The organism is Gimesia alba, from assembly GCF_007744675.1.
GTDB lineage: Bacteria > Planctomycetota > Planctomycetia > Planctomycetales > Planctomycetaceae > Gimesia > Gimesia alba.
In genome coordinates this window covers 2,685,903-2,743,573 of record NZ_CP036269.1, presented here as the reverse complement: position 1 = coordinate 2,743,573, position 57,671 = coordinate 2,685,903, and the positions used below count along the sequence as shown (strand labels likewise).

The following is a 57,671-nucleotide window of genomic DNA, read 5'->3' as shown; positions in this document are numbered from 1 at the left end:
CCATCGGCGCTGTCTTTGAAGAAGTGAACCGTGGGAACACGGAATTCGGCGTTGTCCCCATTGAAAACAGCACCGATGGACGTGTTGTGGACACGCTCGATATGTTTACCCGGCTCCCGCTGAGAATCTGCGGAGAAGTTCTGATTGCCGTACATCATAACCTGCTGGCCCGTTGTGAGCGAAGTGAAATCACGGAGATCTACAGCAAGCCTCAGGCACTTTCCCAATGCCGTGAGTGGCTTTCCAGGAATATGCCACAGGCTCATTTGCACGAAGTCACCAGCACCTCAACCGCGGCACAACTGGCGGCAACCAAGCCAGGCGCCGCTGCAGTCGCCAGCCACCAGGCCTCTGTTGAATATGACCTGCAGATTATCGTGGAAGGCATTGAGGACAATGCCAATAATGTGACTCGCTTCGCCGTGATCGGCGAAGAAGTTTGTGACCCGACAGGCAAAGACCGCACTGCTATTCTGGTTCAAATTGCCCATAAAGCAGGGTCACTGGCTGACACACTGCAGATCTTCAAGAAAAATAAAGTGAATTTGACCTGGATTGAATCGTTCCCGTTGCGGGGCGAAGAACCGGGTTACCTGTTCTTTATTGACTTCGAAGGACATATCCAGGAACCCCATATTAAGCGAACGATCAGCGAACTCGAAAAACGTGTGGTTCGCCTGGAAGCGATGGGTTCCTACCCCCGTAGTGGCATTTTGGAGTAACTGACTCCCTTCATTTTGACTGCTTTACCTCGATTTCTCCTCATAATAAGAGAAATTGCGTGAAAAAAGGCGGCATTTCAGGATTTCACAGTGGTTTCCTTGAATCACAGCCCCTGAATCAATAACTTATCCACCACGATACGCCTCAAAAATAACAATTTCCCGTATTTTGATGCTCATAGAATACGGTCTGTTCCTCGCTCCCTGCTCTCTTTTGAACTTTGAGAGAAGTGAATGTTCGTGAGAAACACAAACCCTTTCACATTCTTTAATTACAGGATGAATTATGCGTCGCTTTCTTGTAGCTGGTAACTGGAAAATGAATACAACCAAAGAATCCGGTGCAGAATTGGCTAAGGCTCTCGTAGCTGAAGTTCCAGAAGAGAATCAGGCAGTCGAAGTCCTGGTCTGCCCCCCCTTTCCTTACCTGACTACCATCGGTGATGTTGTCAATGGCTCGGGTGTTGGCTTTGGTGCGCAAAATTGCTACCACGAAGCACCTGGCGCTTTTACCGGGGAAACAGCAACTGAAATGCTCACCGATATCGGTTGCCGGTCTGTCATTTTGGGACACAGCGAGCGACGCCACATTCTCAACGAAACCGACACTGACATCAATTTGAAGGTTAAAAAAGCCCTCGATGCAGGATTGCAAGTCATTCTTTGCGTCGGCGAGTTACAGAGCGAACGGGAATCTGACCAGACGGAAGCGGTCCTAAACACCCAGATGACAGGGGGCCTTGAAGGAGTTGACGCAGCAGCATTTGGACAGATCGTCATCGCCTACGAACCAGTCTGGGCCATCGGTACCGGCTTAACCGCATCTCCCGAGCAGGCCGAATCAGCCCATCAATATCTGCGAAACTGGCTCAAAGAGCACTATTCCGCTGAAATTGCTGATTCCACCCGGATTCTGTATGGCGGGAGTGTGAAACCGGATAACGCCAGGGAGCTCCTCTCCCAAAATAATGTCGATGGCGCCCTGGTGGGCGGAGCCAGCCTCAAGGCAGAACTGTTCATTCCCATTATTCAGGCTGCCGCTGAATTATCAGCCGGTTAACTGAAAACGGTCAATTTATCTCGATTCAGCTGCACTCGGATTGCAGGATCGATTTACAGATCGTATGACACTACTGTATGATACTGCTATTCTTACTCAATATCGAAACGAGTTGTTCCCCTTGTGGTTTCTGCTCGTTCGCTGAATGTTCTATAACCCATTAGGATGACATAATGTTGTTTGCAGCCATTCTGGACCTCGCCACCGTTTTGATGACTCTATTAATGATCTTCGGCGTACTTCTGATCATCATCATCCTCCTGCAAAAAGGACGCGGTGGCGGATTGGCCGGTGCATTTGGTGGGGCCGGCGGACAGAGTGCCCTGGGTACCAAAGCAGGCGATGTCTTTACCAAAATCACAGTCGTTATGGCTGTGATCTGGGTCATCCTGGCAGGGGTTTCTGGAATCGCAACACGAGCCAGCTCTGGAAAATTCCCCGGCGCACCGGGTGCGGTTGCTGAAGGAGCCAGTGCGGTCGATTCCGATAAAGAAGAACCATTAGTCGAAGCTGATGAAACATCAAAGCCCGAATTTAAAAAACCGGCAGATTTAACGGAAACACCAGCGAAACCTCAGACACCAGCCACAGAAGAAAAGACCGAAACGCCCCAATCAACAGAGACACCGGCTCCAACTGAGAAAAAACAGGAAACGCCTGCTAAGCCTGAGGCGAACAAACCTGAAACGACCAAGTCAGAAACAAAACCAAATTAGTCTTTCTGGCAACCATCGAAATAAATTCAAACAAGAGACTGTTCTCTTAACCTCCAAACATTCCTGTTAGACAGAAAAGAGTGCGTTGTGCTGCTAGGCATGACTGGTTTTGGAAGTTCGACTGCTGAAGATGACCGGCTTTCGGTCCAGGCTGAAATACGAACCGTCAACAACCGTTACCTGAAAATATCGACCCGATACCCCGATTTTTACGCAAAGCTTGGCAGCCAGATTGAAAAGTTACTGCGAGGTTCGATTACGCGCGGTACGGTTAACCTGACGCTGAAAATCGATAGCCTGGACCGCACAAGCGACTATCTGCTTGATGAAAAAGTCATCCAGCAATACTGGTCACAGCTCAAGCACCTGACCGAAGTCTGTCACCTCCCGCTGCCAGACAACATCAACAGCCTGCTTTCTTTACCGGGTGCGGCCATTGATAATTACTCGCGATCACATTCTCCAGAAGCCGACTGGCCTCTGATTCAACAGGCGATCCAGGGAGCCCTCACCGAGCTAACCGAGTTCCGCAAAACAGAAGGCGAGTCAGCCCAGGCAGATCTGCTGGCCAGCAACCAGATCATCTGCGATCAACTGGAGATCGTCAAACAGAAAGCCCCGCTTGTTGTCACCAGCTACCGCGATCGACTGCATCAGAGACTAAGCGACCTGCTGCAAGATCAGGAGGTCGAACTCGATCCGGATAGTCTGATTCGGGAAGTCAGTCTGTTTGCAGACCGTTGCGATATCAACGAAGAAATCACCCGACTCAAATGCCATCTGGAACAATTTGATACAATCATCACAGGCAAAACGTCACAAGGGAAAAAACTGGAATTCCTGGTGCAGGAAATGTTTCGCGAAATCAATACCATCGGCTCCAAAGCCAACGATGTTGAGATCTCACACGCGGTGATTGAAATGAAACTGGCTGTGGAAAAAATCAGAGAAAACGTCCAGAACGTTGAATAAAATATTTCATTGTCCCCAAGAACTGAAGACTGAGACGACACAACGATCACTCTGGAGTTTTGTAAAGTGCCCGAACCTCAAGCAAACACACAACCAGAAGTTCCGATCATTGTTCTGTCTGGACCAACGGCCAGTGGAAAAACGACAATCGTTAATCGGTTAATGCAGGAATCACCGGTTAAGCTCGTCAAAGCAATCTCAGCGACGACCCGGCCCCGACGCAAAGGGGAAGTAGACGGAGAAGATTATTACTTCCTGACGCAGGAAGAATTTGAAGAACGACGAAAAAATAACGAATTCCTGGAATGCGAGCAGGTTCATGGGTTGGGATACTGGTATGGTACGTTAAAATCGGAAGTGGATCGGGCTGCCAAAGAGGGAGGCTGGCCGTTTCTGGAAATTGATGTGCAGGGAACATTGAAACTCAAAGAACAGTTCCCCCAGGCCATTACACTCTTTGTCAGAACCTCCTCCGATGAGGAATATGAAAAACGCATTCGGAGTCGAGGCACAGAGTCAGAAGAAGTTATCGAAAAACGGCTGGAAACCATTCGGAAAGAATTGGAACAGGCCAAACATTATAGTCATGTCATTATCAATGACGAACTGGATCGGGCTGTCACTGAAATTGGCACCATCCTGAAACAACGGGAGCAAGAAATTAATGTTGGAAGAATTTAAAGAAGAAGAAATCGTCAACAAAGTCGGTGGTCGATTCAAATTGTCCGCACTGATTCAAAAACGAATTGTCGCCCTGAATCGGGGTGCACGACCGCTGGTTGAACTGCAGACCAAAAATCATATGGAAGTCGTCGTCCAGGAAATCATGGAAGACAAAATCTATCTCGATCAGTCTGGCGAAGTCGCCATCACGGAAGAAGCAGTCAGCCCGCTGGAAGGCGTCGAATACGACGACGCAGGTCCTTCACTGGAAGATTTGGCTCCCTAGTCAAACCAGTTTCATTTGCTCGGAAATGAACTCATGCAGGGGCGTGAAATTCTATTAGGGGTTTCGGGAGGCATTGCCGCCTACAAAGCGGCTGACCTCACCAGTAAACTGGTCCAGAAAGGAGCAGCCGTCAGTGTCGTCATGACCCAGGCGGCTCAAAAGTTTATTGGCGCCACCACCTTTGAAGCATTGACGGGACGCCCGGTCTATCAGGGTGTGTTTTCTCCACAAGAACATTTTCAGGGAGAACACATCGGCCTGGTCAAGCGCGCCGAACTCTTTGTCATCGCTCCGGCAACAGCCAACGTCATCGCACAGATGGCCCATGGTTTTGGCGACGACCTGCTCTCCACGCTGACGCTTACCTGCCCCACCCCCATTCTACTCGCCCCTGCCATGAATGCAGAAATGTGGGCCAAACCAGCCGTCCAACGGAACCTGGAACAGATCAAAGCAGATGGCATTCAGATAGTCGAACCGGGAGAAGGCTGGCTCAGTTGCGGCGTGGTCGGTAAAGGTCGCATGGCGGAACCAGCAGAGATCTTAACCCAAATTGAAGCAATTCTGGGCTGAGACGAAATGACTTCAGCCAGCTTCAACAGCCAGGACGTGAATCAATAACATGCGAATTCTCATCACTGCGGGCCCAACACGAGAATACCTGGATGATGTCCGCTATTTATCCAACGCCAGCAGCGGCCAGATGGGATATGCCCTGGCCCGCTCCGCGATCCAGGCGGGTCATGAAGTCGCTCTGGTTTCCGGCCCGGTCACACTCTCTCCCCCTGAAGGCTGTGAGCTCTACCCCGTCGAAACGACCGATGAGATGTTCAAACAATGCGAGAAACTGTTCGCTGACTGCGATGGTGTCATTGGAACGGCGGCTGTCTGCGATTATCGCATCAAAACCCGCAAACCCGGAAAAATCGCTAAAACCGGCGAAGCCATCACATTGGAACTCGTGGAGACGATCGATGTGCTCGCCGAGCTAGGTACACAAAAAGGGGACCGCTGGGTCATGGGCTTCGCCCTTGAGTCCCAAGACGCGAGGTTCAATGCTGTTCGTAAGCTCTACAGCAAAAAATGCGACGCGATCGTCCTCAATAGCGTCAGCGCGATCGGATCTACTGAAAACCATGTCGAAGTCATTGACCATAGCCAGGAAACCGTCGCGACCTACTCCGGGCCCAAAGCCCAGGTCGCCGATTCTCTGATCGCCTGGATTCAGGAACATATTGCGGCTGGCAAATAAGTCGGCTCTCTTTTATAGACCTGCAACTCGCGAAATCAAGCAGTCGGTATAATCGTTAAGATCGAACGACCCGGCCCGCGCAGCTTCGGCTGATTTCTCTAACCCGACCTTGTCCTCCTCTTGTGGCAAAAACGAAACATCGTTTGTTGACTTTTTCCGACACGCCCTCCATTCGTGTGCTAGGTTTGAGTAGTTAAGGAAATCAACATCTAGCAGAATCCATACTTTTGTTTGGTACGTCTCAATGCCCCCCCATTGAGACACTAGTCGTGAAAATGTTCCCGTCTGTTGACGTTCTTGGGTTTAGTCTCAGACGGGAACCATTTTTACTCGAATCTGATTAATCCCCACAAAAACAACAATTATATTTGCGTCCGCTTTGCGCGCCGTTGATTCCCCTGTTTCAAATACAAACGAAAACTTTTAATAGATAGATTTGCAGGTTGGTCATCATGATCGACATTCATCGATTTAAAACAGATCTGATCGCGCTGGGGTTGCTGGCGGTTACAGTCTTTCTCGGACTGAGCCTGTTCAGCTACGATCCCGCCGATCCACCTGCGCAACTCGTCTACCCCGTTCGTGATGTCGCTCAAAACCTGTGTGGTTCGTCAGGCGCTCATATTGCTCATCTGCTCCGATCCGGCTTTGGAATTGGTGCCTGGGGCATTTTACTGGCGTTGATTGTTGTCGACATGCGAATGTTCTCCCGCCAGCAAGCCGCGGGTGTGATGGTGGAACTCTTTGGCCTGACTCTCGTTCTGATCTCGGTCTGTATTGTCAGCCAGATGATGCTCGGCAAAAATAGTGCCACTCCCTTAATTGGCAGCGGCGGTTATATTGGCGCGCTCGGTTTCTCGTTACTCGAATCCAAATTTTCGATTGCTGGTTCGTTGGTCCTGTTGGCTTCCATGTTTTTTGCCGGACTGCTTCTAACCGCCGACACACTGCCGGTGCGAATTCTTTTCTCCTGCCTGACTTTTCCTTTCAGAGCTTTGAGTCGTGAACCCTCTGAGGAGGATGAAGAAGACGAAGAGGAATATGAAGAGGAAGAAGAGATCGTTGCTGAAGACGAGGAAGAAGAGTACGAAGAAGAAGTCGTCGCTGTTCCCAAATCGAAAAAAGCAAAAAAACGCAAGCCAATCAAAGTCAATCCGCCCGCCGGTCTTCGGATCGCGCGGAAGCCTCAGCCTATCGAGCAAAAAAAAAACAGCTCGTATAAGTTGCCCGGGTTAGAACTTTTGGAAGAAGCGGAAAACTTTCCCTTTGAACTGTTAGCGAAAAAAGCAGAAGAAGCCGCAGAAGTTCTGGAAAATACCTTCGCTGACTTTGGTCTGGATATTCAAGTTTCCGAAATCGACACCGGCCCTGTTTTGACACTGTTCGAACTCGATTTGAAACCAGGCTTGCGTGTCGCCAAAGTCACTGCCCTGGCTCATGATCTGGCAGTTGCACTGCGAGTGCCTTCTGTTCGTGTGGTGCCTTCTATCCCTGGAAAAAATACGGTGGGCGTTGAAGTTCCTAACGAAAAACAAGTCATGGTACGGCTACGGGAACTGATAGAATCCTGCTCGGATGAAGCAGAGAAAAGTCGGATTCCGCTCTTCATGGGTAAAGACGTCAGTGGTCACCCTTTGACAGCCGACCTGTCCAAGCTGCCTCACTTATTGATTGCCGGTCGAACGGGAACTGGTAAGAGTGTGTGTCTGAATACATTGATCCTGTCTCTGTTGATGACGCGGACTCCTAACGAAGTCAAGATGTTGATGATCGACCCCAAAATGGTGGAATTGAGTGGCTATAAACGCATTCCCCATTTAATGCACCCCGTGATTACCGACATGAAAAAAGCGGAAGCCGTTTTAGCGTGGGCTGTCGATAAGATGGAAGAACGTTATGACCTCCTGGCCCGTTGTGGATCCCGTAACATTGAAAGCTTCAACAAACTTGGTAAAGAAAAAGTGCTAGAAATGGCCGGCATCGATCCGGAATCGGACGAAGCCCTGCAGATGCCCGAAAAAATGCCTTCGATCGTGATCGTCGCAGACGAAATTGCAGATATGATGATGACCTCAGGCAAAGACGTGGAAGCACACATTATTCGCCTCGCACAAAAATCGCGAGCTGTTGGAATCCACCTTGTTCTGGCAACACAGAAACCAACCGTTGATGTCATCACAGGTCTGATCAAATCGAACCTGCCTGCCCGCGTTTCGTTCCAGGTTGCCAGCCGTGGCGATAGCCGGGTGGTTCTGGATGAAAACGGGGCAGATGCCCTGCTCGGTAACGGTGATATGCTGTATCTCGCTCCCGGAACCAGTAAATTGACCCGTGCTCAGGGAGCCTATGTCAGTGATGAAGAAATCGAAAGCGTGATCGACTTCTTCAGCGATATGGAACCGGAATACAGTCCGGAACTGGCTCAAATCACTGCTGCCAACTCGAAGAAAAACAACGAAGGCGATTCCGATCGCAAAGAAGACAGTCTGTACAACGACGCAGTCGAAATCGTGATTCGCGAAGGTCGCGGCTCCGTTTCTCTACTGCAACGTGCCCTCGGCGTGGGTTATGGACGTGGTGCCCGTTTGATCGATTACATGGCCGAAGATGGTATCGTCGGCGAATACAATGGCTCCCAGGCACGTGAAGTCTTGTACACAATCGATGAATGGGAAGCCGCCAAACAGAACGAATTCGAAGATGATTATGGCGAAGAAGAATACGAAGAGGAATTCGTTTAACGGCTCATTCTCCTCTGCACTGCCTGGAATCTCGCTTTAAAGAACAGGGAATTCAGAATTTCGTTTGACTAGCACAGCCGGTCTGCTTATGATCTCACCAAACGAGTGTATCTAAATTAAGTTTATTTGCCCGATTTGAAAGTCTTCAGGTCCATGTTGTCTGTTTCCAATACTGTCTGCATTAGCAGCATTATTATTATTTGTGAGATTACAGACTCCCAATGACTTGAGGATCATTACCAATTTAACAGATTTTCATAACCTCAGGTCACAACCTGAGGTTTTTTTATTGCATTCACTAAGACGCATCAAGGATAGACACACGATCGCCTGAAGAGAATAACAGGAGATCGTTTCCGAGTGATTTCGAATTTCAGACAGACGCAATCAACGATTCTTCAATTTTTCACAGTAAAAGAAAGCCCCTACGATGGCCCGAATTCAGATGTATGACACCACTTTACGGGATGGCAGCCAGGGAGAAGGCGTTAACTTCTCATTGGAAGATAAGCTGCAAATTACCGTAAAGCTCGATGAAATGGGCTTCGACTACATTGAAGGCGGCTATCCCCTATCCAATCCGAAAGACACCGAGTATTTCCAGCGCGTGGCAGAAATGGACCTGAAGCACGCCAAAGTAACTGCTTTTGGAATGACCCGCCGGAAGGAGATTGACGCCAAAGACGATGTCGGCATGCAGGCACTCCGTGATTCACAGGCCCCGGTCGTCACGATTGTCGGTAAAACCTGGGACCTGCATGTGACAGAAGTTCTGCGTGTTTCTCTCGAAGAAAACCTGGCGATGATTGCCGATTCCGTCTCGTTCATCAAATCTTGCGGCCGTGAAGTCATCTACGATGCGGAGCATTTCTTTGACGGATTTCGCGCCAACCCGGAATACGCTCTGAAAACCATCAAAGCTGCTGCAGACGCAGGTGCAGATATCATCATCCCCTGCGATACGAACGGCGGTAGCCTGCCTGAAGTCATCACGAAATATGTTGACCTTGTGCGTAGTGAATTGGATACGCCGCTGGGCATCCATTGTCATAACGACTGTGATCTGGCGACGGCCAACTCATTAGCGGCCGTAGAGCATGGCGTCGTTCAGGTCCAGGGAACGATCAACGGTCTTGGCGAACGTTGCGGCAATGCCGATCTGATCAGCGTGATTGCCAACCTCGTCACCAAAAAAGAAGCGTATTCGGTTCTGTTAGATAACAATCTACATAACCTGACTGAGCTCTCGCGTTATGTTTACGAACTGGCCAATATGAATTTTCGATCCAGCCAGCCCTTTGTCGGCAGCAGTGCATTCGCCCACAAAGGTGGCATGCATGTCCACGCAGTCAATCGCATCGCCCGCAGCTACGAACATATCGAACCGGAAGTCGTCGGCAATCAACGAAAAGTCCTGGTCAGCGAGCTGTCTGGCCGTTCGAATATCGTGGCCAAAACGACCAAGTATCAACTCGATCACGACCCGGAACTGCTGACGAAAATCCTGGAAAAAGTCCAGGACCTGGAAAACGTAGGTTATCAGTTTGAAGCAGCTGAAGCCTCATTTGATCTGCTCGTTAAAAAGGTGGCAGGAACCTTTAAACCTCACTTTGAGAAGATCCACTACCGCGTGAACGTCGAATCTGACGCGACCCATGAGCCACTCACTGAAGCTACCATCAAACTGGTTGTGAATGGAGAACAGGAACATGTGGTGGGTGAAGGTGATGGCCCGGTGAATGCACTGGATACGGCGCTGCGAAAAGCACTCTGCCCTGCTTATCCTGCCCTCGAAAAGATGCATCTGGTTGATTACAAGGTGCGTGTCATCAACTCAGCCGAAGGTACCGCTGCCAGCGTGCGTGTTGTCATCGAAAGCAAAGATGAGCACAATGTCTGGAGCAGCATCGGTGTCAGTGAAAATGTGATCGAAGCCAGCTGGCTGGCATTGGCTGACAGCGTCGAATACAAGCTCTATAAGGATGAAGGGACTTTTTTCGACTAGAATGCAGAAAGCCCCAGCGTCTTTAATGCCCGCAACGTTTAATTTTGCTATATCTGACTTTGATCAGCCGCCTTCCGACATGGAACCCGCACATTTGTTCCGTTGTCGGTAATAGGCTATTCTCCTGTAAACCAGGCCTTTGAATTAAGACCCCATCAGAACCAATGACCGAATCGCTTGAAAAACAGTATAACCCTGCGAGTGCACAACAGAAGTGGTATCAATACTGGGAAGAGAAAGGCTATTTTCACGCCGAACCCAACCCGGAGAAAAAGCCGCACACGATTATGATCCCGCTCCCCAATGTCACCGGGGCGCTGCACATGGGACACGCACTCAACGGCACACTGCAGGACCTGATTACCCGCTGGCGCCGCATGCAGGGATATGAAGCCCTCTGGATGCCCGGAACGGATCATGCCGGCATTGCGACTCAGGCGGTGGTCGAACGGCGGATGAAGGAAGAAGAAAATCTCACACGTCACGACATCGGCCGCGAGGCACTCGTCGAACGGATCTGGACCTGGAAAGATCAGTACGAAAAACGAATTCTGAACCAGCTGCAAAAGCTGGGCGCCAGTTGTGACTGGGAACGAACGCGTTTCACACTCGATGAAATGTGCTCCAAAGCTGTCCGCCGCACCTTCCTGAAACTCTTTGCAGACGGTCTGATCTATCGCGGACAACGCCTGGTCAACTGGGACCCGTTCCTGCAAACTGCAGTCGCTGACGATGAAGTCTTTTCTGAAGATGTCTCCGGTCAATTCTGGACCTTCCAATACCCGGTCGTCGACAGTGACGAACGCATTTCCTTTTCCACCACGCGCCCCGAGACCATGCTCGGCGATACCGCCGTCTGCGTGCATCCTTCGGATGAACGCTATACGAACCTGATTGGGAAAAAGGTACGCATTCCTTTAAACGACCGTGAAATTCCGATCATCGCCGATGCGCTGCTGGCAGATAAAGAGCTGGGAACCGGTGCCGTCAAAGTCACTCCAGCACATGACCCGAATGACTACGCCTGCGGATTACGCAACGATCTGGAACTGATCAACATCCTGAATCCCGACGGCACCATGAACGAAGCCGCCGGTGAATACGAGGGTCTTGATCGCTACGAAGCACGCAAAAAAGTCGTCGCGGATATGGACAAACTGGGTTTCTTCATCGAAGTCGAAGATCGACAGATTCCAGTCAAACACAGCGACCGCTCAAAAACCCCGATCGAACCATATCTCTCCGATCAATGGTTCGTGAAAATGGATACGCTCGCGCAATCGGCCATTGATGCGGTCGAAGATGGACGCGTTCGCTTCTTCCCCAGCCGCTATTCAAAAACTTATCTCGACTGGCTCAAAGAAAAACGGGACTGGTGTATCAGCCGCCAACTCTGGTGGGGACATCGGATTCCGATTTGGTATTGTGAAACCTGCTCTGAAGCAGGCCTCAATCAGGCATTCGGTGATCGCTATGACGTCAGCTTCCGCCGCGATGATGCAGATACCTGTTGGTTGATCTGCAGTGAAACCGATCTGACGGGCGATGAACTGGGCTCGGAGCATCAATTAGTTCAAGATGAAGACGTTCTCGACACCTGGTTCAGCAGTGCCTTGTGGCCACACGCCACTCTCGGTTGGCCCGATAAGAATCCGGACCTGGATTATTTTTATCCCGGTAATGTCCTTGTTACCAGCCGCGATATTATTACTCTCTGGGTGGCCCGCATGGTGCTGGCCGGCCTGTATAACATGGGCGATGTTCCATTTAAGCACGTTTGCATTCATCCGAAAATTCTGGATGGATTCGGGCAGACCATGTCCAAATCCAAAGGCAACGGTGTTGACCCGATGGACCTGATTGACAAGTATGGTGTGGATGCGGTCCGATTTACGATCGCGTCTTTTGCCGGCGAAACGCAGGATGTTCGACTGCCCGTTGGTTATGAAGATCCGGAAACCGGTGAAGTCGTTCCGCAGACACTGGAACATCAGACCACGATTCCTGCCGGTGGCGAAAAACCTCGCATCAAATTTCCCAAGAGTGGTAAATCGTATCAGTACACGAGCCCGTGGTTTGATCCTGATCCGGGTGAAAAAGTCGCCCGTATTGTGAGTGAGCGTTTCGAGTATGGCCGAAACTTCTGTAATAAACTCTGGAATGCCAGCCGCTTTGCGATGCTGAATCTGGAAGGCTACACCCCTGCTCCACTCGATGAAAATGATCTGACAATGGAAGATCGGTGGATATTAAGCCGCCTTTCCAGCGTTGCCGAAGAAATGACAACCGTTTTAGGTCGTTACCAGTTTGACGTAGCCACTCGTGCCATTCGCGATTTCACCTGGAATGAATTCTGCGACTGGTATCTCGAAATGATCAAGCCTCGTTTGTGGGACGAGAAGCAGAAACCGGTCGCGCAGCGTGTGCTGGTTGGTGTACTTGATTCGCTGCTGCGGTCGCTGCAACCGTTTGTGCCATTCATCACCGAAGAACTCTGGCAACGTTTGAATGAGATTGCGCCGGAACGCGGTTTATTCACACCCGAGCAAGCTGCCGAAAGCATCATGATTGCTCCCTGGCCGGAGCCGCCACAAGGCTGGCAGGATTCGCAACTGGAAAAACGCTTTGAACGACTGCAGGAAATGATCGTTGCTGTTCGCAATATTCGCGCGGTTTACAAGATTTCTCCCTCTACACCGCTCAAACTGTTCTTACGTTGTGAAGCGAATGTCGCCGATGATATGCAGAATGTCGCCGGCCAGTTTGATAATCTGGCCAAAACACTGCTGGAATCGGCAGGAGCCGACGTAGAGCGTCCGGGTGGATCAGCCACATTTTCCCTCAACGATGTCGACGGTTTTATCGCTTTGAAAGGGATCATTGACCTCGATGCGGAACTGGACCGACTGAAGGGAGAAGCGGAAAAGCTTCAGAAACACATTGAGGGCAGTGAAAAGAAACTGGCAAATAAGAACTTTGTCGACCGGGCGCCCGCCGATGTCGTGGAAGGGGTCAAGGAAACACTGGCTGGTCTGCAGAAACAATTAAAGAGTGTCCAGGACTCGATGGATCAGCTGGGGGAGCAGTAATCTCGCTTTCCAGGGGCAGTTTCATCGAGATTCTGTTGTCCGGGTTTTCCCCGGTGTATAATGATCTAAAATGAATCCAGACGTTTTGATACCCGATATTCAATCTCATTCTGGTTAACGCGACTCTCTGTTTGAGAGGGACTGACCTCAGGAGGTTCTCTTGCTAGTTGAAATGGAGTTGTCTCGCATTATTATCAGCGAGATTGGTGATCAGCAGGTGATCTACCTGCGCGAGGTAAATGGCGAGCGAATCTTTCCGATTTTGATTGGAATTTTCGAAGCCACCACCATTGATCGACGTGTGAATCAGGAGTTCGCGCCACAGCGTCCTTTAACGCATGACCTCTTGAAAAACACCATCGAATCATTGGGGGGCACTCTCAAAGATATCGTCATCACGCATCTGGAAGACCACACCTACTATGCCGTGCTGCGAGTTGATCAGGACGGCGAGCTGGTTGAAATCGACAGTCGTCCCAGCGATGCGATCGCTCTCTCCATCCACTATGATCCCCCTCTGCCGATTTATGTGCATGAATCTGTCCTGGAACAGACTGCAAAATAAACTCAGATTACAATCTGAAAACGAAAAAAGGGTCACCTCAAACTGATGCGAGGTGACCCTTCTCTTTTTTCAACTCAACGGAGAGCTCTACCTAGTTACATTCCGCCACCAGCGGACCGGCGAGTTCATCCAGAATAATCAGGCGACCGGGCTGAGTCGTCATATAAGTGGAAGGAATCCAGCTGGTCGGTTCGTGTCGTAACGTCATCCAGACACTCATCCCCTGCCACTGCATGCCCCTCGAAAAGATTCCATCACAGCCGCCAATGATCTTGTCGGCGTTCAGAAAACAGCCGGGACCAATTGTGTTGGCGTATGCGGGAACCAGAGTCGTGCGGCTCTTGAAACTGGTGACCGCATTCTGCTCGATCGTCAGCGGATGCAATTTCGCACCGATACGGTGCGTTTGTGCTTTCCACTCTTCTTCGGAATTGAATTCGCCGGCAAAGTGCGGTTCCCAGAACGCAATATGACAGACGCGGCCAATTCCAAAAATCACTCCCAGCTTGGCACCGGCTGACTTCAGTTCACCAATTTTTTCCGCATAAGTCGGCAACACATCGGCTGTCGCGAAGTGCCTTTGATTTTCCGGAACTGTCAAATCGCCCAGAGGACCATAGAAGGCTTCCTGCATCGCGTATTGGAAAGCCCCCGGATTGTTTGCTGGCAGCGTATTCCCATCGGCATCGCTCCACTCATCCATATTGAAGCCATAAACGTGATCGCAGGAAACGCCCCATTCTTTCAGAAAGAAGACGGCCCAGCGATACATGCCCATTGGTCCTACGGGCAAAATCAGAGCCAGCTTCTCGCCGGCATCGCGTGACTGTTTAATCGTCAACGCAATTTCATGCCCCATAATCGTATCGAAATCGGTCACACTTCCGCACATTACAGGCTCAAAGCCTTCATGCCACCAGGACTGGCGGTCTGTAATCGATGTTGGGTCGGCACTCATACATTGATCAATTTTGGCCAGATCCCAACCGGCTGGAAAATAACCTTCCATCATCGAACCGGCAATTGTACTCATTAAATCCATCGTTTTCCCCTTCTCAAAGCAAATTCACAGGTTTGTCAAACTGTGTAAAATGTCAAAAATCAATAATTTCTAACGATTGTTGCAAAATTCGGCTACAGGCGTGGATTTTAGCATAGACAGTCCTTGAAAACAGGAACCAGACGGTAACGATTTCACAAACAAAAGAATAATTAAACAACGGCTCTCAGATAGACAAACATCTTGAATTCTCTAGCCGATATAGTTCTAATAGAGTGGCTGAGTTGATTGTTCTCACGAGCTTTCAATCCTGCCTGAATAGAACCTTCCTAATTAACCGAATAGTTTATCTTTACGATAACGTCGACCTGCCTGATTGATCAACAGAGACCTCTCTGCTGTCATAAATCAGGGGCTTTTATAAATAAATATCCAGACGTCCTCAGTTTGAGATTGATCGCGTACTTGATTGATCCGATGGATATTTTATTGAACACTGCCCCTGCTGCGGTTCACACAACCGGAGATACAAAAAAGATGAAAGTACTGATTGCACCAGCCTGTACGGCAATTGCCATGGTGATTGGCTGGTTTGTTTACGAACAGTCTCTGCAAGACACCAAAACGGCCCCCAAGACCATCATCACTGAACCCATCGCGGTGCAGGTGACGCGCTCCACCCAGAAAAATCTCGAGAAGCGAATCACTCTGGTTGGCAATCTCGAAGCCGGTTCCCAAGTCGAAATCCGGACCCGCTACAGCGGCTATATTAAATCGATGCCCTTCGATGTCGGCGACCAGATCAAAGCCGGTGAAGTCATTCTCGAACTGAATGACTCAGAAAATCAGGAGCTGGTCAGCAAGTCCGAAGCGGCCCTCACTGTAGCCAAGGCACAGCTCAAAGCGCAGATCACTTCTCAGGAACTGGCGCAAAAAGCATATCAACGTTTGCTGGTGCTGCAGAAGTCAGGCGTGAGCACAAAACAGCAGATGGAAGAGGCACTCGCCAGCATGGCCATCGAAGAAGCCCAGACCGAGCTCGAAGAAGCACGCGTCGAACAGGCCGAATCAGACCTGGAGCAAAGCCGCCTGCGGTTGTTGGAGAATAAAATTCTGGCACCCACCAACGGATTTCTGGCAGAGCGTCTTGTTGATATCGGCGATCTCGCGAAGCCCGATGTCGCACTCATGAAAATTGTCAATCTGGATCATGTCCGGACTGTGGTCCACATCGTTGAAAAAGATTATGAAGATGTCAAAATCGGGCAGAAGGCCGTCATCACAGTCGACACCTTCCCAGGCAGAACATTTAACGGACATGTGAAACGCAAAGCCCCCGTGCTCGATCCCCAGACGCGTACGGCCGCTGTTCATATTGAAATTCCTAATAGTGATTTCTCGTTAAAACCAGGTATGCACGCCCGTGTGCAAATCGTGTTCGAACACCGTCATAAAACGAATGTCCTGCCGATCGCTTCCCTGACCCGCCGAAAAGACGGTCCGGGATCAGCTGTCTTTATCATCGGGGGAAATCCACCGATCACAGAAATACGGAACATTGAGGTCGGCATCAATGACGGTGAACTGGTTGAGATCCTCTCCGGAATTAACGCGGAAGATCTGGTTATTACACTGGGAAATCGACTGGTTGATGAAGGCCAGACGGTGACCCCGATTGAGGTCCCCATGGACGAGGTTCTTCAAGCACCATCACCCATACCGCAGAAAACGAATTTGTGATCAGGCGGATCCCATTTTCTGTGTGACAGCATTACCGCTGTTAAATCATTGAAGAATCATTTATGTCCCTGACCCGACTGGCAGTCCAACGCCCGATTACAACACTCATGGCCTCTCTGGTACTGGTCATGCTGGGTTGTGTTTCCCTGTCGCAATTGGCAGTGGACCTGATGCCGGACGTTCAGAACCCCAGCGTCAGTGTGATTACGATCTACAAGGGTGCGGGCCCTAATGAAGCAGAAACGCTGATCACCCGCCCCATCGAACAGACACTCAGCTCTGTCTCTGGTGTTGAGAATATCCTCAGCAGCAGCATGGAAGGCAGCAGCACTGTACGTCTGCAGTTCCAGTGGGGCACCGACCTGACACTCGCGATTAATGAAGTCCGGGATGCGCTGAATAAACTGAGAAACAGTCTCCCCGAAGGAGCCGAAGATCCCTATATCCGGCATTTTGATGTCGCTGATAGCCCGATTATCTATCTCGGCTTAAACAGTGAACTCGATCCGATCACCTTGACGCGGCTGACCGAAAACCAAATCATCCCCCAATTTGAACAGTTGGAAGGCGTCGCCCGATTACGCATGCGGGGCGGCATTATCCGCGAGATTCAAATTCAGCTGGATCGCAGCAAGCTCGAATCGCTGAATATGGGCGTGAACGAAGTCATCAATGCTTTGAAAAAGGAGAACATCAATCAGCCTGCGGGAAATTATGAAGAGGGTAATCTCAACCTGCATATCCGCAGTCAGGGAGAATTCACCAGTCTCGAACAAATTGAAGATACGGTCGTCCGGGAAGCTTCCGGTGCCACCGTTCATGTCCGGGATATTGCCGAAGTCGTGGATGGAGAACAAGAACGTACCGAGTTGACCCGCATGAATGGACAGCCGGGAATTCTATTGTATGTCTATAAACAATCCGGAGCCAATACGATCAGTGTCAGCGACCGGGTACAAAAACAGGTCGAACGCATCAACAAATCCATCCCGGATGTGAATCTGAGCATCCGCGTGGATAAATCCGAGTTTATCAGGCAATCCATCGCCAATATCCAGGAAGCAGCCCTCTACGGTATGGGTCTGGCAATTCTGGTCCTGATTGTTTTCCTGAGAAGTTTCCGCAGCATGCTGGTCATCGGTGTCTGCATGCCGCTGTCCGTCCTGGCGACCTTTATCCTGATCTACTTCCAGGGATTTACGCTGAATATCATCTCGTTCGGCGGTCTGGCATTGGGAGTTGGTCTGCTGGTCGATAATTCCATCGTGGTTCTGGAAAGTATCTTCCGTAAGCGGGAAGAGGGACTCGATCCCGTCACCGCTGCTATTGAAGGCACCAATGAAGTCTCTGCGGCGATCATCGCCAGTACGCTGACGACGCTGATCATTTTCCTGCCTCTGGTCTTTATTCAGGGAACGACCGGAATCCTGCTGCATCAGCTGGCCTGGGTGGTTTCGTTCTCTCTGATCTGCTCCCTGTTTGCCAGTCTGACACTGACTCCCGTCATGAGTGCCTACTGGATCCCTGATGAAACAAAAGTGGTCCACGCACGCTGGTCCAGACCCTGGTTTGCGGTCATTGATGCCTTTCATAAAATGAACCACAAGTTATTGTTGTTACTCGAACGGGTTTATGGCCGAATCCTGCGTTTCAGCTTAAAACATGCGACCATCACTGGCTTCCTGCTATTGCTCTGTTTTACAACAACACTCGGCTTATCCCCGCACATCAAGACAGAATTTCTCCCCAAAACAGACGAAGGAGCCATCAACGTCTTTTCACGGATGGCAGCCGGCATTCAACTGAGAAAGCTCGATCAGCAGACACGCATTCTGGAAGAGGCAACCATCAGTTCCGTTCCCGAAGCAGTCACCATTGCCTCTTTTATCGGAGACAGTGCTGATGATGCCGACCGTTGGAACCGCACGACATTACGCATCAAGCTTTCGCCGCGCAGCGAACGAGAACGGGGAATTGATGAGATTCGAAAATCACTCGATGATGCCATCGGTCCGATCCCCGGCATGAAGGTCCAGGTCAAAGCACAGACCGAGATGATGCTGATGCGAATGATCAGCCGAGGTGGCAGCGGAGATCTTGTTGTCCAGGTCGCTGGGCACAACCTGCAACTTTCACAAAAAATTGTCGATCAGGTCGTGGGTGTCATGAAACAGATTCCCGGCTTAATCAATGTCGAAGCAGAAATCTCAGATAAACGCCCTGAGCTGACTGCTTCGATCGACCGGAAAAAAGCCGGTTTGCTTCAGATCAGTGTGCAGGATATTGCACAAACCCTCGAAACTACGATCCAGGGTACCGAAGCCACCCTCTATCGTGAGGAAGGTGATGAATATCCGGTCATGGTTCGCCTGCGTGAAAAAGACCGCGACCATCTTTCTGATGTTCAACAGGTCGGCGTCACCACAGCCACCGGTCGAACGATCCCACTCAAAAACCTGCTGCAGTTTGATGCCGATGAAGCACCGGTTGTGATCGAACGACAGAACCAGCAGCGAGTGCTCCGCGTTTTTGCCGATGTCGAAGGCAGGGACCTGGGAAGTATCGTTCCCGAACTGGAACAACACCTCAATTCCATCCAGATTCCTTCCGGGTACTCCATCCGAGTCGCCGGCGACTGGGAAGAACAGCAAAAAAGCTTTAACGCACTGAAGCAGGGATTCGTGCTCGCCATCATCCTGATGTATATGGTCATGGCATCCCAGTACGAATCTTTGCGAGATCCGTTTTACATTCTGTTTTCCGTACCGCTGGGCATGATTGGCGTCATCTGGGTTTTTGTTTTCACGGATACCACTTTGAATGTGCAGTCTTTCATTGGCATCGTGGTTCTTTCGGGAATTGTCGTGAACAATGCCATTGTGCTCGTTGATTATATCAATCAATTACGCAGACGATTTCCGGAAAAACCGATCACCGACCTGATTCTCCAGGCGTCGACCCGACGATTCCGGCCGATTTTGATGACCACGCTCACCACAGTCCTGGCAATGATCCCGATTGCCCTGGGCTGGGGCGAAGGAGGCGAATTACAGGCCCCTATGGCCCGTGTTGTCGTGGGTGGTCTGCTGGCTGGGACCATCATCACGCTTCTTGCGATCCCGTTGATCTACCAATCCTGTACATCGACTGTAAAAAAAGAAACGCAAGAAACTCAGCCAGCATCTGCTGAAACGAGCCTGCTCGCACAACAGGTAAAATCTACCTGAAATTGCTGGTAAACACAGTCTGCGATAGCATCAAATCCACCAGAGTGTCTATAATACGCGTCAAAAGGATTGTCAGGCATTTCGTCTTCGGTTCTTGAATTGCACACTGCAATCTGATCAGCATCTATCTCATCTGTGGGCCTCTGGATAATCATTCTGATTATGATGAATCAAAAACCTTCTCTCATATCTGAACCAATACCGTACAAAACGCTTTTTCCCTGGCTGCATCTTTTTCGCGTCTTTCGACTGGCTGTCGATTTTCAGAAAATTTTGCTGGCCTCGGCTGGACTGCTGCTGTTACTTCTGGGAAATCATCTGTTTAACAAACTTCCCTTCGCACCGCTGCAACAGCCGGGAAACATACAACAGGTTCAACCAAACATCCTGTTTCCGCCACAGACTCCCCAGCAGATGCTGCAACCACTGTCTGGCAGCAGTTTGCTTAGAGAAAACAGCTTCTCTGCGTTCGGTTTATTCAGTGATGGAACCTCGCTACTTGAGCCGATGTCTTTTTTTACCGAGCCTGTCGCAGCGCTCTTTCGTATCGACGCCAGCTGGAGCTCTCTGGCTTATGCCACGACACAACTGTTATGGGCCATTATCGTCTGGGCCGTGTTTGGTGGTGCCATCACCAGAATCGCCGCCATTCAGTTTGCTCAGGACGAGCACATTGGCTCCCGATCTGCCCTCCGATTCTCCCTGAAACGCATCCTGTCCCTGGTAAGTGCTCCCCTGCTCCCTTTTGCAGGATTGGGGTTTTTCTGGATCTTATGCCTGTTGATCGGCCTGTTCGGAAATATCCCTGATGCGGGCGGAATCATCGTCAGTCTACTCTGGGGTCTGGCGTTCCTGTTTGCCTTTGTCATGAGCCTGATTCTGCTCGTCACACTCGCTGGCTGGCCTTTGATGATGACGACGATCAGTGTTGAAGACAGTGACGGATTTGACGGTTTGAGCCGCATCTTCAGTTACCTGTTTGGCCGCATCTGGTATTTTCTCTGGCTCGTGATCGTCACACTCTGCTATGCCTCAATCTGTCTGTTCTTTGTACAACTACTCATCCAGCTGGTCTCTCATCTCTCCTTCTGGGGTGTGAGTTGGGGAATGGGCAGTAAACAGGCGAGTGAATTATTCCACCAGAATCAAAACACACTTGCTACCACCATTTCCATGGGTTGGGGATCAATCCTCAATATTCTGTTTACCGGGTTCGTGATCAGTTTTTTCTGGTCCGCGAACACCGTCATCTATTTTCTGCTGCGGAAATGTGATGATGGCACGCCTCTCGACCACGTCTACAATGCCGACGAAGATCAGGAACCGACGGACGAACTACCTCTGGCAGGGGTAGCGAAAGCGGGAGAGCCAGTCATTGAGCGACCTTTCACACCAGAAGAACCAGCCGAGCCGGAAAACCAATCGGAACAGGATACAGAAGAAACGTCCTGAAACGGAGCGGTCATCAAACAGATAAGACGGAATAAGCAAACAGGACCAGAGCGAATGTCAAGCTTACCAGCGGAACAACCCGGTTCCCCAGGCTAAGCCGGCTCCAAAGCCGCTCAGCAGAACAGTATCGCCACGGTTGATCAGGCCGGCGTTGAATGCTTCATCGAGCACAATCGGAATCGATCCCCCTGAAGTATTCCCATACCGGTCCAGGTTGTTGAATACTTTGTCCTTGGGAATCCCCAGTTGCTCACAAGCGGAGTCAATGATCCGGATATTTGCCTGATGCATCAAGAATAGATCCACGTCATGCACACTCATGCCGGTTTTGGTCAGCATCAGATCAATGGAATCGGCAACGGTTCGAACGGCCCATTTGAAAACGCTGCGACCATCCATGTTTAAAAAGTGACGTCCTTCTTGAATATCTTCTGCCGTCGCAGGATTCCGAGTTCCACCAGCGGGGCGATCCAGCAAAGAACAACCGCTTCCATCGGAGCCAGTCTGATAACAGGCCAGTCCCTGATGAGGATCTCCCTTGGCAAGCAACACGGCTCCAGCACCATCTCCAAACAGAGGCGCGACGCGGCGGTCTTCCGGATTGACGATGCGACTGTTGCAGTCTCCCCCAATCACCAGAGCCAGTTTACTGTTTCCTGTCGCCACATATTGTGCTGCAGTCACTAACGCATACATGAACCCGGCACAAGCAGCCTGTAAATCAATCGCAGGGGCATCCAGGCCCAATCGGTCCTGAACCAAGCAAGCAACCGAGGGACACTGAAAATCGGGAGTGAATGTGCCGACAATCAGCAAATCGATATCTTCCGGATTCACGCGGGCGGCACGAATTGCCTTCTGTGCTGCTTCATAGCACAAATCACTTGTCGCCATATCCGCAGGGGCATGCCGACGCTCCAAGATACCAGTTCGTTGTTCAATCCATTCCGGGTCAAAACCAAAACGCTCCTGCAGATCCTGATTCGTAACGACATTGTCTGGTACGTAAGATCCACTCGAAACAATTTGTACTCCCAACAATGAATTAGTTCGTTGACTAATCACCTGGCGACCACGCTTGCTCTCTATTTTTTTATTCTCAGGCGATACTTTGATCTGCTGATTCAGCAAACCGGACGCATCCAAAACCGACTCGAGGTCGTTTGACTTGACCTGATTTTTTGATTGATACTTTAAAGAAATCTTGTGCATGTTCCTGACATCCTTATTCAGCAATTGTCAAACTCTGAACCAAGTACAGAGTCCAACCTCCATTCAACACGAATCCCATCGTGATGCAGCACAATTCCACTCAACACAGAATCTTAACATATGAAAGAGCCTGTTATAAATGCAGATGCACTAAGTGATTACCAAAACGTTCCCGCATTAATAATCAATAAGCTATAAAGATTGGTTGTGAGAAAGGAAATGCTCGAATCCCACTCGTCATGATCAGTTAGGACAATTCCCCAAGTGACTGACAATGACCGCAAAGTATAGCGATTCATAAAATTGGAAACTAGCGAAATATAGAAAATTCCAGCTAAGGTATAATATAGGTAAAATCAACAGTCCTGCAAACAAACATAAACACCCATTTTCGCATATTTTACATCAAAAGTTCCGGCCATTCTTCCTAATTTCACATCCACTCGACCTTAAAACAGAGACTGATTCAGGCAACATCTTCATTCAAAGCCTGATTGGTTATCCGATAATTCATTTCGATCTCAAACGCGTGCTCCAGATCATAAGTCCGTTTGACTTCGACACTGATGCCGTACCCGCGTCTTTCCAGCACACGGGCTCGTACCGCCATTCCGAATTCAAAGGCACAGACGACCTGTAACTCCCCCTCTACTGGAGGAAATAGTCCGATATGCACAACGCAGACTTTCTGGTGCTTCGCAAACTCAACGAGAGTCCCGCCTTCGATCACTTCATATCCATCTGGATCCTGTGAACGATTCATCCACTGTGAGCAGTTTTCTCTGCTTTCCCCGGCTTCTGGCATTTCCTGAGCAGGATTAGCCTGTTCTAACAACGCTTCAAATAAGGCTTCGTTGTTCTCTTCAGTGTCCTGCAACTCAGATTCAGCAACGGACTGATCCAAATCAGGGAGATCAGATTCCTGTGAAATCAGATTGTCTTCCCCAGGCTTGCTAAATGGCAGACATTCGGGTTTCTGCCAGCTCGCACCCTCACGATCGATCACTTCCAACACGCCGGCGAAAGCCAGGAAATACGCCAGGCTGAAGAAGAGGATCCCCGTTAGATTCAGCCCGATCTGAGGCAAAACAGCCAGCATGCCGGCTAAGACTGGCAGCACCAGCGCCAGTGTTAAACCGCGCTTTTGACCGCTGGAAAGATTCGTGAGCCGAAAAAAGCGAATCACGAGCAGGGTCCCTGCTGAAACACAGGAAAGCAAACTGCCAATCGTCAGCAGAGGCAAAAAACTCTGCTCGATATGAATCAGGCCTGCTCCCCGCATCAGCACTAGGAAGCTGGCAAATAGAAGATTGCCGCCGATCAAAAAAAAAGGGAAGAGCCACCTCAACCAAGATGGCTTTCCCTGAACAGGTCGATCCTTGAACTGATTTTGATGTTGGTTGGTTTTATCCATGACGAGCATCCTCCATTCTGCCCGGCGAGAGTGACTTCAAGCCCTACACAACTCCTGATTTCAGGAGATGGCAAATTGAGGCTCGGGAACTTCTGCTCCCAAACCGGCAGCATCTCTCAACTCAGCAGCTTTGTCTGTGGCTTCCCAGGTAAAATCGGGATCATTACGTCCAAAGTGACCGCCCCAGGTAGTTTTTCTGAAAATCGGACGACGCAATTGCAGATGGTTGATAATTCCCTGTGGATTTAACGGGAAGATGTCTCTGACCAGTTCCGAAATCGTTTCTTCAGGAATCACTGAGGTTTCCTTGGTATCAACATAAATACTGGTCGGCTCAACCACACCGATGGCATAGGAAAGCTGAACTTCGCATTCAGTCGCTAACCCTGCTGCAACAATATTTTTCGCGATATAGCGTGCCATATAAGCGGCTGAACGGTCGACTTTTGTCGCATCCTTACCACTGAAAGCACCACCACCATGACGTCCCCAGCCACCATAGGTATCAACAATAATTTTACGGCCTGTCAGACCAGTATCGCCGTGGGGACCACCAATCACAAACCGACCGGTTGGATTGATATGATACTTGGTCTCGTCACTCAGGAAGTTGGCCGGGATGACTTCTTTGATCACATTTTCAATGATGAATTTATGAATTTCTTCCTGAGTAATATCATCAGTATGCTGGGTTGAGACCACAACAGCGGAAACTCCAACCGGTTTTCCGTCTTCATAATCGACAGTGACCTGGCTTTTACTGTCAGGTAATAACCAGTTCACTTCACCATTCTGACGAATTTCGGTCAGCTTATTCAAAATGCGATGCGAGAGTGCAATCGGCACCGGCATATATTCTTCTGTTTGATTGCAGGCATAACCGAACATCAGCCCCTGGTCGCCGGCTCCTTCGGCGTCGACCCCCTGGGCGATGTCTGCACTCTGTTGATGCAGTTTCACCAGTACTTCACAGGTATCCGCATTAAAGCCGATATCATTGCTGGTGTAACCAATATCACGGATCACATCTCGGGCAATTTTCTCGTAATCGACCTGGGCATTACTTGTGATCTCTCCAGCCAGCACTACAAAGTCGGTGGTACACAATGTTTCACAAGCGACGCGTGAATTAGGATCGCCAGCAAGTAATGCATCCAGAATACCATCCGAAACCTGATCAGATACTTTGTCAGGATGCCCCATACTGACAGATTCACTTGTGAACGAAAAATTAGCCATGCGTCACTCCATCCTTTTTGCATTTAATAATGTGATCATGAAATGTGTTGTCCGAACCGGACCGACTCTCAAGCACGCCATAGTTCATTATCGCGTAATGCATGCTGTCTTTCTCAACCTGGGTCCCCTGGAGATGTTTCCATCAACCTGAACTCGGGCGAACGACCTGAAAGCCACTTTAACCTATGATACTTAACAAGATAGACCGCATCACCTTTGTGAATGCGCTCCAGAGATAACTATTTTAAAATAATTGTAGAGCCCCTGAATCAACTCAACAAGAGTTCCTTTACTCCGCCTGGCTCTTTTGGACAAGGTTTCTCAAAATTCGCCCTGAATAGAGCCAGTGCGGTAAATCCCGGAATACCTTAGGCGGCCCGATCACAAGGCGACTCTTCGCCGGGCTTAACCAGAGGCACAATCAATTCAACGGTTCGACTCGTCGCTCCCCGCTGATTCAATACAAATGCCTGCGCCCGCTCGCCTTGACTTCTGGCTGATACGGGGTCTTCCAGCCAGGCTGTTAAAATGTCGAGCAATTCCCCCTGATTCTGCACGACCGTAGCCGCCTGGTGTTGAATTAAAGCATCTACCACGTCTTTAAAATTCCAGGTATTCGGCCCAAACATTACCGCTGCACCAAAACCGGCCGGCTCAATCATATTCTGTCCGCCGCGCTTCGTCAGACTCCCACCCACAAAGGCGAACTCAGCTAATCCCCAGCAGGCCTTCAACTCACCTAATGTATCCAACAGGCAAATCGCCGGTTTATCATTGGTGGAAAAGGGCAAAACAGCACCAACGTCATCCCGGCTCTGATGGCTGCGACGAATCAAAGGCAAGCCGTACCGTTTCACCAGTCCGGCGACTTCCTCAAAACGTTCCTGATGACGGGGAACTAAAATCAGCCGTAACTGAGGAAATTGCTTTCTGGCTTCCAGATAAACATCCAGTGCAATTCGTTCCTCGGGTGACTGCGTGCTACCCGCTAACAGAATTGTCTCGGATGCTTTCAACTGGAACGCATTTCGCAATTCATTGGTGAGTGGATCATCCCGTTCAATCTGAATCCCATCAAACTTGATCGATCCTGTCACATGAATTCCCTCGGAATTCCCTTTCAGGTCTGAAAACCGGTCCGCATAAGTCTCTGTCTGGACGGCGATCAGATGCAGTCGATTCAACAAAGGCCTGACCAGCGCACGAATCTTTTGATAGCCACGCAAACTGTTTTCACTCAAGCGACCATTAATGATCGAAACCGGGATCTTGAGTCGGTCTGCAGCCAAGACAAAATTCGGCCAGAGCTCCATTTCAACCAGAAATACCGCCGTTGGTTGAATACGCTGCAAAGCACGCGAGACGGCCCAGGAAAAATCCAAGGGATAGTAACAGACACAATGCTGGGGAAACTTCTCTCTCGCAACGGCATATCCGGTATGCGTCGTCGTGGTAATCACAAATTCCACATCAGGATCCTGCGACGCCAACTCCTCGAAGAGAGGGGGTAACTGTAATACTTCTCCCACACTGACGGCATGAAACCAGAAACAAGGCTGGTTACCATCCCGCTCAGGCAGACTTCCTAGAAATTTCTGATCCCAGCCGGATCGATATTTCTTGAGAATCAACACTCTGTAAAAAATCACAGGCGATACCACTGCCAGTAACAGGCAGTACGCCAGATTCAATAGATAGGAAATTAAACGCACGGGATTCCATTCCCCTGGTAAAGTAAAGCGACATCATCCTCTGAAAACTACAGATTCTTTCCGCAGCACTTTTTATACTTCTTACCGCTTCCACAAGGACAGAGATCATTTCTGCCGACCTTCGGTTGCTGATTCACAATCGGTTCGATTGACCGCTCTGTGGGTTCGGGAGGCTGCTCTCCTTCACTTACCGGTTCATCATAGTCATAATCATCCGTAACCTCTTCATGCACAGTCGAAGTGACCTGCCACAAAGAGCCGACAAAATCAGGACTCTGTTTTTCCAGTCGGAAGATGGCAGAAGTCACCTGCTGACCGATCCGGCCCCACATCGCATCAAAGGCTTTCATTCCTTCACGACGGTATTCCACTTTAGGATCTTTTTGGGCATATCCCACCAGACCAATGCCGGACCGCAGATGATCCATATAATACAGATGGTCTTTCCAGGAGGTATCCAGAACTTCCAGAATCAGCGAACGTTCCGCCTGACTGAGTTCCGGACGATACCGCTTATTATAAGCCTGATACAGGCGAATCCGAACTTCATCATCGGTTAAAGGTTCCAGCTCTTCTGTCGTCAGATTTAATTCCAGTTCTTCATTGGCCCAACTGGCAATTTCATCCAGAGCTGCTTTGTGCCCACCGGAATGGGCTCCATTACCTGAGGCGGCTGCACTTTCCCCCGCATAGGCTTTCGTGAGGAGCTGTTCAATTCGTGTCGAGGCTTCCCCATTCACAAACACCTTTTCGCTTTCCGCAGAAAGGATGTTTTGAATTTCACTGAGCTGCTTGCCTTTTAATGCTTCCTGATCCAGATTGGAGTGGAATCGTGAATTCGCCCACTTCACCAGACCAACACGACTGTTCGCCTCATTGCCGGACTGCTGGTTCCCCAGGAAGTTATACATCCCGACGGTCACCGGAAATGAAACTTCTTTCTCCCGGTAGAGTTCTTTCACGATCTCCAGAATCTTGTCTTTGGCTTCAGACACACTCAGGTCATTGAAATCCTTGGGATCAGCTTCAATTCCAAACTGATAATCTAGATATCCTGCCAGAGAACGGGGCCCCCAGTCCTCATCCAGAAATGCCTGCAGTGGCGTGAAATCAATACGGCCAATGGCTTTCTGGGCATGGTCAAACAATGTCTGATGCAAGCCATCCCGACCAATTTTCTTCAGTTCACGTTCATTCAGATTCAGATTAAAATGCGCGTTCGTCCATTTGGAAAGCGCCTGCCAGTTCCAGTCATCTTCATACTCTTCCGGAAGATTTTCAGCGATCTGCTCGGCAATCAAATCGTCTGCCTGCAGTGTTGCTTCATCTTTCAGATAACTGACCAGCTGATCGTAAGTCATATCACGAACGTTCGCAGCATCGACATCAATGTGCGCTTCCTGGCTACACCAGGCGGCAATCGTATCCCAACGATAATTTTTATCGAGCAGACGCTCGGTTTCTTCATCAATCTGCCGTTCGATCATTTCCAGAATCAAATCACGACAGTTGCAACCATCTAGAATCTGTTGACGATATCCATAAACGGCCTTACGCTGTTCGTCCATCACTTCATCGTATTCCAGCAAATGCTTTCGCTGTTCAAAGTGACGTTCTTCGACTTTCTTCTGAGCGCCTTCAATTCGCTTGGAAACCATTCCACTTTCGATGGCTTCCCCCTCTTCCATGCCCAGACGCGCCAGGATATTTTTTACCCATTCGCCGGCAAACACACGCATCAACTTGTCTTCCAGCGACAAGAAGAAACGACTTGACCCCGGGTCACCCTGACGTCCCGACCGGCCACGCAACTGCAAGTCGATCCGGCGGGAATCATGACGCTCAGAGCCAATCACATGCAGGCCTCCCAGCTTCATCACTTCCGCGGCTTCGACATCCATGCCTTCCCGTTTTTCAATGTCTTTGACCAACTGGTCCCACTCGGCTTTGGGAACTTCCAGACGCGATTCATATTTCTGGCTCAATTCATCCCAGGCGATATGCTCGGCGCTTCCACCTAGAATAATATCGGTACCACGACCGGCCATATTTGTGGCGATCGTCACAGACCCTTTTCGACCGGCCTGCGCGATAATTTCGGCTTCACGTTCGTGATGCTTGGCGTTGAGGACATTATGGGGAATTCCGTATTTGCTCAGTCGGTGACTGACAATTTCCGACTGTTCAATCGAAACGGTTCCCACCAGAATTGGACGCCCCTCTTTGTGGACTTCACGCACTTCGTCGGCAATCGCGTTCCACTTTTCTTTCTCAGTCTGATAGATCACATCCGGGTGATTAATTCGCTGCATCGGCCGGTTCGTCGGAATGCTGACCACATCCAGTTGATAGATCTTCCAGAACTCTTCCGCTTCAGTCATCGCGGTACCGGTCATCCCGGCTAATTTATCGTACAGTTTGAAGAAGTTCTGCAGGGTAATCGTTGCCAGAGTCTGAGACTCTTCCTTAATCTTCACGCCTTCTTTGGCTTCGACAGCCTGATGCAGGCCATCGCCCCACTGACGCCCCGGCATCAATCGTCCGGTATGATCATCGACAATAATCACTTCGCCCTGCTGCACTACATAATTCACATCGCGCTTATACAGATGATGCGCTTTAAGAGAGTTATCAATCAAATGCGGCCATTCCATATTGCCCGCAGTATAAAAACTCTCAACGCCCGCCAACTCTTCCGCATGCTTCACACCGGCATCGGTCATGTGACAGGTATGCTCTTTTTCCTTGACTTCAAAATCAACATTGGGCGTCAACTTGAGCGCCACGGAATTGGCCTTGGAATATTTTGTCAAATCATCTTGCGCAGGCCCGGAAATGATGAGCGGCGTTCGCGCTTCGTCGATCAGAATATTATCAATTTCGTCCACCACGGCATAATTCAGCGGTCCCTGGACCTGCAGTTCCTTCACAGGTTTCATATTGTCCCGCAGATAATCGAAGCCGAACTCGTTATTCGTTCCGTACGTGATATCGCAAGCATAATGTTGTTGTCGCTCTTCAGGTCCCATCCGAGATTGAATCGCGCCGACAGTCAGTCCCAGTGCAATATGAATCGGCCCCATCCATTCCATATCACGCAGTGCGAGATAATCGTTGACTGTCACGATATGGACTTTACCTGATAACGCATTCAGAAACGCGGGCAATGAAGATACCAGAGTTTTCCCTTCCCCGGTCACCATTTCGGCGATCATGCCTTTATGTAGAAAGTAACCACCAATCATCTGCACCGGGTAATGTCGCATATTCAAATTACGCCGCGCAGACTCGCGCACCGCGGCAAAGGCGTAAGTGAGAATATCATCCAGTGTTTCCCCTGCATCCAGGCGTGCGCGCAATTTCGACGCGGTCTCTTTTAACTCGTCATCAGAGAGCTTCATCAACTCGGGTTCGAAACTGTCAATTTCAGCCAGCATCGAACCAGGCACGATTTCGTCTTTGCCCTCTTTATCGCGGACAAAGCCCAGTTTGCGAATTTGACGTTCATTCGAAGAACCGAACAGGCCCGTCAGAAATCGCTCCAGAAATGCCGTAACGGTCGTTAACCATTCACCCAGTTTGTCAAGGAATTCCATTTTTTAACCTGAACTCGAATTCTCGAAAATAGTCTTTAATATAGATCAGGCGGATCACAGCCCGACTGTCATACTGGCAGTACGCGCGTTCCGCTCCAGAAAAATCAAAGTGCGTACCAACAACACAGTATCCCTGTCCGGAATACATTTAATCTCTGTAAGTTCTTCTCTTTCCGAAGTTTATTTATTTTGAAAAATATGGTCAATGGCGTTATTTCGTTCGCTCATCACCTTTACTCCGGACAATCGAATGGCTCACTCATACTGAAATGCAACCAATGTGCCAAGTCTGGGGGATTTGTAATATCTTCCTCTGGATAATTTAGCAGAAATTCTTATATTTCAGGTCACTATCAGGCTTACGTCACATGACTTAACCCCCTATGGAGCTTACAGATGTATAACGGTTCTGAAGCAGACAAATACCAGGCTGGCGACCCTCCCTCTCCCCCTGCAACAGATTCCGAAATCATTATCAGCTCAGACACCTTCCGCCAAAATCGGATTCCCGCCGGCCAATCGCGGACCCGCAAATGGCCCGTGCTGCATGCCACCTCGGTCCCCAAAATCGATTGCGACACCTGGAAACTGGAAATCGGTGGCCTCGTCGAACATCCGCTCTCCCTCACCTGGGACGAATTCCAGCAGCTCCCCCGCACTCAAGTCTTCGCTGACTTTCACTGTGTCACACGCTGGTCACGCCTGGGAAATCTCTGGGAAGGAGTTTCCGGCAGAGAAATCATGAAACGGGCCGGCGTTCAATCTGCAGCCCAATATGTCATCGCCACCGGTTATGATGGCGGCTGGACTACCAATCTCCTCCTCCAAGACTTCCAGTCAGAAGACGTCCTCCTGTGTGATAAGCATGACGGCGATCCCCTCGACGCCGATCACGGCGGCCCCCTCCGATTGATCGTCCCCCTGCTCTATGCTTGGAAAAGTGCCAAATGGCTCAGACGAATCGATTTCATCTCTGAAGACACACCTGGCTACTGGGAACGCTGCGGCTATCACAATCACGGCGATCCCTGGGTCGTCGATGAAAACAATCCCGACGGCGAACGCTTTCAATCCAAAGACAACATCCCCCCCGGCTTTTTTGATTGATTCGATTACTGTTAACTCGCCGGGTGAACAACACGCATCTCTGCCCGTGAAATTTCACCGAAAACGGGCACACATCTCTACTTGACAGCGACTCGCCACTCCAGATACTTGCGGGCTAAGCGTCGCGCGCATGAGACAGGGGTCAAAAATGCTGAATGTGCCGACGTCCTGTTAATTCCAGCACTATAAAAGCCCCTTATTTTAGCCGATGGGAACGGGAACATCAGGAACCAGCGCTCAAACAACCCCCTCGCATCATTCCGCTTTCGTTTGACTTCGTGGGAACATTTAGGAAGTTCAAAGGATGATCACGGGAAATCGCATGTCGTTCAATTGAGTGCTATTTTTGATTCTCAGCTTGACCCCGGAATACCGTTTCCCATGATGATCATTTCTCAAATAAACACTCCGCCATAAACCAGACTGTATCAGATCACGATTTTTCAGCGCAGATGAAAATCGGACACCTTCAAGAATCATCAACCACTCATCTGGTTACGGGGTGGATTCTACTTTACAACAAGAGCACGTTAAGATCAGCAACATATAAAATGAAGACATCCAACCTATTGTTTCGCCTGACGTTCTTTCCGGTTGGTTAAAACGGGCGTGCCACTTTGACCGTTCCTTCTCGATTGTCCAAATGGCATGCGAATCGCTTTCTCCAAGGGAGGAACGCGCGCTTCTGATAATGATTGCAATTCTTCACAAATCACATCATTCAAAATCGTTTCGAACTTTTGCAGACAGGTGGCAATCTTCACTCCGTCATGCACACGATGGTCATACACAAACGTAATCCGCATCGTCCCGTCCGGCTGCACCGGACCATATGTCACGACCAGATTTCCCAACGAAGGCGGGTGAAGACTGGTCACATCATATTGCGCCAACGAAGTCACTCCCACCGTGCCCGTTAAATTCGTTCTGACACGAGCAAACAGATTCAGCGCGAACCACCAGATCATTCGTCTGAAGAACCACGGAAGCCGTGAGAATCGATCTCGCATCCGAAACAGTCGATTTTCTTCAAGCGGCTGTTCCCGAGCCTGCTCAATGGCATTTTGAATTTCCAGCAGTGAGCATTGTTCTGGCTGTTCGATCCGATGAAAGATCAATAGATTCCCATCGTCGACAATTCGGTTCATCGCGACATAGCCAATTTGATGCGGATGCTGATACAGATGAGGCCACGGCCATTTAATATAAGCACAACACAATTCGGGCTCACTTTGAGCAAGACGAGCCATCGCCTTCAACATAATCGCCGCCCATCCGATTCGCTGCGGGCTTTTCTTGCGCAGTTGCACTATGTTTTGCACATCGCAAATCCGCGAGACCGGCTGACTGGGAATCTGGCTGGTAAAATATAAATAGTCAGACATAAACCGACGATGCGGTTTCAGCTTGATGCGCTTCCCTCGTCTCAAATTGTGTTGATCCAACGATGCTTGCTGTATCTTCATGTCGCTCTACCATATGAGGTTAGAATGATTAACCACCCTAACGTGCCTGAATAGATGTCTCATAATACAGTTGCATCCTCCCCTCTTTCTATCTAAAAATAGGAAATCATCACTTTTTCGAGCATGATGTCTGTTGAACTTAAAATTGACTTTGATTGTCGACAAAACATGTTAAGAAATTTTAACATGAACCAGATAAGGAGTCGCGAATAATGCGGTACCAAAGATGTTCGAGAGATGAAACATACGATGCGTTTGACGACCAGCTCCCTAAACAGTTTTAAAGCCACCGCATTTAAGAAAAACCGCTTATGCCAAAACAGATTGTAATAGCCTTACTCGTTTGCTTCAGTCCTGCCGGATTCGCGTTCTCCTTATTTGCGAGCACTCCCCCTGACGGTGATGCAACGATCCGCGGCAAAGCGGGCGATTCTGAAATCGTCATCACCACCACAAATCGGCTGGCGGGCGCCATTCACTCTCTCACCTGGAACGGAAAAGAATTCATCGACAGTTTCGACCACGGTCGGCAACTGCAGTCCGCCGCCAGTTTCGACTGCAGCCTGCCCGGCGAATTCTGGGCTGAACGCTTTAACCCGACCGAAGCCGGCTCTCGCTCTGACGGCGCAGGACCCACTTCGTCCAGCAAACTGCTTTCACTTCACGCAGCTGGAAATGAATTGCAAACAACAACCCGCATGGCGTTCTGGTTAGCCCCCGGTCAGAACTCATCTGGCAGGCCCGCACTGAATGAAAAAGTCCTCTCGGATCATTTGATTTCCAAACACGTACGTATCGGTTATCAAAATCACGATAACATCATCGAGTATAAAACCACGTTTACTGTTCCCCCAGACGAGCAACACACCTACGCCCAGTTCGAAGCACTCACCGGTTATATGCCTGCCGAGTTTGAAACGTTTTGGAGTTTGAATCCGAAAACCGGCAAATTGAAATCCATCGACGACGGACCGGGCGAACAAAATCTGCCAGTGATCCTGAGCACCAAAGACGGCAACTACGCAATGGGCGTCTATTCTCCCGAACAACCATCTCCCGGCTTTGAACACGCTGGCTACGGCCGCTTCCGTTTTCCGGCTGCGAAAGTCGTCAAGTGGAACTGCGTCTTTCGTGTGCGCAACAAACAGGGCATCCCCGCAGACAAATATTCCTTTCGCGTCTTCGTCGCCGTCGGTAGTCTCGACGATATTCGACAGGCACTGACATCACTTGTGAACACGTTTTAATTGACTGATCAGACCGATTACTCCATCGCTCGATACGGTTGATAATGATAATACTTCGGACGATCATCGAGCCGTACATGCAGCCAGGAGACACCGGCTCCTGCGGTGCTCAGCCAGACTGGCTTCGAACTGAGCCGCTGCTGCATGGCCGTACTAACGGCTTTCCACAACTCCCTTTTCTGAAGCTTGGGGGCCTCGCGTACAAATGCCGCCAGATGTCCGTAGTCCGCCGCCGCGTCTTGGGGGGACGGAACCACCAGAATTGCATCCTTTCTCAGATTCGGAAAGACAACGACCCCAGTCCCTGTATCATCCAGAAAATGCGCCGCGAATGTCTTGTCGTCCGGATATTCTGCCAGCCCCGGGCTGTCAATCAACACGAACTCAAAGGGTCTGTCAATTGTTTTCGTCGAGACAGGTGGCGTCTCCCAGCGAAATGCAGAAAAAGGAGCGTCAGCTAACACAGAGACGAACCAGGCACTAAATTCCGTGTCCTGCTGCCAGAGATTGAGAACGTCCGCATACGTGACCAGTTCAGTATCATTCTTGACGGTGAATCTGACCACAGGCTGGCCTGAAACTGGCTCGGAAGATGCATTCCACATACGAACTCCCTGACGACGATAGGATTTTTATAGACTGATTTTATAATGATCCTAACGGAAATTTTTCCTGAATGGCAGGTACGATTTTGTAATTCCAATCGAGGCACACTTATTAAACTGTTAAAGAAAGTAGTTTATTTTGAATCTGGTTCTAGACGTACATTACCGTGATGATGATTCCGCGAAAGTAGCAGGCATTCTGTTTCAGGAATGGGAATCGGATTGCCTCGAAACAACACTGGTAAAACAGATTCCCCAGGTCGCTCCCTACGAGCCCGGTAGTTTTTTCAAACGCGAACTCCCCTGCCTCCTGGATCTGATTCACGACATTGACCGTCCCCTGGATGTCATCGTCATCGACGGCTTTGTGACGCTGGGACAGGACCAGAGCCCCGGCCTAGGAGCGCACCTCTATCATCAACTGAATGAGCAAATTCCCGTCATCGGTGTCGCCAAATCCCGTTTCGCGAATACCCCCGATGAGACCTGCATCTATCGGGGAACAAGCCAGAATCCACTCTACGTCACGTCCCTCGGCATTCCGCTCACAGAGGCAAAACGCAAAATCACCGCCATGCACGGCGAGTTCCGCATCCCCACCCTGCTCAAACGCGTTGACCAGCTCTGCAGAGCTGAAGACAAATAAACTACACCCGCGGCGCTGCAGCGAGTACTTCTTCTGAAACACCGGACGCGTATTTCATGAAGTTCTCATTAAAAGCGGTGGCCAGTTTAATTGCGGTCGCTTTGTAAGCACTTTGATCGGCCCAGGAATTATGAGGCACGAGCATCTTGTCATCCACGTCGGGACACTTCGTCACAGTCGCCGTTCCGAAAATCGGGTCGATTTCGGTGGGGGCGTGATTCAGCGTTCCCGAATGAATGGCGTCGATAATCGCCCGTGTATGCTGCAGGCTGATTCGATTCCCCACGCCGTACGCACCGCCATTCCAACCGGTATTGACCAGCCAGACATTCGCGTTGTACTTCGTGATTTTCTCTGCCAGCAGATCCGCATATTTCCCCGGATGCCAGACCAGGAACGGCCCACCGAAACAAGGGGAAAATGTCGCCTCGGGCTCATTCACGCCGACTTCCGTGCCCGCGACCTTCGCCGTGTAACCGCTGATAAAGTGATACATGGCCTGCTCGGGTGTCAGCTTGCTGACAGGAGGCAAAACACCAAACGCATCACAAGTCAGGAAAATCACATCAGTGGGATGGTCGGAAACACAGGGAATTTTGGCACTGGGCATATACTCAATCGGATACGCACCACGTGTATTCTGTGTGAAGCTGGTATCGTTGAAATCGACGTGATGACGCGCTTCATCATACACCACGTTTTCCAATACCGAACCGTAACGCAGCGCCTGAAAGATTTCCGGCTCGTTTTCTCGAGAAAGATAAATGGCTTTCGCGTAACAGCCCCCTTCAATATTAAATACGCCATTATCGGTCCAGCAATGTTCATCGTCGCCAATCAGATACCGCTTGGGATCGGCTGAGAGCGTTGTTTTCCCTGTTCCTGACAGACCAAACAAAACCGAAGAACGCCCCGTCTGCTTATCGGCTGTCGCCGAACAGTGCATCGATAGAATCCCGCGTTTGGGCATCAGGTAATTCATCACTGTGAAAATACCCTTCTTCATTTCTCCCGCGTATTCGGTTCCGAGAATGACAATCTCGCCGTCTTCAATGCTCAAGTCCACGCTGGTTTTGGACGTCATGCCGGTCGTGAAACGGTTGGCGGGGAAAGTGCCGGCGTTATAAATCACATAGTCCGGTTTGCCGAAATCTTTCAGTTGTTCTTCCGTCGGACGAATCAACATGTTATGCATAAATAACGCGTGATAGGGACGCGAGCAGATCACACGCACCTTAATCTGATATTCCGGGTCCCAGCCGGCGAAGGCATCGATCACATACAGGTGCGGGCAGATATTCAGATAATCGGTGGCCCGTTCCCGATTGCAGTAAAAGGCATGCTGATCAAGGGGGTAATTCACATCACCCCACCAGATATCTTCTTCCGAACTTTTATGTTTGACGACGCGTTTATCTTTGGGAGAGCGGCCTGTCTTTTCGCCAGAGTAAGCAATCAAAGCTCCTGTATCCGAAATGGAAGCACCAGGCTCAAAACGAATTGCTTCTTCATACAGCATCGAGGGATCGGGATTCCGCATCACCCAGTCCACATTGATTCCATGCTCTGACAGATCAAACGACTCCATTTTGCCACTCCATTCACGTTATTGAAATTAATGAGACCTTCGACATCCTGAGCGCGCTGGGATTCAGAAAGGCCACTGATCAGTGCAATTCGACGCAAGTTTAATCTCTATCAGCATTTTCACCAAGAGAGATTCCCACCTTTGTGTCCAATTTCTTAAAAGCATTTGTGAGGGAAATCTTCCAGAACTATTGTGCAGCGAGACGCTTCAATTCCGGCTCCATACGCCGCATCGCTTCTGCAAAATCGACAAGGGGCTGATAACCAAAATCATGCCGGGCGCGACTGATGTCGTAATAATGCGAACTGCTCAATTGTGATGCCAGAAAACGCGTCATCGGTGGTTCACCAGGCAGATGCAGCATGCGGTAGACAAACTCCAGAACGCCACCAATCCGCTTGGCTGCTTTCACGGAAATCTGTTTTTGCACCGGCGGCAATCCCGCCAGACTCAGCAACTGATTGATCCATTCCCACATTAAAACCGGTTCCGGCTCATTGATAAAATAAGCCTGCCCTCCTACAGGAGAATCAGCGAACAACCGGGCGGCTGCCTGCAAATGCGCGGCGGCGGCGTTCTCAACATAACTCATCGAAATCAGATTGGTCCCGTCTCCCACCTGTCGCAAGCGACCGGATTTGGCGCGTTGAATTAACCGGGGAATCAAATGATTATCACGCGGCCCCCAGATTAAATGTGGCCGGAGTGCCACCGTCGCCAGTCCTTTTTCTCCATTGGCGGCCAAGACCGCTTTTTCTGCAAGCATCTTGGTATGCGGATAGTGACAGAGAAACTGCTCGCTGTACGGCAACTTTTCCGTCCCGTTCTCATGCGCGGACCCATCATATACCACGCTCGGCGAACTCGTGTAAACCAAGCGAGTCACGCCCTGTTTCTGGCAGGCTTCGAGAACATTTAATGTCCCCTGCGTATTGATGCTGTAGAAATAATCCCACGGCCCCCAGATACCAGAGACCGCTGCGGTATGATAAACCGTATCGATCCCCTCACAGGCTCGCATAATAGCGTCCGCATCACGAATATCTCCCTGGAACGTTTCCACGTTCAATTCTTTCAGACGCGGATACTCACCACGGCAGAAGACGCGAACCGTCTCGCCCGCTTCAACCAGTTGTTCTACAATATACAGACCAAGGAAGCCGCCTCCCCCGGTAACGAGTACGTTCATCGAATCTGTTTCTCTGCCCAGGGTGCCAGTTTTTCACGGAAGATTTTTACATTATGCCGAATATCTACAGGCAACGAATGATGAAATAAAATGGTTTCAATCGACTCGGTCAAGGGATTAGCCTGCCCTAACGCCAGTAGTTCCTGTGTCAGTTGATCGCGGGCGGACTGGCTTTCCGGGAAGTCCCCCTGCTCCGGTTCCACTATGATCACCGGCTTCTGTGCCCCTGCTGCGCCGACTCCCACCAGGGCACTGCGATAAATGTGCGGATGCTGATTAAAAATCGCTTCACAGCAAACCGTAAACATCGGCCCGTTTGCACCATGGACCATATGTGCTTTGCGTCCACAGAACCAGAGCTTGCCCGCTGCATCACGATAGCCGACATCTCCCATCCGATGCCAAAATCGCGCACCATCCGGGATCTTCGCCAGTTGTGTTGCCTCAGGTCGTTGAAAATATTCGCGCGTCGCCATCGGCCCCTGCACGATGATTTCTCCAATCTCACCTGGTGCGAGTTCCCTTGCCTGCTCGATAGAGGCGATTGGTTCATTGTGAATTTCAATAATTTTCACCTGCACGCCTGGAAAAGGAGTTCCCACACAGGTCCCGGCACCGGAGGCGGTCTGAGCTGAAGTCTCCTCCAATACTTCACGCCCGCAAATCGAAGCGACGGGCAGCGATTCAGTAGCGCCATAAGGTGTATTGATATCGGTTTCCGAATTCACAAACGTCTTCCGCATGCGTTCGATCACATGCACGGGAACAGGCGCCCCCGCCGACAGGACTCGTTTTAACGAAGGCAGTTGTATCTGATGCTGCTCACAGTAACGGCCGATCCGATTCCACATTGCCGGCGAACCAAAGGCCTGCGTCACCCCTTGATCATTAATCTGCCGAATGATTTTCTCTGGATTCACCTGCGCTGGCTTCGTCGGATTCATATCGGGAACCACTGTTGTGACCCCCATTGCCGAATTGAATAATGCAAACAAGGGGAAGCCCGGCAGATCAACTTCGCCCGGTTGAATCTGATAATAATCGCGTAACAGATCGACCTGAGACCAGAACATCCCATGTTCGTACGCCACCCCTTTGGGCGGTCCGGTACTCCCACTGGTAAAGATAATCGCCGCCGGGTCGGTCGCCGTCCGCTGAACCATTTCGAGCGGTTCCCAGTCTCCGCCGAGTAACCATTGATAGTCAATGCCCGATGTCAAAACCGGTTTGCCCACAGTCACATTCAAACGGGCTTCAGGAAACGAGCGTCGTTTCAGTTTGCGAATCAGCTGCGCCAGTGGGATCGCCACGAACCCCTCAGGTTCGACTTCGGATAAACAGCGAATGATATTCTTACCGCCCATGCCGGGATCGATCAGAATAATCACAGCGCCTGCTTTGAATAACGCAAATGTGAGTGCAATGAATTCCAGGCTGGGGCGCACCATCAATGCCATCCGCGTTCCAGGTTGCACACCGAGCTGAATCAAGCCGCGGGCCAGCCGATCACTCTCCTGATCAAGCTGTTGAAACGTCATACTGCTGTAAGCATAACGCCCCTGTTTGTCTTTTCCTGCCGGGAAGACAACCGCTTTTTGGAAAGGCCAGGCCTGAGCTGACTGATGAAGCCGGTCGGCAATATTACGTTGTGTAGACATGAGCAAAAGGAACGCGGGTGTCAAAAGAAACGGCACTCATCACTGGCGAACCAGAATCTCCCCCTTGCCAAGAGCCAGAAAATCTCCACAGTATCGTCGGTACTCGCTCTCAAAACAATCATCGGGAACCGGGAACCCAGCCAATCTCAACTCTCTCAGAAAAAAAGAAAGCCACGTGGGACGATACACACACGAATATTTAAACGTCGGCAACAGTTCCGGTTCACCCGGTTCTCCAAACAGACCAATCGTACCACGCCGCATGCCGGCTCCCAATCGTCTGCCCATTTTACCGAATGAGAAAATCGAACCGGCAATCATGTCAAAGCCAGTCGCTTCTCCCGTGGTGCCTCCAATCACAATCGTGCCGCGACGCATGCGGTGGCCCGCTTCATTGCCGATATTCCCGTGAACCAGAATCGTCCCGCCGTTCATGCCCCGCTTACTTCCGGGATAGGCAGCGCCCACCAGATCGCCGGCGTTGCCTTTGATGCAGAGTGTGCCCCCCTTCATTTCAGTCGCAATCGAATCGGCAGCATTGCCTTCCACCAGAATTTCGCCACCCGTCATTTCAGCGCCCAAATGCATTCCCGCGTTGCCCTCCACGCGAATCCGTCCCTCGTTCAAACCGGCACCGATATATTTCACACGAGAACAATCGCCCGACCAGACTACTAAATCTTCGTCGCTCGAAGTTTGTTGCACGTCAAAAAAATCGCCAACCGTCAGCCTGCGACTACCCTGCAAGACAGGCAGACTACGAACTTGATCGACTGATTGTCCACTCACAGAGGCATGATTCACCGAACTCACTTCAAGTGGAACCGTGAGCGTTTGCTGGAGAGTCAACATAAGAGCCATGCGAAAGTGTTTCTTTATCAGCTTGCGTTATGCAGTCTTGCCCATGTTGGCCAGACCTTCGATGAAACGACGTGCTGCCAGATAGTCATTGGGGAGCATATCCCGAATCTGGCCACGCAGTTGATTTTTCATCTTCTGCGCTTCCGCATAAATCTGCTGTGAAATATCAGAAGTGGCGCCTGTCGAATCGCGCAGAGAAAACAGTTTCTGCATTTTTTCACGCGAGGCTTCATATTCCGATCCCATCAAAGACTCGGGCCAGGAAATTTTCCCGGTTGCCGGGTTAAGCTGGCTGGCACTTAACTTGACATCACTTTGAGTAAAGCCGGCTTCAAAGTAGACACTACTCCCGCTCTCTCTACGTTTCTTATTTTCAGCAACCCGCTTTTCACGTTCTGCTTCTCGCTGTGCTGCTTGCTCTTTTTCCATCGCAGCACGTTCCTGATTGTAAGCCCGCTGTGCCTTTTGTCGTTCGACATAAGTCTCCGCCAGCTTCTTCTGGTTATCGAGATACTTGGCGCGAGCCTCTTCATAATTGACCATTGACCTGGAACGATCCACCATGGCCTGTCCCTGTGCACGAATCAGAGCGGAACGGGTATCGCCCCACCCACCCCAGTTGCCAGTGTAATACCCACCGCCATACCAGGGAGTGAAAATCGCAGGGCTGTAACGCCCCGGCCAGTAGTGAATATTACTTCCCGAATACCAGGGACCCGCCGGCAGCAGATGCACCGCGGAAAACAGTACTATCAAACACAATCCTGGCAAGGTCGCTTTGCGCATTACTGTTTTCATCTCTTTACCTCTAAACGTAAATTGAATGCTAAGCCCCGCCACTGAGTTTCGCACTTCGCTTGGGAAAGGCTTATGTGATTTCCTGATGAATCCGAGTGGAATTACTTGATTTTTTGATACCATTCATGATATCTATAATAACATAGTTTAATGTTCTCGTCTCTATTTCGCCAGTCTTTAAATCTGAAGGGATCATGAATTCTTTACCTTTCAGAAAATTTGGCATTCTCAACGATGATCAGCAGGAAACATGCCCATGCGTCAGTTAATCACAGCAGGTCTTTTTTTGTCGCTTTGTCTCTTTGCGACTGAAAATCTCTTTGCACAATCTCCTGACATTGATTCCCTGATTCTTCAACTGAAGGGTGAGAACGAAGATCAGCAGGCACTCGCCGCGCATCAACTTGGGGAACTCGGGTCCAATGCGAAATCTGCAGTTCCGGCATTGATCCAGGTGGTCAAAACGGGGTCTGTCGCATCACGCAGTGAAGCCATCATCGCTTTGGGAAAAATTGGCCCCGATTCAGCGGCAGCGGTACCAGAATTAACAAAAATTCTGCGAAGCTACTCAATCATTCTCAAATACAATACATTGCAGGCATTAAGACAGATCGGTCCCGCTTCGAAACCGGCGATCAAACAAATCGTCCCCCTGATGGAAAGCAATAACACCTATTTGAATGTCGCTGCCGCCCGCGCAGTTGCCTCTATTGATCCGGACAACAAGGAAAACTTAAAGCAGGCGATCAAAGTTTTACTGGACGGTCTGGATGTCTCTATGAATGAAGTCCGTTCTGATGCCGCTACCGGGCTTGCAGAAATTGGCGAACCAGCCGTCAAACCGTTATTGGAAACATTGAAAAAAGAACACGCCGCAGATCATCACACGGAATGCGAAAAAATCTGTGATGTGATCGCTCAGATGGGATCGCAAGGCGAATCAGCAATTCCCACTCTGCTCAAAATCGTGAAAAAGGTAGATGATCCCAATCTCGTCTGGCGGGCGGCTCACGCTCTGGGAACCATCAACGCCAGTCCCAAAGAGGTCGTTCCCGCATTGACCGCATTACTGTCAAATGCGTCACCGGAAGTGCGTGCCAATGCGGCAATCGCGTTGGGAGAGTTTGGTGCCGCAGCAAAGTCTGCTGTTCCCGAACTAACCAAACTCCTCTCTGACTCAGAGTTGAGTGTGAAACTCGATGCTGCCGCTTCTCTGGGAGACATCGGACCTGATGCGGCCAGTGCTGTCCCGCAACTCGCATCGGCAATGCAGGCAGGTCCTGTTGCGTTAACCCTGACCAGCGCGTCTGCCCTGTCTTCGATCGGCGAAGCATCCGTCCCTGCTTTAAATGAAATGCTGGCCAAAGACTCGCCTTTGAAATTGCTTGCTGTCCATGTTCTGGGTGAAATCGGTGCCTCTGCGAAATCATCGATTCCGGAATTGGTCAAGCTCATCAATTCACCTGATCCGGATGTCAGCCAGACAGCAATTACCAGCTTGGGAGAAATGGGTCCCGCCGCGATTCAGGTGGAACCGCAGTTGCTCGACATTCTCAAAACGTCAACCGGTAAAACCAGAAATGCAGCCGTCTATGCGCTTTCCAAAATCGGTAGCAAAAAAGCATTACCACTGATTAAACAATATGCATCCGCTTCCGATGAAGACGAACGCTTCCGTCTGGTTTGCGCCTGGGCACTCGTCCGTGATAATCCCACAGATCCCGAAACCGTCAAAGCGGCCCTGCCTGGTTTGATTAAAGTCCTCTCCGACGAAAACCCACTGGTCCGTCGCGAAGCAGCAAACGCCATTTCTCTGACAGGCCCCCTGGGTGAACCAGCCGTCGCGGCTCTCACCGAAGCCCTCAAGAAAGAAGAAAACCCACGCGTGACTATGGAACTGATCTCTGCACTGGCAGAGATTGGGCCAAAGGCTGCTGCCTCTGCCGTACCGCTGATCACCCCCTACCTTTCTTCCGGAGATCGCGAGCTGCGGATGATTGCCACTTATGCTCTGGCCCGATTTGGTGCCGCATCAAAATCGGCAATTCCTTCCCTCGAAAAAGAACTCTCTGCACATAATGGAATGGAAAATACGGTCACCCTCTGGGCACTGGCTAAGATTGACCCGACACCACAAAGAGCACAGAAAGCTGCCCCCAGTATGGCGAAAGTCATCACGGATCATCAAAATCCAGATGCCCGCCTGGAAGCTGCAATCAGCCTCGGTGACTTCGGCATCAACACTCCTGAAATCAAACAGGCTCTGGAACAAGGCTTGAAAGATAAAGATCCACGCGTCAAAAAAGCAGCTGAAGCAGCACTCAAAAAACTGGGAAGCTGATTCTCTGCTCAGAGAGCACGTTGTTTTTTCTCAACACAAGCTCGAATCACGTTGAGAAAAAGCAACGTCAATCTAGCGCGCCAGCGTGTCGTCAGCATCCATTACCGACTCTCTGGTTATGGTTAAAGTCGACGCGCCAAGGATAACCGGAATATTCCCAACGCGTTATCAGTGCATTCTGTGCCAACGACGGGTTCCGAGAGGAAATCACAGAAGCCGTCTGTCTCTACCGGGAAAGTGGCATGATTGTTGCGATTCTATTTAAAGTGACTTTAAGAATGATGTAACATTCGCTTCTTCTCAGCCAGTACCGGAGCCAACCATGATCACAGTTGCGGAAATCAACGACATCGATCGAATCGATAATTTTCGGCTGGCTTGGCGCTCCCTGCTCGGCAAAACCAAAGGGGTCACGTTTGCGCATTCCCCTGAGTTTCTGGAACAGTACTGGGAACATTTCGGCGAAGGGCTCAAACTGCGCACGCTGATGGTGACACTGGGAAATAAAGTCATCGGCATTGTGCCTCTGGTTGTGAAACCGGTTCCTACAAAAATGGGAACGATGCGCGTCCTGACCTATCCACTTGATGGCTGGGGCGCATTCTTCAGCCAGATCGGTCAGAATCCGGCCGCCACCATGGTCACCGCCATGCGGCACCTTCGCAATTCCAAGCGTGACTGGGATCTGATTGACCTGCGATATATTGATCAGGATGGTCTCGATCGCAAACGAACCGCGAACGCATTCAAGTCGGTCGGTTTTCAGGGAAGCCAGGCCGTCTGGCAACAGTTGCCTCTTGTAAACACCCAGGAGACAGACTGGACTTCCTATCTCTCCAGTCGTTCAACAGACACACAACAACAGATCTTTTCTGCAGAGCAATCCATTTCAAAAACAGGACGCGTTGCCTTTTATCGCTCGCAACTGGAAGATCCACTCGCTCCCGGCTGGAATCCCCGCTGGGATCTCTGGACCGAATTTGAACAGATGGAATTTTCATTTGGAAACCAGACCACCATCGCCGGCGGTTCGTTTTCCAACAGCAGAAAACTAGCCTTTCTCCGCGATCTGCACGGGCCTGCTGTTCGCGCGGGGCTCGCGCGCATTGATGCCCTGTTTATCAACCACACTCTGGTTGCTTGTGCTTACGGACTCCAGCACGCCCACGGTACCGATTACCTCGCATTAGGCCGCCAGAAAAATGCGTCCCCGGAAGTGATCACCGCACTCATCGCCCATATGATTCAGCAATCCATTCTCGATGGAGAGCCATCGCTGAATCTGTCATTGCTCGGACCGGAGTTTGCCAGCATCTGGAAAAATCAGGATCAGAAAAGCTACCGCTGCTCTCATTTTCCTGTCACAGCGCCCCGTTCACAGGTCTTACGTCTCAACCGCTGGATTCAACAACCGGCACTCAAACCGAGTCGAACGGAATTGGTCGCCACCACCAAACCGGAACTGAAATTGTCGCAGACGCCCGATACGGACTCCAGTATCGAAATCACAGCGGAAGCACCACCGGAATGGCACAGCAAGCAGGCGTCGAGTAACGATGATGTTCAACGTCGATTTCGAGTGGTCGGCTAACGAAGACAATCAGGGTCCGTTGAATTTTACTCGGTACACCGCGCAAATTTCAGGACCATCAACGTCCGGTCATCCCCGTCGTTTCCACCCTCCAGGTGTTTTTGCAGTTTGGTCCAGATACCCTGCATCACTTCTTCCGCCGTATCCTCTGTGTGATTTTTCAGGACGTTCATAATTCCGTCCGAACGAAACATTTTGCGTTCGCTGCTCATGGCTTCGCTGATGCCATCACTGAACCCAACCACAATGTCATTCGTACAGATGGGAATCACGGAATAATCATACTCGTTTGATTCGGTAACGCCTAACAGCATCCCATGCGAAGTTAAACTCGTGATCTTCCCCTTATGCACCCAGAATGGCGCGGGATGTCCGGCATTGGTATAGGTAAACGTCCGGTTCTGCGTATCGATCACCCCATACATCATGCTCATAAACTGATGAGGCAAGGACGTATGATACAGGGCAGTATTGATCCGCCCAATCACAAACCGAGTGTCTTTCGCCTGTTCGATCGGACCTTCCGTCAACGTACGTAAAGCGCCGCGAACCGAAGCCATCACGACGGCAGCAGGAATACTATCCCCCGATGCATCACCCAGCGCAAAACAGGTCACATGCGGACCCAGTGAAATAAATTCGCATAAATCGCCCCCCACTTCATGATGGCTGATCGACTGGACGGCAATCTGAAATTCACGATCCTGCGTCGATTCCTCAGCGAATTCCGCAGGAAACGATTCCGAGATCACCTTCAGTTCTTTTTTCAGACGCAGCTGATTCTGGCTCTCTTTAATTAAGACCGCTCGTTCCAGAATCGTACTGACCTGTGCTCCGATGGATTTCAAAACATGGACATCTCGCTCATTTAGATGGCGGGCACGCCGGTCGAATGCCCACAGAGTTCCAAACGGCCCTGAATCAGACTGCACCGAAACACAGATCCCCGTCAGGCAACCTTCCGGCAACCAGCGCGCCAGTTCTGGTGTGTCCTGGCGATTGATAATCAACCCATCCTTGGCGAATGCTTCCAGATCAGGGGGAGATTCTGATAATTTTCGGCGATGAAAGGGAATCTCAAATGCAGTCAGGCAATACTGAACCCGCAGTGATAACTGATTCGATTCGGAATTCAACAAAAAGAAACCCGCAGCTCGAAAACCGGTAAGTTGCAAAGCCGCTTCCAGAAGTTTCTGCAACGAATCCTGTAATGCCTCCTGTTTTGTCACAGACAGGCCGACATCCACCAGCGTGGAAACTTCCTTATTCTTCGTCTCTAATGAGGAACTCATGGTTTCAATGCGCGAAATCAGACCGCCCACCAGTTCCGCAAATTTGATCGCCGTCACAAACAGGTGATCATTGGCGGTCTCTTCGGGAAGCGACAGATAAAGATAACCCAGGCAGCGATTACCATCTTCGATCGATTCATACCAGCAGTATTTCTCGCTCTGGCACAGCTCGGCTTCCAGCGATTTTCGCTCTCCCGGCTTGGCGGGAGTGAACCGTAAGGGCCAGCCGGTGATCTCCGTAAACTGGTCACAAATGGTTTGAACCCATTCCAGAGGTGGGGTGATTGTTTGTTCCATGTCACCTGATCCAAGAAGCGCCGATACAAAATATGCGAGAAACTGAGCGGAATGCTCTATATTCTCCTATCGACAGGCAGGTGCCGGTAAAATACTCCCGAGTCCGGTTGTGACGATTGAATCGGTTCTCCCTCAGGAAATCTCACTCAACTCCGGTTTTTAGCAGCTTGCAGTGAACTTGGCACCAGACAGACAGCCCGGAATCGCTTAGCGATAGCGTTCAATGACGGCACAGCCACAGGAGTCACTCCAGACGTTCACAGACGTTCGGCACATATCCAGTACCCGGTCCACAGCGATGATCACTCCTTGTGCCTCGAGCGGTAGCCCCACTGCCTGCAAGACAATCGCCATCATCACCAGACCCGCATGTGGAATGCCGGCAGCACCAATACTCGCCAGCAAAGCGGTAATCGCCACCACAAGCTGCTGGGAAAGCGGCATCACTTCTCCCGTATAGGCTTGTGCAATAAACAGCACGGCAACTGCTTCATATAACGCCGTCCCATCCATATTGATCGTCGCTCCCAACGGAAGCACAAACGAACTGACTTCGTTGGAAATCTCCGCATTTTCTTCCACACAACTCATCGTCAAAGGCAGCGTCCCGTTGGAAGACGCCGTTGAAAAAGCCGTCATTAACGCCGGACTCATGGCACGGGCAAATTCCAGTGGAGAGCGTTGTGCGACAAATTTCAGCAGACAGGGTAAAATCACCACCGCATGAATCAATAACGCGAGAAAGACAGCCGCCATGTACCAGCTCAGTATTTTGAAAATTTCAATCCCCTGAGACGAGACGGCATACACCATAAACGCCAGCACGCCAATCGGTGCCAGACTGATGATAAACATTGTCATCCGCATCATGACTTCAAAACCGGCCTGGAAAAAGTCCGTCATGACTTTGCCATGCTTCCCCCCCACCAGCAGAATAAAGATTCCGGTCAGCATGCTGAATGAAATGATCGAAAGAAATTCCCCTTCACCTAACGAGTGAATAATGTTCGTAGGAACCAGGCGATCAATCATCTCCAGAAAAATGGAACTGATGGATTCCTGCCCGGAAGAGAGAGACCCATTACCACCCGGCAACACGGCCCCAATCCCGGGCCGGATCAGATTCACAACAAAAATCCCGGTAAAAATCGCCAGCAGGCTGGTCGAAAGATAATACAGCAGTGTCCGTGAAAACATGGCGCCAAACCGAGCCGCATTTCCCAGGCTGGCTATGCCGGTAATCAACGAGGTCACAATCAGAGGAATCGTCACCATTTTCAGTAGTCGTAGAAACAAGTCCCCGACCCACTTGGAAATCGCCATCACTGTCTGAGAAATACCGAGCCCGAACAACTCATAGTCGACCTTCCACTGCGGATAAGTTTTCACCAACGCTTCACCGCTCGGCGCAGAATACGAAGTCACTGTGCTCTGTTCATTCACAGTCCGGGTGTAAGTCAATTCGACTTTCTTGAATGAATCGACAATGTGTATGGAGCGACCGGTGACTTCCAGTGTCACTGGTTTCTCAAGCTCTCCTTTGACAAACAGGCTTTTCAATTCGGGATACCGCTTGACTAATTCCGCGCGGTCTTTGAATTGATACTCTTTCTGGTCCTGTGCCCCGTTTTCCTGTGAAACCTGATAACCAGCGTCTGACGGTTTGATCGTCAACGACAGATCTTCCAGCGAGATTTCACCTGGATTAAAAGCAAAACCGAGAAGTGTCCCTGCGATCAAAGCAATTAAAATTTGATAATGCAGCGGAAGGTTCTTCATGAAACACCAACTTCCCGATTCTCTTTATTTCAGTACGTAAAAATAACACCACAATCCATCCTTCCGGATTGCAGACGTATCAGACTTGATCAAACAGCTCATCAAATCCTAGCTGCGAGCGCTATCACACTGAAACGGCAGCCAGGCACCATTTTCATGACTGCTGGCAACCGACTGCTGGATGAAGAACATCCCTTCCACCCCATCGTACACGTTCGGGTAGATTGTGTTTTTGGGTTCAAAGGGCTGTCCGGTAATCCGATTGATCATCGCATCAAAAGCCCCACGGTAAATGTTGGCAAACGCTTCAAAGAACGCTTCCGGATGGCCGGCAGGTAATCGGCAGGCAGCTGCCCCCATCTCATTCATGAACGGCGCATTCGGATCGCGCGTGTAAAGCGAATGTGGTTGCCCGTTGCGGCGGATCACCATCTGGTTCGGTTCTTCCTGTCGCCAGGCTAGAGCACCTTTGGTGCCGTCGACCTCGATGAACAGGTCATTTTCACGGCCGTGTGAAATCTGGCTGGCGGTGACAGTACCTAATGCTCCGTTTTGAAAACGAATCACGGCATGACCGTAATCATCCAACTGGCGACCGGGGGCGAAAATTTTCAAGTTGCATGAAATTTCTTCTGGCAACAATCCCGTCATATATCGGCCCAGGTTATAAGCGTGTGTAGCGATATCACCGAAGGCACCGGCGGCGCCCGATTTCGCAGGATCGGTGCGCCAGGCAGCCTGCTTTTGTTCTTCCTCTTCCAGACGAGAACGTAACCATCCCTGAATATAATTGGAGCGAACGGCTTGAATCTCGCCCAGTTCCCCCGACAGAATCATTTCCCGCGCCATCCGTACCAGGGGATAACCGGTATAATTATGGCTGACCGCAAACACCACGCCTGATTTCTCAACGAGTGTTTTCAGTTCTTCCGCCTGTGCCAGATCAAAGGTCATTGGCTTATCACAGATCACATTGAAACCCGCCTCCACAGCCGTTTTGGCAATCGGAAAATGGGTAAAGTTAGGAGTCGCAATGCTGACAAAATCAATCCGCTGATCTTCAGGAAGTGCAAGCTCTTTCTCGACCAGTTCTTCAATAGAACCATAGGCCCGGTCCGGTTTGATATCATAAGCGGGCGCTGATGCTTTTGCTTTTTCGGGATTGGACGACAGAGCCCCTGCCACCAGCTCGGCCCGATTATCCAGGCAGGCGGCAATGGAATGTACCCGACCGATAAACGACCCCTGTCCCCCACCTACCAGTGCCATCCGCAATTTACGATTGAGTTGACCGTTCATTGTTTCCATTGTTGACTTCCTTCCTCTTGTTGATTCATTCTATACCCGTACCACGAGACGAGTTAGAGTTGAGCAGCGAGATGTTGAATCTGACCAGTCCTGAAGACGGTTCCTTACAAAGCAGCATACTTTTGCACGATCGGAATTACAACCAACGGGAATTATTGGGATCGATGATCAGACCTTTTCAGCGGCGGGTACTTTCCTAGTTTTGCCCTCAAACAACTCTGGCGAGGATTTTCATTCTTAGGTACAATAGTTAAGTGCAACTCTCACAGGAGAGCTATTCCAGTTTCAATATTTTCAGAGTTCAGTTCTACGGTTGAGTGATCAATCACGCACTCCACCTCAAAACAAACTACACCGGGAGGCATTTGTGGTGAAAAATCGAATTGGGGAACGCCGATTTCTGTGGCTGACAGTCGGCATCATTTGCGGCATGTGTGTATCCTACTTCTGGCCACACGAACCAGCCTTCGCAGTGGCAACCGACCGCGACGGAGATCGCTTCGCCATTACAACCGTTCCGACCAAAAACGGAAACGCAGAAGGAGTGTTTGTGCTCGACTTCCTGACCGGACGTCTGCAGGGAGCTGTTTTGAACTCGCGAACGGGTAAATTTACGCACGCCTATTTTCGAAATCTGGCTGCCGACTTCCAGGTCGATCCCACTGCGAAACCGCATTACGTCATCATCCCTGGTGATGTCAATCTACCCGCCCAGGGACGTGCTCAGTTTGCGGAAGGCGGATTGTATGTTGGCGAAATGTCTTCCGGAATGGTGATTTGCTATGCATTCTCCTTTGTGTTTAACAATGCACCATCGGCTCCACAGCAACTGATTCCCATGGACCGCTTCCAGTTCCGGCAGGCACAGTAAGTCCACCGCTGGCTTAAATGAAATCAAGAAAGAAACGAGAGCCGATAAAAGGCTCTCGTTTTTTTTGCGCCATGTTTCCTGCCATCAATGCGGTCTATTGAACGATTCGCGTTCGCAAATCAGTGCCCGTGATTTACCCTGCAACCGGGCAATGATCAAAACCCCCGCTGCCTCTCCTTTCAAAGACAGCTTGCGACGCAGCGTTTCAATCGATACCGGAATCCGCCGACATTTGATTTCCAGCTGCCCAAAATCAGCGGACCTGAAATACTTTTTCAGATCCCGGTCATTGTTTGGCAACTCGTCCAAAATTCGAAACCGTCTGAAAAAAGGAGACTCGACTGCTTCGGCGGAGGTCAGATATTCTTCTTCAGGGTCCAGACGACTCACTCCATACTGATCTGCCGCCACATCGAGTAAACCGGAACGGACCACCGCCGGATCGGGATCATAAACATAAGCCCCCGGCGCCGTGATATCCACAAAGGCATCCATTGGATGACCGGCAATACTGTCAACTTCGCCTGTTTTGGAAATAGCTGTCGCCCGATATTCCTGGTCCCCTGCCAGATCACCAAACCAGATCGTCGCTTCTTTGCATTCGCCGTTCAGACTGATCAGTTCCGCCTCGGTGCCGGGAAACTTTCCGGCAAAATTACTGGCGGGACTGAGTTTGATCGCACCGCCTTGAAATTGTTCGATTAACTCCAGCAAGGTATCCAACCCCGGCAGATAGTCTTCAATCCGGATCACTTTTCCTCCGGAATGAGGCCGCCGATCTGGGTCGATGTGCAAGCGCCCTTCGCGATCTCGAATCTCTTCCAGGCGCGAATTCAACACGCTCACCGAATCCGCCACGCCGTAGACTTCACTATTCCATTGTGCAAACTGGCACAACACTGGTTCCTGATCCACGCCCGTCACACGCGCGTGTTTTGCCAGGGCGATCAGATCGCCTCCCATGCCACAACAAAAATCGTAAACCGTTCCGGAAAAGCGCGCCGCTTTATGCTGTGAAACCAGTTCGGGAGTCGCCTGTTCCAGGCTTTTACGATCAAACCACATCTGGTCTGCTTTAGAAAACTTGGCCCGACCTCGTATCCGCAGTTCGGATAACGTTAACGCCGCCCGCACCAGATCCTGAGAATAGGTTTCTCGCAACTGTTTCTGTAGCTGGAATTCGGACCCGGAATGCTGTTGGATCAGTTCAAAAATTTCAGGAGCGTTGTGCAGCTGACGAAAGCAATCTAGCTCGGAATGTGACTCACTGGACATGGAACTGGTTAACGACTTTCTGTCGCTGGCATAGGTTGATTCAATTGGGAAACGGCCTGGGACAACCTCCCGGCAATCTCATCAAGTCGCGTCGGATTCAAATCGAATTCCACAAAACGGACGGTATCATGCACCATAACCAGACCAATCGAATCGGGTCGGCCTCCAATGAGTTGCTCTACCGCCAGTGTATAGACTCCCAACTGAAATTCATACTCTTCAATCAGCTGTTCTTCTGTCATTTGCGCCAGGCGGGGACCAGTTTTGTAATCCAATAGTACCCAACGCCCTTCTGCTGTCTGCAAAACCGCGTCAATCGTCCCCGTAACCGTAATCGAATCACTGCCAGCTCCCGCATTCGGATCAGGCCAGCGCAACAGAAAATCGAGCTCTCGATAATGCACCCGCGCTGATTGCAGCATCTGACACAATTTGGATTCATACCAGGCAGATATATGCTGAGTGATCAAAGGCCGTAGTTTTTCCTGAATCTGTTGAGGTTCCTCAAACAGGACTGATTCCACAGTCCGGGATGCCGCTTCAGGCCGATTTGGATCCAGACGTTCGATGACTTCATGCGTCAATGTCCCTAGTAGAGTCGCTTCTTCGGCCGTCAAAGACGCTCCTCCTGTAAACGGCTCCTGAAAATGAATTGGGAACTGTTGCAATTCTGCGTCGATGACTTCCAGCGAAGAGACACTGACATGCGTCCGTTCTTCGCGTTGAGGCGGAATTGTTCCGAATGACATTGGATATTCTTCCGGCGTCCCTTGCTCCAGCGCTTCAAAAAACTGGCTCGGCTTCAATGCTTTCTGTTTCTTCGCAGCCTTTGTGACAGGCGTTGGCTTCTGATGATGCACGCGGATCTCGGGAATCTGATCGGCGGGAATCGCGCCCAGTGAAAGTTGCCCCAGGTAAGGATCAATGGCAGGCGTCCCGGTGGACAATTCGAAATGACGTGCCAATAGTTTCATCCACGGCGACTGAAATGTCTGGTTGTAAGGCAAGCCTGCCGAAAGAATCAGATAGTCGGCAGCACGTGTGACCGCGACGTAGAGCAGCCGCACGGTTTCCTCTTCGTCGGCCCGCTGTTCCAGCACACGGTGCATTTTGAAGGCATAATTTTCCGGCACGGTCCCCCGCACTGCAGGTAAAGGCAGTAAAGCCCCCCAATCGGGATGCAAAAAGGGATCTTTCGAGGCACCTTGAGATTTCCGATCCAGATCCGCCACAATCACAACCGGAAATTCGAGCCCTTTCGACTGGTGAATCGTCATCAGGCGAATCACATCACTCGTTTCCGGTAGCGTCGCTGCCAGTTCCTCTTTACTCTCTTCCAGAATCGAATCTCTGATCCGCTGCACAAAGTCCTTCAGAGTAAACAAACCTGACGACTCAAAATTGCGGGCCATCTCAAGCAGCTTGCGCAGGTTCGCAATCTTGCGATCGCCCAGAAACTCATTCAACAGCGCCGCATCATAACCGGTTCGCTCCAATGCCAGATTCAACAATTCGACCAGTGACAGCCGGTCTTTCTTTGAACGCAACTCGGACAATACACTCTGTGCATACAGAACCTGGCGTTTCTGCCGCGGCTGCAGATCTTCGGATGGCGGCACGACCATCGCGCTGGAAAGTGTCTCCGCATTTCGAACGATGGAATAAATGGTATCGTCCGACAGACTGAAAAAAGGCGATCGCAAGACACCCAGCAGACTCAACTCGTCATCAGGATTATCCAGATACTGACACAGATTACTCAAGTCATAGATTTCCTGCTGAGCATAAAAGGCACGCCCGCCAACCAGATAGTAATCCAAGTCCCGTTGCTGTAACGCTTTTTCATAAAAACTGACGTTCGATAAAGAGCGAAACAGAATACAGATATCCCCCGGCTCGACCCGCCGCAATTCTCGTTCACCGGTCTGCGCATTTTTCGACCAGATCCGCGGCGTTTCATCTTCCAGCAATTGACGAATCCGAGCCGCAATCCAATCTGCTTCGGTCTCCCGCACCGCATCCGCCCCTTTCAAATCCGGATCATCTGGAGAGGCAAACAGAAATTCGATCCCCGGAGTCGGCGAATGCTGTGCCGGATCAAAGGGCATTAAAGGTTCGTAATAGTGTTCCATCGCCGAAGAAAACAGACAGTTCGTAAAATTCAGGATCGCCGGCTGACTGCGAAAATTCGTGCTCAGTGGCAATCGACCGGCTTCCGGAATCTCCATCCGCAATTGATGAAAGACTTCCGGGTCAGCGCGGCGGAAACGATAGATTGACTGCTTCGCATCACCCACTAAAAAGAGCTTGCCAGTCAACAGTTCCTTGCCGCACAGCGAACGCACAATTTCGCTCTGCACCGGGTCGGTATCCTGAAACTCATCCACCATTAAAAACTCAATCCCGGCAGCCGCCCGCTGGCGAGCGTTTGGATCGCGACGAAACAGATCCCGTGTCTGTAGCAGTAAGTCATCAAAATCGAGCAGCCCCTTTTCTGCTTTGCTCTGTTGATAACGTTTTGCTACGAATTCGGTGACTCTTAAAACAACCAGACTGTATTCGGCCGCCATTTGAAACTGAGCCGGATCCGGCGCGAGACTTTCATAAATTTTTCCCAGTGATCCGCGTATCGTGGTAAATCCGTCTTTGATCTGTTCATAAACAGTCACGTCATCCCAGTCTTTTTTGGTCCCCGCTCCCTGCACTTTGGCGTGACTGATCAGGGTCTCTAATAACTCCCCGCGCAGCTTTGCTGACCCGTTAATCAGTTCGGGAAGCCGCGCCAGCAGCACCTGAAACCGTTCTCGCATTTTTGGATGCGTCGGCTCATGAGCGGACATCAGGTTCACCAGAAACTGTGTGCTCTCCGCATTCGCAATTTCCGCCAGCTGTAACGGAATAAAGGTCGACTCCCAGTATTCGCACATCCGCCCTGCCAGTTGTTCGACCGTCATGTCGGCGAACTGTTCAAATTCAATTCGAAACTGTTGCGGAACCAGCGTGATCAGAAGTTCGTACGTTTTTTCCAGACCATAACGGTACACCATCTGCATGCCGTCGGCGTTTTCCTGCTTTAAAAGGTCATGAACCGCCTCGCGAACGACTTTTCTGAGAAACGTGTCACTCGTCCCCTGTTCTAATAAGCCAAAATGGGGGTCCAGCCGGGCGCTCACGGCGTGAGTCCGCAAAATCGAAGTGCAAAACGAGTGGATCGTACTGATCCGCGCCGAATCCAGACCACGAATCACGGCCTGCCAGTGTTCCACTTCGTCCTCAGGACAGTTTCGCAGTTGCGAGAGACAGGTCTCACGGATTCGATCCCGCATTTCACGGGCAGCACGCTCCGTAAACGTAATCGCCACAATATGACTGAGCCGATCAGTGGGCGTGCCCGGTTCGATCAGCTTCAGAAACCGTTGTGTCAGAACAAACGTTTTTCCACAACCGGCTCCCGCAGACAGCGCAATTGAAACATCACGCGTGCTAATAGCGGCAGCCTGCTGGTCAGTATAGGTGGGTTGGTTTGACATAAATTTACGTTACTTTTCTGGTGAACCTTCTTCGGAACGATCCTCTTCAGTTTCTGAACCGTGCAATAAATCGATCTGCTTGCCCAGAGAATCTCGGTAGCTCTCGACCTGCGAGAAACGGCACACGGAATGAAATGCCGGATCGAGATGCGCAATTTTCTCATCCACCTGCACTGGAAAAATCCCATCGCGAATCAAGTGTGCTAAATGAGGCACCAGCCCTTCCATTGTGGTTTCCAGTAATTCCAGGTCCTCGCCCGATATCGGTTCTACCATTTTCTTCCGGGATCGTAGCGGCATTACAAACCCAGTCTCCTGAACTTTCCAGTATCCCAGATGAAACGGCTCTGCATCGATGTCAATCATTTCCAGTCGCCGGGCAGCGATCAAATACAAGGCAAGCTGAATTTTTTTCCCCGCACGAATCTCAGAAGCAGAAGGCAGCGCGCGCCCTGTTTTATAATCAATGATGTTGAAATATTTTTTTCCTTCCATGCGTCCCACATCAATCCGGTCAATCTGGCCTTGAACGCGGGTTTCGTGTTCTCCACTCCCCAAAGTCAGATGCCCATAGTGGGTCTGTGTGGGATCCGGTTCTGTCGGCACCCTGCCGAATGGCACTTCTCGCCCCACAATCGACGGAGGATCATCCCAGAGTTCATCAAACAGCCTGCCATATGTTTCCGACTGTTCTGCGAACAACGCCCCCCAGTCTTCCAGAATTTGTTTTTCAATCGTTAGCAACACCTGCTGCAACTTGGTCTCCGCCAGCTCATCCGAAACCCGCTGGTCAAGCAGATCCAGAAATAAAGCTTGCACCTGATCCGCGGCGTAAAACTGGTCTGTCGCTCCCTGCTGAATCAGGAGTTCATACAACTTGGTCAGAATACTGTGAACGTGAATACCGCGCTGTAGATGATTCGTCCGCAGTTCCGGTGGTTCGGGGACATCAATTCCCAATACACTCTGCGTGAAAAACTGATAGGGACAGGCTAAAAACAGTTCCAGTTGTGTGGTGCTGAATTCATATTCCCGCGGAAACCGTTCATGGATGGCCTGCCTGTTTTGAGGTGATACCAGGATGCCTTCATACTCCGTAAAGCCCTCGCACTCAAAACGGGCTATTGCCATTTCGGACGCCGCCAGAATATTGAGTGCGGTCTGTTTCAACGCAGGGTCATTCAACATGTTGAGAAAGATCCCGGTCTGCCCCTGCTTTAACAAATTTGTCGACAGCACCCGTAAATCACGGTTCGATAATGTCTGCTCCGGGCGTGGCAGCGGATTCAACTCGCCTACCTGTTGAACCGATAAAGCCGCCGGTTCGAACAAATCAATCAAGGCGGTCAGATAAGGGCTGGGAAATAGAGGCTGCCCTGTTGAACTGATGGCCGGATAGCTCAGAATCAACTGTTTGGAAAACCGGGTCATCACTTCATAAAACAGCAGCATTTCTTCCTGCTGCTGATTCGCATGTTGTTTGAGTGAAAGCCCGTTCTGATTCAGTTCCCCTCGGTCTTTTTCACTGTAAAGACAGTCTTCTCGATGGCTCCGGGGAA

General features: G+C 50.4%; 40 protein-coding genes (2 of these 40 cut by a window edge). 21 read left to right on the top strand and 19 right to left on the bottom strand.

What is annotated here, in order from left to right; all coding sequences use genetic code 11:
- From pheA to Pan241w_RS10115, 12 genes are all read left to right on the top strand, one after another.
- On the top strand, positions 1 to 722 hold the 3' portion of the coding sequence (gene pheA, locus Pan241w_RS10170) for a prephenate dehydratase (RefSeq protein WP_145214615.1). It extends 442 nt beyond the left edge of the window; 722 of the gene's 1,164 nt are visible here — the last part of the coding sequence; its start codon lies off the left edge, out of view; the stop codon is at positions 720 to 722.
- A 286-nt stretch (positions 723 to 1,008) separates the two neighbouring features.
- The gene (gene tpiA / locus Pan241w_RS10165; RefSeq protein ID WP_198000447.1) at positions 1,009 to 1,782 is read left to right on the top strand and encodes a triose-phosphate isomerase; all 774 of its coding nucleotides are present in this window, start codon (positions 1,009 to 1,011) and stop codon (positions 1,780 to 1,782) included.
- A 173-nt stretch (positions 1,783 to 1,955) separates the two neighbouring features.
- Entirely contained in the window at positions 1,956 to 2,498 is a 543-nt protein-coding gene (secG, locus tag Pan241w_RS10160) for a preprotein translocase subunit SecG (protein ID WP_145214609.1), read from the top strand.
- A gap of 87 nt (positions 2,499 to 2,585) precedes the next feature.
- A complete protein-coding gene (locus Pan241w_RS10155) occupies positions 2,586 to 3,470 on the top strand; it encodes a YicC/YloC family endoribonuclease (RefSeq protein ID WP_145214606.1) in 885 nt (294 codons plus the stop codon).
- A gap of 66 nt (positions 3,471 to 3,536) precedes the next feature.
- Positions 3,537 to 4,151: a guanylate kinase gene (gmk, locus tag Pan241w_RS10150; RefSeq protein WP_145214603.1), complete on the top strand. Its 615-nt coding sequence runs from the start codon at positions 3,537 to 3,539 to the stop codon at positions 4,149 to 4,151.
- Positions 4,135 to 4,419 carry a DNA-directed RNA polymerase subunit omega gene (locus tag Pan241w_RS10145; protein ID WP_145214600.1) on the top strand — a complete coding sequence of 95 codons (285 nt, stop codon included), beginning with the start codon at positions 4,135 to 4,137 and terminating at the stop codon, positions 4,417 to 4,419. Before gmk ends, Pan241w_RS10145 begins: the two co-directional genes overlap by 17 nt.
- Positions 4,420 to 4,452: 33 nt before the next feature.
- Positions 4,453 to 4,992 (top strand): flavoprotein, encoded by a 540-nt coding sequence (locus Pan241w_RS10140; protein WP_145214597.1) that lies wholly within the window; start codon positions 4,453 to 4,455, stop codon positions 4,990 to 4,992.
- Positions 4,993 to 5,041: 49 nt separating this feature from the next.
- The gene (locus tag Pan241w_RS10135) at positions 5,042 to 5,671 is read left to right on the top strand and encodes a phosphopantothenoylcysteine decarboxylase domain-containing protein (RefSeq protein ID WP_145214594.1); all 630 of its coding nucleotides are present in this window, start codon (positions 5,042 to 5,044) and stop codon (positions 5,669 to 5,671) included.
- A 452-nt stretch (positions 5,672 to 6,123) separates the two neighbouring features.
- On the top strand, positions 6,124 to 8,412 hold the full coding sequence (locus Pan241w_RS10130) for a DNA translocase FtsK (protein WP_145214591.1): 2,289 nt from the start codon (positions 6,124 to 6,126) through the stop codon (positions 8,410 to 8,412).
- Between the two features lie 430 nt (positions 8,413 to 8,842).
- Positions 8,843 to 10,417: a citramalate synthase gene (gene cimA, locus Pan241w_RS10125; protein ID WP_145214588.1), complete on the top strand. Its 1,575-nt coding sequence runs from the start codon at positions 8,843 to 8,845 to the stop codon at positions 10,415 to 10,417.
- 164 nt (positions 10,418 to 10,581) lie between these two features.
- The gene (locus Pan241w_RS10120) at positions 10,582 to 13,506 is read left to right on the top strand and encodes a valine--tRNA ligase (RefSeq protein ID WP_145214585.1); all 2,925 of its coding nucleotides are present in this window, start codon (positions 10,582 to 10,584) and stop codon (positions 13,504 to 13,506) included.
- Positions 13,507 to 13,666: 160 nt separating this feature from the next.
- A complete protein-coding gene (locus tag Pan241w_RS10115; protein WP_145214582.1) occupies positions 13,667 to 14,071 on the top strand; it encodes a bifunctional nuclease family protein in 405 nt (134 codons plus the stop codon).
- 91 nt (positions 14,072 to 14,162) lie between these two features.
- Here the strand turns inward: Pan241w_RS10115 and Pan241w_RS10110 are convergent, their stop codons facing one another.
- Positions 14,163 to 15,113 (bottom strand): sugar phosphate isomerase family, encoded by a 951-nt coding sequence (locus Pan241w_RS10110; RefSeq protein WP_145214579.1) that lies wholly within the window; start codon positions 15,111 to 15,113, stop codon positions 14,163 to 14,165.
- 495 nt (positions 15,114 to 15,608) lie between these two features.
- On the opposite strand from Pan241w_RS10110, the gene Pan241w_RS10105 reads away from it, so the two are divergent.
- The 3 genes from Pan241w_RS10105 (at position 15,609) to Pan241w_RS10095 (ending at position 21,490) form a co-directional block, all read left to right on the top strand.
- Positions 15,609 to 16,811, top strand: a complete 1,203-nt coding sequence (locus tag Pan241w_RS10105) for an efflux RND transporter periplasmic adaptor subunit (RefSeq protein ID WP_198000446.1) — start codon at positions 15,609 to 15,611, stop codon at positions 16,809 to 16,811.
- Positions 16,812 to 16,873: 62 nt separating this feature from the next.
- Positions 16,874 to 20,038, top strand: coding sequence for an efflux RND transporter permease subunit (locus tag Pan241w_RS10100; RefSeq protein WP_145214572.1), 3,165 nt, complete (start codon positions 16,874 to 16,876; stop codon positions 20,036 to 20,038).
- Between the two features lie 162 nt (positions 20,039 to 20,200).
- Positions 20,201 to 21,490, top strand: coding sequence for a hypothetical protein (locus Pan241w_RS10095; protein WP_145214570.1), 1,290 nt, complete (start codon positions 20,201 to 20,203; stop codon positions 21,488 to 21,490).
- 63 nt (positions 21,491 to 21,553) lie between these two features.
- Here the strand turns inward: Pan241w_RS10095 and Pan241w_RS10090 are convergent, their stop codons facing one another.
- The 5 genes from Pan241w_RS10090 to secA form a co-directional block, all read right to left on the bottom strand.
- A complete protein-coding gene (locus Pan241w_RS10090) occupies positions 21,554 to 22,693 on the bottom strand; it encodes a 3-oxoacyl-ACP synthase III family protein (RefSeq protein ID WP_198000545.1) in 1,140 nt (379 codons plus the stop codon).
- 475 nt (positions 22,694 to 23,168) lie between these two features.
- Positions 23,169 to 24,116: a hypothetical protein gene (locus Pan241w_RS10085; RefSeq protein ID WP_145214567.1), complete on the bottom strand. Its 948-nt coding sequence runs from the start codon at positions 24,114 to 24,116 to the stop codon at positions 23,169 to 23,171.
- Between the two features lie 60 nt (positions 24,117 to 24,176).
- Entirely contained in the window at positions 24,177 to 25,355 is a 1,179-nt protein-coding gene (gene metK, locus Pan241w_RS10080; RefSeq protein WP_145214564.1) for a methionine adenosyltransferase, read from the bottom strand.
- A 368-nt stretch (positions 25,356 to 25,723) separates the two neighbouring features.
- The gene (locus Pan241w_RS10075; RefSeq protein ID WP_145214561.1) at positions 25,724 to 27,067 is read right to left on the bottom strand and encodes a 3-deoxy-D-manno-octulosonic acid transferase; all 1,344 of its coding nucleotides are present in this window, start codon (positions 27,065 to 27,067) and stop codon (positions 25,724 to 25,726) included.
- Positions 27,068 to 27,114: 47 nt separating this feature from the next.
- A complete protein-coding gene (gene secA, locus Pan241w_RS10070; RefSeq protein ID WP_145214558.1) occupies positions 27,115 to 30,663 on the bottom strand; it encodes a preprotein translocase subunit SecA in 3,549 nt (1,182 codons plus the stop codon).
- 396 nt (positions 30,664 to 31,059) lie between these two features.
- Between secA and Pan241w_RS10065 the strand changes: the two genes are divergently transcribed.
- Complete coding sequence (locus tag Pan241w_RS10065) at positions 31,060 to 31,770, top strand: molybdopterin-dependent oxidoreductase (RefSeq protein ID WP_145214555.1); 711 nt, start codon at positions 31,060 to 31,062, stop codon at positions 31,768 to 31,770.
- A 566-nt stretch (positions 31,771 to 32,336) separates the two neighbouring features.
- Here the strand turns inward: Pan241w_RS10065 and Pan241w_RS10060 are convergent.
- On the bottom strand, positions 32,337 to 33,236 hold the full coding sequence (locus Pan241w_RS10060) for a hypothetical protein (RefSeq protein ID WP_145214553.1): 900 nt from the start codon (positions 33,234 to 33,236) through the stop codon (positions 32,337 to 32,339).
- Between the two features lie 311 nt (positions 33,237 to 33,547).
- Here Pan241w_RS10060 and Pan241w_RS10055 point away from each other — a divergent pair, with 311 nt between their 5' ends.
- Entirely contained in the window at positions 33,548 to 34,483 is a 936-nt protein-coding gene (locus Pan241w_RS10055; protein ID WP_145214550.1) for a hypothetical protein, read from the top strand.
- 17 nt (positions 34,484 to 34,500) lie between these two features.
- Here Pan241w_RS10055 and Pan241w_RS10050 read toward each other — a convergent pair whose 3' ends face one another.
- Positions 34,501 to 35,088 carry a DUF6940 family protein gene (locus tag Pan241w_RS10050; protein ID WP_145214547.1) on the bottom strand — a complete coding sequence of 196 codons (588 nt, stop codon included), beginning with the start codon at positions 35,086 to 35,088 and terminating at the stop codon, positions 34,501 to 34,503.
- Positions 35,089 to 35,227: 139 nt separating this feature from the next.
- On the opposite strand from Pan241w_RS10050, the gene Pan241w_RS10045 reads away from it, so the two are divergent.
- The gene (locus tag Pan241w_RS10045) at positions 35,228 to 35,734 is read left to right on the top strand and encodes an endonuclease V (protein WP_145214544.1); all 507 of its coding nucleotides are present in this window, start codon (positions 35,228 to 35,230) and stop codon (positions 35,732 to 35,734) included.
- Between the two features lies 1 nt (position 35,735).
- Here the strand turns inward: Pan241w_RS10045 and pckA are convergent, their stop codons facing one another.
- The 5 genes from pckA to Pan241w_RS10020 form a co-directional block, all read right to left on the bottom strand.
- Positions 35,736 to 37,322 (bottom strand): phosphoenolpyruvate carboxykinase (ATP), encoded by a 1,587-nt coding sequence (pckA, locus tag Pan241w_RS10040; RefSeq protein WP_145214541.1) that lies wholly within the window; start codon positions 37,320 to 37,322, stop codon positions 35,736 to 35,738.
- Positions 37,323 to 37,509: 187 nt separating this feature from the next.
- A complete protein-coding gene (locus Pan241w_RS10035) occupies positions 37,510 to 38,511 on the bottom strand; it encodes an NAD-dependent epimerase/dehydratase family protein (protein WP_145214538.1) in 1,002 nt (333 codons plus the stop codon).
- Positions 38,508 to 40,169: a fatty acid CoA ligase family protein gene (locus Pan241w_RS10030; RefSeq protein ID WP_145214536.1), complete on the bottom strand. Its 1,662-nt coding sequence runs from the start codon at positions 40,167 to 40,169 to the stop codon at positions 38,508 to 38,510. Before Pan241w_RS10030 ends, Pan241w_RS10035 begins: the two co-directional genes overlap by 4 nt.
- A 39-nt stretch (positions 40,170 to 40,208) precedes the next feature.
- Positions 40,209 to 41,030 (bottom strand): formylmethanofuran dehydrogenase subunit C, encoded by an 822-nt coding sequence (locus Pan241w_RS10025; RefSeq protein WP_145214533.1) that lies wholly within the window; start codon positions 41,028 to 41,030, stop codon positions 40,209 to 40,211.
- Between the two features lie 27 nt (positions 41,031 to 41,057).
- The gene (locus Pan241w_RS10020; RefSeq protein WP_145214530.1) at positions 41,058 to 41,828 is read right to left on the bottom strand and encodes a hypothetical protein; all 771 of its coding nucleotides are present in this window, start codon (positions 41,826 to 41,828) and stop codon (positions 41,058 to 41,060) included.
- Positions 41,829 to 42,084: 256 nt separating this feature from the next.
- Between Pan241w_RS10020 and Pan241w_RS10015 the strand changes: the two genes are divergently transcribed.
- Both Pan241w_RS10015 and Pan241w_RS10010 read left to right on the top strand, forming a co-directional pair.
- Complete coding sequence (locus tag Pan241w_RS10015) at positions 42,085 to 44,169, top strand: HEAT repeat domain-containing protein (RefSeq protein ID WP_198000445.1); 2,085 nt, start codon at positions 42,085 to 42,087, stop codon at positions 44,167 to 44,169.
- Positions 44,170 to 44,491: 322 nt separating this feature from the next.
- Positions 44,492 to 45,760, top strand: a complete 1,269-nt coding sequence (locus Pan241w_RS10010) for a GNAT family N-acetyltransferase (RefSeq protein ID WP_145214525.1) — start codon at positions 44,492 to 44,494, stop codon at positions 45,758 to 45,760.
- Positions 45,761 to 45,786: 26 nt separating this feature from the next.
- Here the strand turns inward: Pan241w_RS10010 and Pan241w_RS10005 are convergent, their stop codons facing one another.
- From Pan241w_RS10005 to Pan241w_RS09995, 3 genes are all read right to left on the bottom strand, one after another.
- Entirely contained in the window at positions 45,787 to 47,349 is a 1,563-nt protein-coding gene (locus Pan241w_RS10005; RefSeq protein ID WP_145214522.1) for a PP2C family protein-serine/threonine phosphatase, read from the bottom strand.
- Between the two features lie 207 nt (positions 47,350 to 47,556).
- A complete protein-coding gene (locus tag Pan241w_RS10000; protein WP_145214519.1) occupies positions 47,557 to 49,128 on the bottom strand; it encodes a dicarboxylate/amino acid:cation symporter in 1,572 nt (523 codons plus the stop codon).
- 108 nt (positions 49,129 to 49,236) lie between these two features.
- The gene (locus tag Pan241w_RS09995; RefSeq protein WP_198000444.1) at positions 49,237 to 50,436 is read right to left on the bottom strand and encodes a Gfo/Idh/MocA family protein; all 1,200 of its coding nucleotides are present in this window, start codon (positions 50,434 to 50,436) and stop codon (positions 49,237 to 49,239) included.
- 370 nt (positions 50,437 to 50,806) lie between these two features.
- Between Pan241w_RS09995 and Pan241w_RS09990 the strand changes: the two genes are divergently transcribed.
- A complete protein-coding gene (locus Pan241w_RS09990; protein WP_145214517.1) occupies positions 50,807 to 51,307 on the top strand; it encodes a hypothetical protein in 501 nt (166 codons plus the stop codon).
- An 84-nt stretch (positions 51,308 to 51,391) separates the two neighbouring features.
- Here the strand turns inward: Pan241w_RS09990 and Pan241w_RS09985 are convergent, their stop codons facing one another.
- The 3 genes in view from Pan241w_RS09985 to Pan241w_RS09975 are tightly spaced (at most 9 nt apart) and all read right to left on the bottom strand, a layout consistent with a single transcriptional unit that may run on beyond the window.
- Positions 51,392 to 52,582, bottom strand: a complete 1,191-nt coding sequence (locus tag Pan241w_RS09985; protein WP_145214514.1) for a class I SAM-dependent methyltransferase — start codon at positions 52,580 to 52,582, stop codon at positions 51,392 to 51,394.
- Between the two features lie 8 nt (positions 52,583 to 52,590).
- Positions 52,591 to 56,112, bottom strand: a complete 3,522-nt coding sequence (locus tag Pan241w_RS09980; protein ID WP_145214511.1) for a UvrD-helicase domain-containing protein — start codon at positions 56,110 to 56,112, stop codon at positions 52,591 to 52,593.
- Positions 56,113 to 56,121: 9 nt separating this feature from the next.
- Positions 56,122 to 57,671 carry the end of a PD-(D/E)XK nuclease family protein gene (locus tag Pan241w_RS09975; protein WP_145214508.1) on the bottom strand. The gene runs 1,828 nt beyond the window's last position, so only the last 1,550 of its 3,378 coding nucleotides appear in the window; its start codon lies off the right edge, out of view — the gene reads right to left on this strand; its stop codon occupies positions 56,122 to 56,124.

Coding starts and splice junctions, on each gene's coding strand:
- tpiA (WP_198000447.1), top strand. CDS start 1,009: ATGCGTCGCTTTCTTGTAGCTGGTAACTGGAAAATGAATACAACCAAA.
- secG (WP_145214609.1), top strand. CDS start 1,956: ATGTTGTTTGCAGCCATTCTGGACCTCGCCACCGTTTTGATGACTCTA.
- Pan241w_RS10145 (WP_145214600.1), top strand. CDS start 4,135: ATGTTGGAAGAATTTAAAGAAGAAGAAATCGTCAACAAAGTCGGTGGT.
- Pan241w_RS10140 (WP_145214597.1), top strand. CDS start 4,453: ATGCAGGGGCGTGAAATTCTATTAGGGGTTTCGGGAGGCATTGCCGCC.
- Pan241w_RS10135 (WP_145214594.1), top strand. CDS start 5,042: ATGCGAATTCTCATCACTGCGGGCCCAACACGAGAATACCTGGATGAT.
- Pan241w_RS10130 (WP_145214591.1), top strand. CDS start 6,124: ATGATCGACATTCATCGATTTAAAACAGATCTGATCGCGCTGGGGTTG.
- cimA (WP_145214588.1), top strand. CDS start 8,843: ATGGCCCGAATTCAGATGTATGACACCACTTTACGGGATGGCAGCCAG.
- Pan241w_RS10120 (WP_145214585.1), top strand. CDS start 10,582: ATGACCGAATCGCTTGAAAAACAGTATAACCCTGCGAGTGCACAACAG.
- Pan241w_RS10110 (WP_145214579.1), bottom strand. CDS start 15,113: ATGGATTTAATGAGTACAATTGCCGGTTCGATGATGGAAGGTTATTTT.
- Pan241w_RS10105 (WP_198000446.1), top strand. CDS start 15,609: ATGAAAGTACTGATTGCACCAGCCTGTACGGCAATTGCCATGGTGATT.
- Pan241w_RS10100 (WP_145214572.1), top strand. CDS start 16,874: ATGTCCCTGACCCGACTGGCAGTCCAACGCCCGATTACAACACTCATG.
- Pan241w_RS10095 (WP_145214570.1), top strand. CDS start 20,201: ATGATGAATCAAAAACCTTCTCTCATATCTGAACCAATACCGTACAAA.
- Pan241w_RS10085 (WP_145214567.1), bottom strand. CDS start 24,116: ATGGATAAAACCAACCAACATCAAAATCAGTTCAAGGATCGACCTGTT.
- metK (WP_145214564.1), bottom strand. CDS start 25,355: ATGGCTAATTTTTCGTTCACAAGTGAATCTGTCAGTATGGGGCATCCT.
- secA (WP_145214558.1), bottom strand. CDS start 30,663: ATGGAATTCCTTGACAAACTGGGTGAATGGTTAACGACCGTTACGGCA.
- Pan241w_RS10065 (WP_145214555.1), top strand. CDS start 31,060: ATGTATAACGGTTCTGAAGCAGACAAATACCAGGCTGGCGACCCTCCC.
- Pan241w_RS10060 (WP_145214553.1), bottom strand. CDS start 33,236: ATGAAGATACAGCAAGCATCGTTGGATCAACACAATTTGAGACGAGGG.
- Pan241w_RS10055 (WP_145214550.1), top strand. CDS start 33,548: ATGCCAAAACAGATTGTAATAGCCTTACTCGTTTGCTTCAGTCCTGCC.
- Pan241w_RS10050 (WP_145214547.1), bottom strand. CDS start 35,088: ATGTGGAATGCATCTTCCGAGCCAGTTTCAGGCCAGCCTGTGGTCAGA.
- pckA (WP_145214541.1), bottom strand. CDS start 37,322: ATGGAGTCGTTTGATCTGTCAGAGCATGGAATCAATGTGGACTGGGTG.
- Pan241w_RS10035 (WP_145214538.1), bottom strand. CDS start 38,511: ATGAACGTACTCGTTACCGGGGGAGGCGGCTTCCTTGGTCTGTATATT.
- Pan241w_RS10030 (WP_145214536.1), bottom strand. CDS start 40,169: ATGTCTACACAACGTAATATTGCCGACCGGCTTCATCAGTCAGCTCAG.
- Pan241w_RS10025 (WP_145214533.1), bottom strand. CDS start 41,030: ATGGCTCTTATGTTGACTCTCCAGCAAACGCTCACGGTTCCACTTGAA.
- Pan241w_RS10020 (WP_145214530.1), bottom strand. CDS start 41,828: ATGAAAACAGTAATGCGCAAAGCGACCTTGCCAGGATTGTGTTTGATA.
- Pan241w_RS10015 (WP_198000445.1), top strand. CDS start 42,085: ATGCGTCAGTTAATCACAGCAGGTCTTTTTTTGTCGCTTTGTCTCTTT.
- Pan241w_RS10010 (WP_145214525.1), top strand. CDS start 44,492: ATGATCACAGTTGCGGAAATCAACGACATCGATCGAATCGATAATTTT.
- Pan241w_RS10005 (WP_145214522.1), bottom strand. CDS start 47,349: ATGGAACAAACAATCACCCCACCTCTGGAATGGGTTCAAACCATTTGT.
- Pan241w_RS10000 (WP_145214519.1), bottom strand. CDS start 49,128: ATGAAGAACCTTCCGCTGCATTATCAAATTTTAATTGCTTTGATCGCA.
- Pan241w_RS09995 (WP_198000444.1), bottom strand. CDS start 50,436: ATGGAAACAATGAACGGTCAACTCAATCGTAAATTGCGGATGGCACTG.
- Pan241w_RS09985 (WP_145214514.1), bottom strand. CDS start 52,582: ATGTCCAGTGAGTCACATTCCGAGCTAGATTGCTTTCGTCAGCTGCAC.
- Pan241w_RS09980 (WP_145214511.1), bottom strand. CDS start 56,112: ATGTCAAACCAACCCACCTATACTGACCAGCAGGCTGCCGCTATTAGC.